The sequence below is a fragment of the Pseudomonas aestiva genome (assembly GCF_039908605.1).
Taxonomy (GTDB): Bacteria; Pseudomonadota; Gammaproteobacteria; order Pseudomonadales; family Pseudomonadaceae; genus Chryseomonas; species Chryseomonas aestiva.
In genome coordinates this window covers 4,759,658-4,817,328 of the sequence record NZ_CP150916.1, presented here as the reverse complement: position 1 = coordinate 4,817,328, position 57,671 = coordinate 4,759,658, and the positions used below count along the sequence as shown (strand labels likewise).

Annotated in this window: 45 protein-coding genes and 1 tRNA gene (2 of these 46 running past the window's edge); 26 read left to right on the top strand and 20 right to left on the bottom strand. The window is 64.3% G+C overall.

The genetic code is table 11. The features are described 5' to 3' along the window. Positions 1-2,560: the 5' portion of a DUF4214 domain-containing protein gene (locus AABM56_RS22285; RefSeq protein ID WP_347883734.1), read on the bottom strand. The gene continues 101 nt to the left of window position 1, outside the view; only the first 2,560 of its 2,661 coding nucleotides appear in the window; its start codon is at positions 2,558-2,560; the stop codon falls past the left edge of the window. Positions 2,561-2,783: 223 nt separating this feature from the next. Then, positions 2,784-4,118, bottom strand: a complete 1,335-nt coding sequence (locus AABM56_RS22280) for a DUF4214 domain-containing protein (RefSeq protein ID WP_347883733.1) — start codon at positions 4,116-4,118, stop codon at positions 2,784-2,786. A gap of 221 nt (positions 4,119-4,339) precedes the next feature. Here AABM56_RS22280 and AABM56_RS22275 point away from each other — a divergent pair, with 221 nt between their 5' ends. The 5 genes from AABM56_RS22275 to AABM56_RS22255 are packed head-to-tail and all read left to right on the top strand — an operon-like array spanning position 4,340 to position 9,595. After that, a complete protein-coding gene (locus AABM56_RS22275) occupies positions 4,340-5,329 on the top strand; it encodes a GDP-mannose 4,6-dehydratase (RefSeq protein WP_017641611.1) in 990 nt (329 codons plus the stop codon). Continuing rightward, a complete protein-coding gene (locus AABM56_RS22270) occupies positions 5,322-6,293 on the top strand; it encodes a GDP-mannose 4,6-dehydratase (RefSeq protein WP_347883732.1) in 972 nt (323 codons plus the stop codon). Before AABM56_RS22275 ends, AABM56_RS22270 begins: the two co-directional genes overlap by 8 nt. 9 nt (positions 6,294-6,302) lie before the next feature. Continuing rightward, positions 6,303-7,082, top strand: a complete 780-nt coding sequence (locus tag AABM56_RS22265; protein ID WP_017641613.1) for an ABC transporter permease — start codon at positions 6,303-6,305, stop codon at positions 7,080-7,082. A 12-nt stretch (positions 7,083-7,094) separates the two neighbouring features. Then, the gene (locus AABM56_RS22260) at positions 7,095-8,297 is read left to right on the top strand and encodes an ABC transporter ATP-binding protein (RefSeq protein ID WP_347883731.1); all 1,203 of its coding nucleotides are present in this window, start codon (positions 7,095-7,097) and stop codon (positions 8,295-8,297) included. A gap of 8 nt (positions 8,298-8,305) precedes the next feature. Then, the gene (locus tag AABM56_RS22255; protein ID WP_347883730.1) at positions 8,306-9,595 is read left to right on the top strand and encodes a methyltransferase domain-containing protein; all 1,290 of its coding nucleotides are present in this window, start codon (positions 8,306-8,308) and stop codon (positions 9,593-9,595) included. 79 nt (positions 9,596-9,674) lie between these two features. Here AABM56_RS22255 and AABM56_RS22250 read toward each other — a convergent pair whose 3' ends face one another. Further along, positions 9,675-11,489 carry a DUF4214 domain-containing protein gene (locus tag AABM56_RS22250; protein WP_347883729.1) on the bottom strand — a complete coding sequence of 605 codons (1,815 nt, stop codon included), beginning with the start codon at positions 11,487-11,489 and terminating at the stop codon, positions 9,675-9,677. Between the two features lie 1,028 nt (positions 11,490-12,517). Here AABM56_RS22250 and AABM56_RS22245 point away from each other — a divergent pair. Both AABM56_RS22245 and AABM56_RS22240 read left to right on the top strand, forming a co-directional pair. Next, positions 12,518-14,167: a DUF4214 domain-containing protein gene (locus tag AABM56_RS22245; protein ID WP_347883728.1), complete on the top strand. Its 1,650-nt coding sequence runs from the start codon at positions 12,518-12,520 to the stop codon at positions 14,165-14,167. Positions 14,168-14,239: 72 nt separating this feature from the next. After that, complete coding sequence (locus AABM56_RS22240) at positions 14,240-15,757, top strand: class I SAM-dependent methyltransferase (RefSeq protein ID WP_347883727.1); 1,518 nt, start codon at positions 14,240-14,242, stop codon at positions 15,755-15,757. Between the two features lie 496 nt (positions 15,758-16,253). On the opposite strand, the gene AABM56_RS22235 is transcribed toward AABM56_RS22240, so the two are convergent. Together AABM56_RS22235 and AABM56_RS22230 are read right to left on the bottom strand one after the other, a co-directional pair. Then, a complete protein-coding gene (locus AABM56_RS22235) occupies positions 16,254-16,538 on the bottom strand; it encodes a DUF3509 domain-containing protein (RefSeq protein WP_347883726.1) in 285 nt (94 codons plus the stop codon). A 186-nt stretch (positions 16,539-16,724) separates the two neighbouring features. Continuing rightward, entirely contained in the window at positions 16,725-18,164 is a 1,440-nt protein-coding gene (locus AABM56_RS22230) for a cellulase family glycosylhydrolase (protein WP_347883725.1), read from the bottom strand. Positions 18,165-18,492: 328 nt separating this feature from the next. On the opposite strand from AABM56_RS22230, the gene AABM56_RS22225 reads away from it, so the two are divergent. From AABM56_RS22225 to AABM56_RS22200, 6 genes are all read left to right on the top strand, one after another. Then, a complete protein-coding gene (locus tag AABM56_RS22225) occupies positions 18,493-19,842 on the top strand; it encodes a methionine biosynthesis protein MetW (RefSeq protein WP_347883724.1) in 1,350 nt (449 codons plus the stop codon). Continuing rightward, positions 19,839-23,114, top strand: coding sequence for a glycosyltransferase (locus AABM56_RS22220; RefSeq protein ID WP_347883723.1), 3,276 nt, complete (start codon positions 19,839-19,841; stop codon positions 23,112-23,114). The genes AABM56_RS22225 and AABM56_RS22220 overlap by 4 nt, the downstream gene beginning before the upstream one ends. Continuing rightward, positions 23,111-24,787 carry a DUF6311 domain-containing protein gene (locus AABM56_RS22215; protein WP_347883722.1) on the top strand — a complete coding sequence of 559 codons (1,677 nt, stop codon included), beginning with the start codon at positions 23,111-23,113 and terminating at the stop codon, positions 24,785-24,787. The genes AABM56_RS22220 and AABM56_RS22215 overlap by 4 nt, the downstream gene beginning before the upstream one ends. 149 nt (positions 24,788-24,936) lie before the next feature. Further along, positions 24,937-25,860: a glycosyltransferase family 2 protein gene (locus AABM56_RS22210; protein WP_183632408.1), complete on the top strand. Its 924-nt coding sequence runs from the start codon at positions 24,937-24,939 to the stop codon at positions 25,858-25,860. Then, positions 25,857-26,195, top strand: coding sequence for a hypothetical protein (locus tag AABM56_RS22205; protein WP_064309143.1), 339 nt, complete (start codon positions 25,857-25,859; stop codon positions 26,193-26,195). Before AABM56_RS22210 ends, AABM56_RS22205 begins: the two co-directional genes overlap by 4 nt. Positions 26,196-26,453: 258 nt before the next feature. Beyond that, complete coding sequence (locus AABM56_RS22200; RefSeq protein ID WP_347883721.1) at positions 26,454-28,535, top strand: DUF6311 domain-containing protein; 2,082 nt, start codon at positions 26,454-26,456, stop codon at positions 28,533-28,535. A 27-nt stretch (positions 28,536-28,562) separates the two neighbouring features. Here the strand turns inward: AABM56_RS22200 and AABM56_RS22195 are convergent, their stop codons facing one another. Continuing rightward, positions 28,563-29,681 (bottom strand): glycosyltransferase, encoded by a 1,119-nt coding sequence (locus AABM56_RS22195; protein WP_347883720.1) that lies wholly within the window; start codon positions 29,679-29,681, stop codon positions 28,563-28,565. A gap of 158 nt (positions 29,682-29,839) precedes the next feature. Here AABM56_RS22195 and AABM56_RS22190 point away from each other — a divergent pair, with 158 nt between their 5' ends. Together AABM56_RS22190 and AABM56_RS22185 are read left to right on the top strand one after the other, a co-directional pair. Next, positions 29,840-31,231 carry an MBOAT family O-acyltransferase gene (locus AABM56_RS22190; RefSeq protein WP_347883719.1) on the top strand — a complete coding sequence of 464 codons (1,392 nt, stop codon included), beginning with the start codon at positions 29,840-29,842 and terminating at the stop codon, positions 31,229-31,231. A 45-nt stretch (positions 31,232-31,276) separates the two neighbouring features. Then, positions 31,277-32,224, top strand: a complete 948-nt coding sequence (locus AABM56_RS22185) for a hypothetical protein (RefSeq protein ID WP_347883718.1) — start codon at positions 31,277-31,279, stop codon at positions 32,222-32,224. Between the two features lie 15 nt (positions 32,225-32,239). Here AABM56_RS22185 and AABM56_RS22180 read toward each other — a convergent pair whose 3' ends face one another. Next, positions 32,240-33,415: a glycosyltransferase family 1 protein gene (locus tag AABM56_RS22180; RefSeq protein WP_347883717.1), complete on the bottom strand. Its 1,176-nt coding sequence runs from the start codon at positions 33,413-33,415 to the stop codon at positions 32,240-32,242. Between the two features lie 377 nt (positions 33,416-33,792). Here AABM56_RS22180 and AABM56_RS22175 point away from each other — a divergent pair, with 377 nt between their 5' ends. The 4 genes from AABM56_RS22175 (at position 33,793) to AABM56_RS22160 (ending at position 39,794) form a co-directional block, all read left to right on the top strand. Further along, positions 33,793-35,187, top strand: coding sequence for a glycosyltransferase family 1 protein (locus AABM56_RS22175; protein WP_347883716.1), 1,395 nt, complete (start codon positions 33,793-33,795; stop codon positions 35,185-35,187). 122 nt (positions 35,188-35,309) lie between these two features. Continuing rightward, entirely contained in the window at positions 35,310-37,073 is a 1,764-nt protein-coding gene (locus AABM56_RS22170; RefSeq protein WP_347883715.1) for a type I secretion system permease/ATPase, read from the top strand. Next, complete coding sequence (locus AABM56_RS22165) at positions 37,073-38,395, top strand: HlyD family type I secretion periplasmic adaptor subunit (protein WP_347883714.1); 1,323 nt, start codon at positions 37,073-37,075, stop codon at positions 38,393-38,395. The genes AABM56_RS22170 and AABM56_RS22165 overlap by 1 nt, the downstream gene beginning before the upstream one ends. Positions 38,396-38,399: 4 nt before the next feature. Then, positions 38,400-39,794: a TolC family outer membrane protein gene (locus tag AABM56_RS22160; RefSeq protein WP_347883713.1), complete on the top strand. Its 1,395-nt coding sequence runs from the start codon at positions 38,400-38,402 to the stop codon at positions 39,792-39,794. A 175-nt stretch (positions 39,795-39,969) separates the two neighbouring features. Here AABM56_RS22160 and AABM56_RS22155 read toward each other — a convergent pair whose 3' ends face one another. The 3 genes from AABM56_RS22155 to AABM56_RS22145 form a co-directional block, all read right to left on the bottom strand. Then, complete coding sequence (locus tag AABM56_RS22155) at positions 39,970-40,320, bottom strand: hypothetical protein (protein WP_263258629.1); 351 nt, start codon at positions 40,318-40,320, stop codon at positions 39,970-39,972. Positions 40,321-40,487: 167 nt separating this feature from the next. Further along, complete coding sequence (locus AABM56_RS22150; RefSeq protein ID WP_263258630.1) at positions 40,488-40,775, bottom strand: hypothetical protein; 288 nt, start codon at positions 40,773-40,775, stop codon at positions 40,488-40,490. 247 nt (positions 40,776-41,022) lie between these two features. Further along, a tRNA-Thr gene (locus tag AABM56_RS22145) sits at positions 41,023-41,098 on the bottom strand. A gap of 118 nt (positions 41,099-41,216) precedes the next feature. On the opposite strand from AABM56_RS22145, the gene AABM56_RS22140 reads away from it, so the two are divergent. Next, the gene (locus tag AABM56_RS22140; RefSeq protein ID WP_347883712.1) at positions 41,217-41,561 is read left to right on the top strand and encodes a hypothetical protein; all 345 of its coding nucleotides are present in this window, start codon (positions 41,217-41,219) and stop codon (positions 41,559-41,561) included. 54 nt (positions 41,562-41,615) lie between these two features. Here AABM56_RS22140 and betA read toward each other — a convergent pair whose 3' ends face one another. The 3 genes from betA to betI form a co-directional block, all read right to left on the bottom strand. Then, a complete protein-coding gene (gene betA / locus AABM56_RS22135) occupies positions 41,616-43,358 on the bottom strand; it encodes a choline dehydrogenase (RefSeq protein ID WP_347883711.1) in 1,743 nt (580 codons plus the stop codon). Between the two features lie 91 nt (positions 43,359-43,449). Continuing rightward, positions 43,450-44,922, bottom strand: a complete 1,473-nt coding sequence (gene betB / locus AABM56_RS22130) for a betaine-aldehyde dehydrogenase (RefSeq protein ID WP_263258633.1) — start codon at positions 44,920-44,922, stop codon at positions 43,450-43,452. A 261-nt stretch (positions 44,923-45,183) separates the two neighbouring features. Continuing rightward, positions 45,184-45,771: a transcriptional regulator BetI gene (gene betI / locus AABM56_RS22125; RefSeq protein ID WP_263258634.1), complete on the bottom strand. Its 588-nt coding sequence runs from the start codon at positions 45,769-45,771 to the stop codon at positions 45,184-45,186. A gap of 195 nt (positions 45,772-45,966) precedes the next feature. Here betI and AABM56_RS22120 point away from each other — a divergent pair, with 195 nt between their 5' ends. Both AABM56_RS22120 and AABM56_RS22115 read left to right on the top strand, forming a co-directional pair. After that, positions 45,967-46,377, top strand: coding sequence for a helix-turn-helix domain-containing protein (locus AABM56_RS22120; protein WP_133860060.1), 411 nt, complete (start codon positions 45,967-45,969; stop codon positions 46,375-46,377). Beyond that, entirely contained in the window at positions 46,361-47,362 is a 1,002-nt protein-coding gene (locus tag AABM56_RS22115; RefSeq protein WP_263258636.1) for an LLM class flavin-dependent oxidoreductase, read from the top strand. The genes AABM56_RS22120 and AABM56_RS22115 overlap by 17 nt, the downstream gene beginning before the upstream one ends. A gap of 237 nt (positions 47,363-47,599) precedes the next feature. Here AABM56_RS22115 and nfsB read toward each other — a convergent pair whose 3' ends face one another. Genes nfsB through AABM56_RS22100 form a run of 3 tightly spaced genes read right to left on the bottom strand, consistent with a single transcriptional unit; the run spans position 47,600 to position 50,421 of the window. After that, complete coding sequence (nfsB, locus tag AABM56_RS22110) at positions 47,600-48,247, bottom strand: oxygen-insensitive NAD(P)H nitroreductase (RefSeq protein WP_231357233.1); 648 nt, start codon at positions 48,245-48,247, stop codon at positions 47,600-47,602. An 18-nt stretch (positions 48,248-48,265) separates the two neighbouring features. Beyond that, a complete protein-coding gene (locus AABM56_RS22105; RefSeq protein WP_347883710.1) occupies positions 48,266-49,414 on the bottom strand; it encodes an L-dopachrome tautomerase-related protein in 1,149 nt (382 codons plus the stop codon). Then, complete coding sequence (locus tag AABM56_RS22100) at positions 49,414-50,421, bottom strand: zinc-binding alcohol dehydrogenase family protein (RefSeq protein ID WP_263258638.1); 1,008 nt, start codon at positions 50,419-50,421, stop codon at positions 49,414-49,416. Before AABM56_RS22100 ends, AABM56_RS22105 begins: the two co-directional genes overlap by 1 nt. Positions 50,422-50,525: 104 nt before the next feature. On the opposite strand from AABM56_RS22100, the gene AABM56_RS22095 reads away from it, so the two are divergent. Then, the gene (locus AABM56_RS22095; protein ID WP_263258639.1) at positions 50,526-51,434 is read left to right on the top strand and encodes a LysR family transcriptional regulator; all 909 of its coding nucleotides are present in this window, start codon (positions 50,526-50,528) and stop codon (positions 51,432-51,434) included. Between the two features lie 52 nt (positions 51,435-51,486). Here AABM56_RS22095 and AABM56_RS22090 read toward each other — a convergent pair whose 3' ends face one another. From AABM56_RS22090 to AABM56_RS22080, 3 genes are all read right to left on the bottom strand, one after another. Continuing rightward, on the bottom strand, positions 51,487-52,512 hold the full coding sequence (locus AABM56_RS22090; protein WP_263258640.1) for an alpha/beta hydrolase: 1,026 nt from the start codon (positions 52,510-52,512) through the stop codon (positions 51,487-51,489). Between the two features lie 66 nt (positions 52,513-52,578). Next, positions 52,579-52,995 carry an organic hydroperoxide resistance protein gene (locus AABM56_RS22085; protein ID WP_263258641.1) on the bottom strand — a complete coding sequence of 139 codons (417 nt, stop codon included), beginning with the start codon at positions 52,993-52,995 and terminating at the stop codon, positions 52,579-52,581. A gap of 149 nt (positions 52,996-53,144) precedes the next feature. Next, positions 53,145-53,579: a MarR family winged helix-turn-helix transcriptional regulator gene (locus AABM56_RS22080; RefSeq protein WP_263258642.1), complete on the bottom strand. Its 435-nt coding sequence runs from the start codon at positions 53,577-53,579 to the stop codon at positions 53,145-53,147. 87 nt (positions 53,580-53,666) lie between these two features. Here AABM56_RS22080 and AABM56_RS22075 point away from each other — a divergent pair, with 87 nt between their 5' ends. Further along, a complete protein-coding gene (locus AABM56_RS22075) occupies positions 53,667-55,184 on the top strand; it encodes a sigma-54-dependent transcriptional regulator (protein ID WP_133860051.1) in 1,518 nt (505 codons plus the stop codon). A gap of 18 nt (positions 55,185-55,202) precedes the next feature. Here the strand turns inward: AABM56_RS22075 and poxB are convergent, their stop codons facing one another. Continuing rightward, on the bottom strand, positions 55,203-56,927 hold the full coding sequence (poxB, locus tag AABM56_RS22070; RefSeq protein ID WP_308708771.1) for a ubiquinone-dependent pyruvate dehydrogenase: 1,725 nt from the start codon (positions 56,925-56,927) through the stop codon (positions 55,203-55,205). 297 nt (positions 56,928-57,224) lie between these two features. Here poxB and AABM56_RS22065 point away from each other — a divergent pair, with 297 nt between their 5' ends. Both AABM56_RS22065 and vapC read left to right on the top strand, forming a co-directional pair. After that, positions 57,225-57,455: an AbrB/MazE/SpoVT family DNA-binding domain-containing protein gene (locus tag AABM56_RS22065; RefSeq protein ID WP_007159939.1), complete on the top strand. Its 231-nt coding sequence runs from the start codon at positions 57,225-57,227 to the stop codon at positions 57,453-57,455. Beyond that, positions 57,455-57,671, top strand: partial view of a tRNA(fMet)-specific endonuclease VapC gene (gene vapC / locus AABM56_RS22060; protein ID WP_347883709.1) — the 5' portion only. 197 nt of this gene lie beyond the right edge of the window; only the first 217 of its 414 coding nucleotides appear in the window; the start codon lies at positions 57,455-57,457; its stop codon lies off the right edge, out of view. The genes AABM56_RS22065 and vapC overlap by 1 nt, the downstream gene beginning before the upstream one ends.

Genomic DNA, 57,671 nt, shown 5'->3' with positions numbered 1-57,671 from the left:
CAACCGTTGCGCCGACATAGGTGGGTTGGGTCGTCGACAGACCATCCCACACCGCCGAGGCGCCAGCGCCGACACCATAGGCCGCACCTGCGTGCTGACCGTCCTTGAACGTTGCATCGCTACCTGCGGAGGCCGTCGTGATCAGGGTTCCATCACTGGCAAGCACCGCGGTCAGGTCGTAGTTGAAGGCCGCAGCGACGTTGCCCAGTTTGTCGAACAGCATCACGGCATCCTCCTTGCCGAGGCCGGCCCCGTCGACGCTGACCACTGAGGTAGCACCGCTCAAGCCCCACGCCGTCTTGAACGCGCTCAGGTTCGCCGCAGCCACATCGGCGACCACCAGCGTCGCACCTGCGGCGAGAACGCTATTGCCGTCGAGCGTGATCGCGGAGGAGAACTGACCGGCTTCGTCCGTCATGCGCCAGCCGCTGAGATCGATGCTGGTCGAACCGTAGTTGTACAGCTCGAAGAAATCCCCGCTCTTGGCGTTGGAGTTGACCTCGGTGATCAACAGGCTGTAGTGAGGCCTGGCGGCAGTCGCAAAGCTTATATCCATAGCAGCCACGGCATTGCCCGCATGGTCAACGACCGCGCCCGCCTGCATCTCCAGGTGATAGCTGCTGCTCGCCTGCAGCCTGTCCGTCGGCGTCAGGTTGAGGACGTTGAAGTCGATCGCTACGCCCGGATCTCCGGCTTTGAACACCTGGACCACGGTGCCGGCCTGGTCCACCAGCTGGAGGCTACCGCTGCCCAGCGCGATGCCTTCATCGAACGTCAGACTGAGGCGGCTGCCAGTGGAGACATCCCGCGCATCGACCGCGGGATTGCTGGCCACCAGAAGGGGAGCGGCAAGGTCCACAGCCGGTGTGCCCAGCGTGACTAGGTTGCCCTGGAAGTGCTGCTGCGCCGGGCCGAGATCCTTGGACACCTGCGTCTGCCCCTGCCAGATGGTATCGCCGTTGTCCTGCAGCAGCAGGATCTCTGTACCCGATTTGACGCTGGTCGGGGAGGCGATGGACTCGAAACTGCCCCCGGTGGCGGCCAGCAGCGCATCCAGGTTGTTGTCGAGTTCGAAGGGCGCGGTGGCCGGGTCACCGCTCCAGGTGAACAGCCGGAAATCGTGGGTGACCGCGGCGGAGGCGCTGCCGGCAGGACCGGCCAGAATCAGGTAGCCACTGCCATCCAGGGCCCGGTCGATGGAGCGGATACCCCGCCCGCCGAGATTGAGCTCCATGGCCTCGAAGGTAGGCGAGAGGCTGTTATCGGCCAGCACCGCCTGATAATTGGTCACGGCAATCAGCAGCGCCTTGTCGCGCGATCCGGTATCCAGCTGCGGCGCGCGAAAACCCAGCCACAGCTGGCTGTCGTCGGGGGAGGTGGTCAGGCCTTCGATGGAAAAGCCGTTGACATGCTCTGGCGCGATGCCGGCAGCGGAAGAGACCTTCAGGCCATAGTAGCCGGCCGGCTTGCCATTGCTGCCACTGGCATCCCAGGCATCGAGCGCCGCGACCAGGCCTTTATAGGTCTGGATGCCAGTGGTATCGAACACCGGTTTGCCCTGGGCGTCGGTGGTCAGCTTCACGGCCAGGATGGCTTCGCGTCCCGGCGCCTCCTTGCCGCTCTTGCTGTTGCTGTGCGAGCCGGTGAGATACAGGGTTCCCTCCGTGCCGAGGCTGCCGGTAAAGGTCATGGCTTCGAAATCCAGTTCGTCGCTCAGGCCCAGCACACTGCCGTAGTCGAATGCGTCGAGCGCCTGGCCACCCTGCTGATCGTAAACCCTGAGCACATTGCCCTCGTCATCGCCGACGATGAGGTACTGGCCCCAGCGGATGACCCCGGACGCATCCGACGCGCCGGCCTGGGTGCCTGCCTCCGGCGTGAAGGTGAAGATGGCTGGCTGTGGCTCGGCAGGCGCAGGGGCGGGCGCGGCATTGTCGATCAGGTGCTCGGTCGTGCGGGTGACCAGCTCGATCAATGACTGCTGTCCCTGTTGCGCCAGGAGGTCGTTCAGCTCGGTCAGGCTCGGCGGCGTGCCACTGACCCCCAGATAGGCGAGACTCAGTTGCGCCTTGGCCAGCGCATGGGGCTGACCTTCCGGCGAATCCGCAAGTGCCGCCAGCACCTCCGTCCGGCTGGTGCCGGCCGCCAGTTGCTGGGTCCAGAACTGTAGACCGTCCGCATCGGCGGGCCGCCCCAGGGCATTCTCGTAGGCGGCGGTCAGAAAGGCCGTTGCCGAGCCCGCAGCCATCGTGGCGAACTCCGGCGATTGCAGAAACGCCTGCTGGATGGCTTCCAGAGGTGTGCCGTTCTGCAGTGCCTGGGTCCAGTACTGCAGCCCTTCGGTATCCGGCAGTCGTCCAAAGCTGCTCAGGTAGAGGGCGACGACAGGCACCCTGCTGGAGGCCGCTTCGGTCGAGAGCGAAAAACCCGTGGCTACCTGCGCGAGACTGGCAGTACCCTGGTCAACCTGCGCCGTCCAGTAATCGAGTCCCGCAGCATCCGGAGTGCGGCCGAGAATGCTCTGGTAGTAGGCGCTGATCGTTTCACGGGTCGTGGGCATGGCGCAGGTCCGTCTGATGACAAGGGAGACGGAGCCTAACGGGCAGAGTGTTGCAGAAAGATTGCAGGGGCGGGGCGGCTTCTGTTTCCCCTCGTCGAAGCCACGCGATGGGAGCTGCGGCCTGACCCCCGTTGGGCTTCGCTGCGCTCAGCCCAACCTAAGTGTCGTTGCAGGTTGGGCTGAGACGGCCTCATCGTCGAAGCCCACCAGCTGGAGATTCAGGCTAGGCCCACTCGTTCTGACCCACCAGCAGGATGAAGCCATTGGCACCGCTGGTCAGCGCCTGGTTTTCCGTCGAGTCGGAAAAGGACTGCAACACATTGGAACGACTCAGCCCGGTGCCGAGGTCGTGCAACCAGTAGTCGATACCGGCGGTCTCGCCGCTACGGCCGAGCACGTTGGCATACAGCTGGGTGACATAGGAGCGATCGTCCGCCGCAGAGAACAGCCCCTTGAACTCGCTCGAGGCGGTAAAGGACTGGGCGATGGCCTGGCTGGTCGTGCCCTTGGCGTGGTCGTACATCCAATAGTCGAGACCCGAGTAGTCCGGAACCCGGTGGAAGGCCGCGTTGTAGAGGCGGGCGATCTGCGCCTGATCGGCGGTCAGGACATAGAGGTTGCGATCGCTGAAATTGAGCAGGTTGATGTCGTGCAGGTTCAGCGAGAGGTCGCCGCTGTTGCTGGTCAGGCTGACCACGTTGCCAGCGGCCTGCCACTTGTAGGCGCTCGCCGCGTTTTCCAGGCGCAGCACATCGCCACCGCCATAGCCGTAGAGACTGCCGCGATGATCGCCATCCAAGGACAGGCGATCCTGGAAGAAAAACTCGCCGTCCTTGCTGCCGCTGTTGACGCCCAGGCCCACCGGTCGCGAGCCGGCAGCGGCCCCGCTGCCGTTGTCGATGCTGGCATTCAGGTACCACTTCCAGTTGCTGGCATCGCCCAGGCTGGCGTAGGTCGACAAGGTGTCGTTGTTATTGCCCGAAGACAATACGCCAAGCAGGTTGCCACTGCTGTCCAGCAGCGGCCCGCCCGAGGCGCCACTGCCCAGTCCGGTGGAGAATTGATAGGCGGCGACGCCGTCGTAGTGGGTCGCCGTGCCGGTGTCTTGCATGAGACCCGTGCCTCGACCCGGATAGCCGAGCACGGTGCCGGCGAAGGAGGTGGCGCCGCTCAGCATGGGGGTGAGAGTGCCGGTAACCGAGCTCAGGTTGACGTTGAAGCCCAGCAGCGTCAGGTCGTTCTGCGCCTCAGAGGGAGAGACCAGGCCATCGCCGTTGGCATCCCAGTTGCCGACCCGGCTCGACCAGTTATTCGCCAGGTAGGTTCCCAGCGGTGCGGACCACGCACCGGTGGCGTCATTGACGAAGGCCCCGGGCGCGATCATGACCTGGACGGCGGAACCGCCATGCGCGGCGTTGTAGACCATGTGATTGGCGGTGAGCACGTCGTTGTCGCCGACCACGCTGCCCGAGCCGCGGAAGGCGGAACCATCGGGAAAGATGGATTCGAGATAGACGATACTGCTGTAGGGTGCCGAACGGCTGGTGATTTCGCGCATGTCAGGAGAACCTCCCTGTATCTGAGCGGAAATATTCTAAACCCCGTAGCGCCTTCTTCCCGTGCATTCGTCGGCCCAGACAACCGCCTGGCATCGGCCTTCCGGATGCCAGGCCCTGCCGAGCACCGCACGCTTCCGGCCATATATCTGTGGTAGCATCGCCGGTCTTTTTTGTGTGAGTCGCTCGCACCTCGTCTCATAACTTTCGGAACCGTATCGCGATGGCCCAAAAAACTGCTCTGATCACTGGTATCACTGGCCAGGATGGCGCCTACCTGGCGCAGTTTCTGCTCGGCAAGGGATACAAGGTACTAGGCCTCAACCCCCGGCGTAGCACCTCCGACGTCAACCTGGCACGTCTGGAGTGGTTGGGTATCGCCAAGGACGTCGAGATGATCGACGGCGACCTGCTCGACCTGTCGGGTCTGATCCGCCTGTTCCAGCAATACCAGCCCGACGAGGTGTTCAACCTGGGCGCCCAGTCCTTCGTCAAGACCTCCTGGAACCAGCCGCTGCTGACCGGTCAGGTTAGCGGCATCGGCGCCGTCAACGTGCTCGAAGCGGCCCGCCTGATCAAGCCCGACGCCCGTTGCTACCAGGCCTCCACCTCCGAGATGTACGGCCTGATCCAGGAGCCGGAGCAGCGCGAGACCACCCCGTTCTACCCGCGCTCGCCCTATGCGGCCGCCAAGCTCTACGCCCACTGGATGACCGTCAACTACCGCGAGAGCTTCGACCTGTTCTCGTGCAGCGGCATCCTGTTCAACCACGAGTCCCCGCTGCGCGGCCTGGAGTTCGTGACCCGCAAGGTCACCGACGCCGTCGCCCGCATCAAGCTGGGTCTGCAGGACGAACTGCGCCTGGGCAACATCGACGCCAAGCGTGACTGGGGCCATGCCCGTGACTACGTCCAGGCCATGTGGCTGATGCTGCAGCAGGACGTCGCCGACGACTACGTCATCGCCACCGGTCGTACCACCACCGTGCGCGACATGTGCCGCATCGCCTTCGACGTGGTCGGCATGGACATGGACAAGCACCTGGTCATCGACCCGGCCTTCTTCCGTCCCGCCGAGGTCGACGTGCTGCTGGGCGATCCGTCCAAGGCCCGCGCCAAGCTGGGCTGGCAGGCCACCACCACCCTCGAAGAGATGATCACCGAGATGGTGGAAGCCGACCTGGCGCGCTTGAAGCCCCTCGCCCGTGCGTGATTTCGCCGGTCAGCCGGTCCTGGTTACCGGCGCCAGCGGCTTCGTCGGCAGCCATCTGCTGCCGGCGCTGGCCGCCGCCTTTCCGGCCGCCGAGCTGCACGGCACCTGCCGTGACGGCTCGCTGCCAAGCCAGGCGCAGGTCGTCGGCCATGCCCTCGACCTGAGCGATACGGCTGCCACCCTGGCACTGGTGCAACAGCTGCAACCGGCCGCCATCGTCAACCTGGCGGCCTTCGCCAGCGTCTCCGGCAGCTTCGCCCAGCCCGAGCGCTGCTGGCAGATCAACCTGCACGGCACGCTCAATCTGCTGACCGCCGCCGCTGCCCTCGAACAGCCCCCGGTGTTCCTGCAGATCGGTTCCGGCGACATGTATGGCGCCAGCTTCAAGCGCCATGCCGAGGTCGACGAGCAGGTGCCCCTGCATCCTCTCAATCCGTATTCTGCGAGCAAGGCCGCAGCCGATCTAGCCGCCGCCCAGTTCGCCGCCACCTCCCGGGTGCGAGTGATCCGCGCGCGACCCTTCAACCACAGTGGCGCGGGTCAGGGTAAGGGCTATGTGCTCACCGACTTCGCCAGCCAGATCGCGGCCATCGAGCGCGGCGAGCAGCCTCCCGTGCTGCGCGTCGGCGATCTCAGCGCCCAGCGCGACTTCCTTGCCGTCCAGGACGTGGTCGCCGCCTATGTGGCGCTGCTGGCTAATAGCGAAGACATCCCCAGCGGCACCGCGCTCAACATCGCCTCCGGCCGTCCGCTGCGCGTCCAGGAACTGCTCGACGCCCTGATCGATCAGGCCGCCTGCCCGATCCAGGTCGAGCAGGATCCCGCGCGCCTGCGCCCGAGCGATATCGCCCGCGCCGTCGGCGATTCGGGCGAACTCCGCCGCCTCACCGGCTGGCAACCGCGCATCGAGCCTTCTGCACTCGTCGCCCAGGTCCTCGCGGACTGGCGCCAATCCGGTTCCTGATCTCTGCCCATGAACTACTCGCTGATCCTCAACTTCACTCGGCAGGATCTGATCGATCGCCATTCCGCGTCGGTACTCGGCGCGGCCTGGACCTTCATCCTGCCGCTGGTCAACATCCTCATCTTCACCCTGGTGTTCTCCAACATCATGGGCATGCGCCTGGATGCCATGGGGATGCAGTCCCTCGGCCAGTACAGCTACAGCGTCTACCTGGTCACCGGGCTGCTCGCCTGGAACTGCTTCTCCAACACCCTGACTCGCATCACTCAGGTGTTCCACGAGAAGGCCCACCTGCTGGGCAAGGTCCGGCTGTCGCTCTGGTCGCTGCCGCTGTACATCCTGCTCAGCGAGACGGTGCTCTATGCCATCTCCATGGGCTTCTTCGTCGCCTTCCTGGCGATCATCGGCTTCCATTTCCCGTCCACCGTGCTCTGGTGGCCGGTGATCTTTCTCTGCCAGCAGCTGCTGGCCTATGCCCTCGGGCTGATCTTCGCCATCCTCAGCGTCTTTCTGCGCGACATCGGCCAGATCGTCGGCGTGGTCATGCAACTGTGGTTCTGGCTGACCCCGGTGGTCTATGTCATCACCATCATGCCCGAGCGCTGGCACCCCTGGTTCGCCGCCAACCCCTTCTATTACATCGTCGAGGCCTACCGCGCCGCCCTGATCCAGGCGAGCCGGCCGGATCTGCTGGCGATCGGCGTTCTGATCCTGGCGGGCGCCGTGCTGCTGGGCCTGGGCATCGTTCTGGGTCGCAAGCTCGAACGCGACATCCGCGACTTCATCTAGCAGGCTTTCGTCATGCTCCGCGTTTCCCATGTACGTAAGGAATTCAAGCTCTATAGCCGCCCGGCGCTGCGCCTGAAGGAAATCCTCTTCCGCCGCAGCTACCACACCCGCCATGTGGCGCTGGAAGACATCAGCTTCGAGGTCCGCAGCGGCGAGACCCTGGGCATCCTCGGCCGCAACGGCGCCGGCAAGTCCACCCTGCTCAAGATCCTCAACGGCGTGCTGCTGCCCGACGGCGGCGAGATCGACATCAAGGGCCGCGTCACCGGCCTGCTCGAACTGGGCACCGGCTTCGACGGCAACCTCACCGGGGTGCAGAACATCCTCGGCAACGGCCTGCTGCTGGGCATGAACCGCGAAGAGATCGAAGCCAAGCGCAACGCCATCATCGAGTTCTCCGAGTTGGGCCGCTTCATCGACGAGCCCATCCGCACCTATTCCTCCGGCATGGTCATGCGCCTGGCCTTTTCCATCGCCATCCATGCCGATCCGGACATCTTCCTGGTCGATGAAGCCCTGTCGGTGGGCGACGGCCACTTCCAGCAGAAGTGCATGAGGCGCATCAAGGCCTTCCGCGCCTCCGGCGGCTCCATCATCTTCATCTCCCACGACCTCAACGCCATGAAGATGCTTTGCGATCGCTGCATCGTCCTGAGCGAAGGCCGTGTGGTCGCCGACGACACGCCCGAGGAGGCGGTTAATCGCTACAACCAGCTGCTCGGCGCCGACCGCGAAGAGCTGGAAGTGGAAGCCGAGGAGAGCGGCTACGGCACCGGTGAAGCCCGTATCGAATCCGCCGTTTTGCGCGGCGTGGGTTCCGGCAGCGATACCCTGGCCTGCGGTGACGTCGCCCATCTGGACGTCCGCGTCAGCGCCCGCGAGCACCTGCCCGACGCCACCCTGGGCATGATGATCCGTGACCGCTTCGGTCAGGACATCTATGGCACCAACAGCTTCCTGCTCGGCGTACCCCTGGTGCTCGCCACCGGCGAAACGCGCGTGCTGCGCTACGAATTCCCCATGCGCCTCGCCCCGGGCAAGTACACCCTGACCCTGGCCCTGCACGAAGGCCCCGACCATACCCGCCACTGCTACCACTGGCGGGACAACTGCATCCGCTTCGAAGTGGCCGGCATCCTGGGTTCCGTCTTTGGTGGCCTCTGCGATCTCTCCGCCGGGTTGCATGACGTGACCCCCGTTTCCCAGCCCGCCTAGGCCCTGCCATGTCCGCTTCCCGTCCCGAACTCGCCCCCTGGCACGCCCTGCTGAACCTGGAGGGCGAGGCGCTGCTGCGCGCGGCCTATCCCTACCTGCTGGGACGCGAGATCGATCCCGAAGGGCTGGCGCATCATCTGCAGCGCCTGCGCGCCGGTGAAGACAAGCTCGAACTCCTGGCAGGCCTGCGTGACTCCGCCGAGGGCCGTGCCCACGGCGCTCCGGTGGCGGGTCTGCGCGGCGCGCGCCTGCGCCAGCGCTGCCGCCAGTTGCCATTGCTCGGCAGCCTGTTGCGCCGCTGCCCGAATGCCCAGCGCCAACAGCGCGACGCCGCGCGCCACCTGGCCCTGCATGAACGCCTGGAAACCCATATCCAGCGCCACGAGCAGCATTACCGGGTGCTCAGCGCCGAACAGCAGGTGCTTGGCGCCCGCCAGGCCACGCCCGATCCGGCCCTGGCCGAATTGCGCGAACGCCTGCGCCTGGCCGAGAACCTGAACCAGGAACTCCGCGCCCGCCTGACCGCCCTGGAAAGCGCGCCGCGCGCGGCGGCGTCCCAGCCGGCGCTGGCGACTGCCGTCCAGACACCCGAGATGGATGCCGCCGAAACTCCGGCCAGTAACCTGCCTAGCGGCACCGTGCCCGACAGCTTCTATCTGGCCTTCGAGGATCGCTTCCGCGGCAGCGCCGAGACCATCAACGCCCGGCTGTCCTACTATCTGCCCACCATCGCCGCCAACCCGGCCCTGGCTCGCGGACTGCCGCTGGTGGACATCGGCTGTGGCCGGGGCGAGTGGCTGGCGCTGTTGCCATCTGAGGTAGAGCGCCTGGGCATCGACCTCAATGCCACCAACGTCGAGCTGTGCCGCGCCCGCGGCCTGCCCGCCGAGCACACCGATGCCATCGCCTGGCTGGCCGCCCAGCCGGCCGGCAGCATCGGCGCCGTCTCCGCCTTCCACGTCATCGAGCATCTGGGCTTCGAGCGCCTCAACCAGCTGCTCGACGTCTGCCTCCACGCCCTGGCGCCGGGCGGGCTGATCCTCTTCGAAACGCCCAACCCGGAAAACATCGTCACCTCGGCCAACTACTTCTGGACCGACCCTACCCATATCCACCCGTTGCCGCCGGCCTTCACCGAATTCCTGGTGCAGTTCAAGGGCTACGCCCAGGTGGAAATCCACAAGGTCAACGCCGTGGAGCCCGAGCACCGCCTCCACGAAGACAGCGAAGTGGCCCGCCACTGCGACCGCTGGTTCTACGGCCCGCAGGACTACGCGGTGATCGCCCAGCGGCCTTGAGGTCGGGCCTTCCTTATATAGCCCCAATAAAAAGCCCCTGCTCCATCACTGGAGCAGGGGCTTCTTTATTACCGAGCTATCAGACGTTCGCGATACCCAGGCCGGCGATGCTGGTGCCCTCGGCGAAGGGCGTACCCGCCAGCTTGATCAGCGTATCGTTCTCGACATAGGTGGTGCTGCTGCCAGTGGTCTCTACATAGGCATAGGTGTCGCCCCCAAAGAGGAAGACGCTCAGGCCGTTGTCGGTCGTTGCCCCATTGGCCGCAGTGTTCAGCGCATCCGCCAGGTCGCTTGCGGTCGACAGGTCCTGAACGGTCGCCTTGTCGGATGCCACCACCGTGGCGCCTCTCAGGGTGATGGTGTCTGCCGCGCCGGCATTGGCCCCGGTGGTCGCTCGGTAGTCGGTGATGGTATCCAGCGCGCCGAAGGTCGAGATGCCATTCGGGCCAAAGACGAAATTGTCGGCACCTGCGCCCCCGGTCAGAGTATTTGCACCCTTGCCACTATTCAGGGTGTCATCCCCCGAACCCCCCTTGATGACCAGGATGCCATCGGCTTCCGCGCTGCCATCGATAGTCACCGAGCGGGTGACGGCCGACGCATCGATGGTCAGCGTCTTGCCCGCGGCTACCGTCTGATCCACCAGCGTCAGGGCGTTATCGGCCACGTCCGCCAGGGTCAGGGTGGTGTCGTTGGCCAGCACCACGTTATCCAGGGCGCCGGCGGTGAGCGTGTCGGTCAGGGTCACGCTGTTCAGGCCGCTAGCCGACAGTTCCGTACCCGTGGTAACGGCTTGCAGTACGCCCTGTACAGAGGTCAGCTCACCAGTGATCGCGGTCAGGGCGTCGGCGGTGATCTTGCCGGTAGTCGCGCCATCGAGGGTTACCAGATCGGCAGCATTAGCTGCGGTATTGGTCAGATCAACCGCCACGCCCTCGGCGTGAATAAAGGAAGTGGCGTCTGCGCTCAGCAGTGCCTTCGCCTGGTCGAGGCTCGCTTCGGTAATGGCGGTGACCTTGGAAGCATCCAGTACGCCCGAAGTGGCGGCCTCCAGATCCGTCAGGGCCGTTGCCGTCAGTGGGCCGTCATCCGTAAGGGCGACGGTGCCCTCGCCCGGAAACTGAATATTGGCTGCGGCGGCGCTGGCGATACTCACGGTAGTACCGGCCGGTACCGTGATGCCGTTGATGGTGCCTGTCACCGTGGAAGAGCTGCCGGCGCTGGTAAAGACGAAACCGCCATTCTCTTGAGCGACCGTCAGGGCTGCGCCCGGATTATCGAAAGTCACGGTGCCGTCCTGGCCCAGGTTGGCGGCAAATACCGGAGTCGGCTCGGGTTCAGGTGTCGGCGTGGTATCCGTTCCAGTTGCCTGAGCGACTGCGGCGGCGACGGCCGTGTCGAGATTGGCCAGGGAAGCGTCGCTCGCATCGATGCTATTAAGGAAGTCGCGACCCACAGCCAGGGCAGCCGCCTCGCTATAGCCGGTCGCGCCACTGGCTGCAACGCTGGCAGTGAAGGCATTGGCAGCGGTGAGCTTGTTGCTGGCCGCCGTGATGTCATTGTCCTGGGCACCCAGCAGGATCGCCAGGGCGGCCTGGGCCGGATCGACGGTGCCGCTTTCGATCTGCGCCTGCCAGTAGGCCACGCCGGCATCGTCGGCATCGCGCTTGAATAGATTGGCGTAGATGGCACTGATCGTCTGGTTGGTGCTCATCTCGCCGTACAGGGCGGCGGACTCTTCCGACGCAGCGAAGCCGGAAAGCACCAACGACAGATCACCGCCCTGGCTATCGACCTGATCGGCCCAGTAGGCCAGACCCGCGGGATCGGCTGGGCGGCCGAGGTAGGCAAGATAGATTTGTTGGATCTGATTCGTGTAATCCGAAGCGGCCATAGCGTTCATCCCTTGAGAAAATTGAGCGAAGTGCCCAGGGACTGTGAAACCTATCACGCTTAAATAGACATACGATTCTTGATTGTTGCGCTAAATGAAAAAAGATGCAGGTGGCAAAGTGCCGTATGTGGCGAAAGCTGCCTGAATGGGGTAGGAAACGCTTCGCTCGTTCCGCCATCAGTAAGAATCGTCAGCTGATGGTCGAGTGCTCGTGCGCGCCAGGTGGCAAGGGTGATGACAGGTGGTCTCAAAGGCGCTCAAGTAGCCGCTGATAGACGGCCACAGATAGAAGAAGGGAAGACAGGCAAGCGTGAGTAAGGCGGTAGTACCAAAGGTCAGCAGATTTCATTGCTGTGACTGATCAAATGATGACCAATCCGAGCTTCTTTTGCACAGCCTTAGGCTTTGCGCTATCCCAATCGATATTCGATGAATAGCGGCATCTGGCCAGCTTTTGCCAGTTTTTAAGCGCTTTTCACCCCTTATGTCTGCTCGAGATGCGACCGTTCGTCCGTCCGCAAACGCGACCATTGGTTATGGGAGGGACAGGGCTTCGATCGCAGACGGTAGTAAAAATGGAGCGAATGGTCCAGACGCAAAAGCCAGCGAAAAAAGGGCCTGCGCCAGATTTATGGCTTTTTACGGCGGTTTGTGTCCGTTAAACGACGATTCCCATGGCTATGTCAGCAGGTCAGGAACTTTAGCCTCTGTATCAGCGCATTCCATGCAGTGTCGACCCAGTAGGTCTCGGTACGATGAATCCGTCTGAGTAAAGCGTGAAAGGCTCTGAAGAAACGCTTGTTCCCGTCACAAAGGTCTGTGTAGGATTGCCGCCGATACCGCTGCTTTGTACGACGAACGCACATCCTGGATGTGAACCTCTTTACAAAGCCGATATCGAAACGAAACCCATCATGGGGGCTTCGCCCCAGCAGTTGGGGTGAGGCGACAGGCCGGTGCCGACGGGCGCCATCCAGTGACGGAAGGCCTGAAGTCGAATTCGACAAAATCTTAGGAGATGCAAGGAAATGGCTGTTACCACTACTCAAGTTCAGCAACTGTACCTGGCCTACTTCGGCCGTCCCGCCGAACAAGCCGGTCTGACCTACTGGACCGCTCAGACTAACGCCAACGTCACCGACATCAGCGCTGCCTTCGCTCAGTCCGCTGAGTACACCGGCGTCTACGGCAGCCTGACCCGTGCCCAGACCGTTGATACCCTGTATCAGAACCTGTTTGGCCGCTCCGCTGCCAGCAACGAACTGAACTACTGGGTCAACAGCACCGACGTCAGCGTCTCCAACCTGGCTCTGGCCCTGGTCAACGGCGCCACTGGCACCGACCGCCTGCTGCTGGACACCAAAGCTCAGTACGCTGCCACTGTTACCGCCAATGCCGGTGCTGCTGGTACCGCTAATGGCGTTACTACTACCTACACTGGTACTCAAGTTGGTGGCCAGACCCTGGCTCAATACTTGGCTGCAAGCACCTCCAACACTGCTAATGGCTTCTACGGCGCTGCCAACGTTGCTGCTAAAGCTGCTGTTGCTCCTACTGTTACCACTGGTGCCCAAGCTTTTGATTTCAAGGGCCTGAGCGCTGGTACTGCTACCCTGAACGGTCTGAACGGCACCGCTACCGCTACTCTGGCTAGCACCAACGTAGCTACCGACCTGACCCTGAAAGGCACCATCGCTGGCGCTTCCACCATTACTCTGGTTGAGGCTCCGACTGCTCCTGCCGCAGACGCAGTCGCTACCCTGCACGTAAACGTCAGCAGCTCTGCCACCACTGGCACTCCTGCTCTGACCGTGGTTGCTCAAGACACCACTACCGCTGCCAACAGCCTGAGCGCTCTGACCACCATCGACGGTGCTTCTTCCACCGCCGGCCTGGTGCTGAACACTACCGCTCTGGACAATCTGAGCAGCGTCACCACCGGTTCGGGCAACGATACCGTCACCGTCGACACCATCAACACCGCTGCTCCGACCAAGGCCGTTGCTCTGAGCGTTGACACTGGTGCTGGCAACGACACCATCGTAGGTTCCGTAGGCACTGCCAACCTGACCATCAATGCTGGCGCTGGCAACGACACCATCACCGTCAACGCTGGCTCCGCCAACCTGGTCGTGAACGCTGGTGCTGGCAATGACACCGTTACTCTGGGCGCCACTGGCACCGTTGCTAGCACCGTCACTGCTTCCCACACCTCGGTTATCTCCCTGGGCGATGGCAACGATGTTGTGAACTTCAGCGCTGCTGTTGCCAACATCCAGAACTACACCGCTACCACCTCCACCTCCACCGCTGCTCAAGTGACTGCCGCTGACACCGCTTTGAAAGCCGGCCTGATCTCGATCAGCGATTTCAATGTGTCTGCTGACCAGCTGAACTTCACCGTAGCCACTGGTGGTGCTGCTGGCTCCAACAGCGTTGCTACCCTGACCAATGCTCAGATTGGCGCAATCAGCGCTGCTACCTCGCTGTCCTCGGCTGTGCAGCTGGCTGCTTCCGATCTGGGTAGTGCAAAAGCTGTTGCCTTCCAGTATGGCAGCGACACCTACGTCTTCGTTGATGCTGCTGGTGCCGGTACCGTTGATAGCGGCGATGCACTGATCCAGCTGACCGGTGTTACCGCTACTCAGCTGACCGCTGCAAACTTCACCCACGCCTAATCGCGTTAGTGATGTGAAAACGGAGAGCTTCGGCTCTCCGTTTTTTTTGCTTTGAAAAAAGGAAGCGACAGAATGAATGAGTGGCATTCGGGCTATGTGGTTGACGTAGGTTATACCCACGGCTTCTATCGCGAATTTTCTCCATCGCACCTGGCATTGACCCAGCTTTTGGCCGATGCCCATAAAGGCTCGGTACATCACTTCTGTGAGCTGGGATGTGGCCAAGGCTTTGCCATTAATCTGTTGGCCGCTGCAAATCCGCAGGTTGCCTTTCATGCAGTCGACTTCAACCCGGCACAGATAGCGGGGGCTCAGCGGCTTGCGGCCAAAGCTGAACTGAGCAATATAATCTTCCATGAGGCGAGCTTCGCCGAATTTGCCCAGCGTACAGACCTACCGCTGTTTGATGTAATTGCCTTGCACGGGATCTACAGTTGGGTGGCAGCTGAGCATCGTGCCACGCTGATTGATATTCTTCGCAGCCGTCTAAGGCCAGGAGGTTTAGTTTACATCTCATACAATGCGCTACCAGGGTGGGCGGCGGCAGCACCATTGCGAGAGCTGATCTATCGTCACGCCCGTCATGATAAGGGTGTCGATCGCTTATCCGGCGCGCTGGCCTTTACCGAGCGGCTGGAACAGTTAGGCGCGCTATACTTCAAAAGTAATCCTGCGGCTGGCCCGAAGCTCGCCAAACTCAAGAAAGAAAATTCCAGCTATCTCGCTCACGAACTCCTAAATGCCACTTGGAAGGCGTTCTACCATGCCGAGGTGGTAGAAGATCTTGCCGCTGCCAAGCTGGAGTTTCTAGCCTCGGCAGATACGCTTGACCATATTGAGTCGATCAACCTTACGGTCGATCAGCAACACCTGCTGGCAGAGATCCCTGAGGCTGCACTGCGTGAAACCACGCGTGATTATCTAGTTAATCGTCAGTTTCGCCGCGATACTTTCGTTCGCGGTCGGCTGGCTCTGACGTCAATCGAGGTGCGCGAAGCATGGCTGTCACTCCGAGTAGCGCTTACTCTGGTGCGTAGCGACATTCCCTCTACCGTGAAGGGTGTTCTAGGGGAGGCTACCCTGCAGCCACAGGTGTATGACCCGATATTGGATGTGCTCTCTGACGGGCCCCGTACCCTGGAGCAACTATCGGCGGATACGCGCCTGACGCAGCTGGATTTCGCCGCTCTGCAGCAAGCCATCACCGTTTTGATCGGCGCCGGTCACCTGGCGCCTTGCCTGCCAGAAGAAGGCGAATCGATCCGTGCCGCTAGTGCCCGGGCATTCAACCTGGCTGTATTGGAGCGGGCTCGTCATGGCGAGGAGCTACAGTTCCTAGCATCACCCGTGACCGGTAGTGGTCATCACCTGGGTCGCTGCGACCAGCTATTTCTGGTGCATCACCAGACAAGGCGCGAGGACAGTCCAGAGCATTTCGTTTGGAAGACGCTGAGCAGCCAGGGCCTACGAGTGCTCAAAGATGGCATACCTCTACAAGACGAAACAGCGAACCTGGCCGAACTTCGTTCCCGCTATACCGCTTTCCTTGCCAACTGCCTGCCGGTATTACAGCAGCTCGGTATCGCCTAGGACGACGATAGCCTTTACCAAGGATCGTAGAGGCATATCTAGTCGTTTTGGGTCAGATAACGTCAGAGCTACTACCTGGAAGAATGAGTCTGCCAAAAGGCTGCGGCCCTATCATTCGCCTTGTTTGGAGCGATCTGGGCCTGCCAGGTGTGACATTTTGGTGGTAGACACAGCCAGCGCTTCGTCGGCTGTCATTGCAATTTAATCTCTCAGCCCCCAATTCTTAATAAATTCGTTAAATGGATAGCAAACCTTGGCGTGAGCGCCGTTCCCGGATTGAACGCCTGATCAGTTTCCGGTTTCCTATCGCCGATAACGAGGTACCCATGAGTCCTCGACCTTCCTTGCATCTCCTCGAGGCCAACCCGGACGCGGCGCGGCCTTTTCTTTTGCCTGCAGAAAAGTGAGCTGTGTTGGCTGGTTGGCCGCGGCGGTCCGCTCGGTCGTGACCGCGTTCTGCCAGCGGGCATTGCGCCCACGGGCAGTCTTGCGGGTATTAGTCCCCGTACCGCCGAATCCGCGCGCCACGGCGTTGCAAGTCCGAGGTGCAGGCGGCGTCCAGGGTGCCGCCGCAATTGGCCAGGTCGCGGCGTACGTCCTTGATCACGGTAGCCAGGCGGTCCGGGCAATTCAGCTCGGTCAGGGGGATGACCTTGGTCATGGAACTGGCGCCCTGGCTGTCCTTGACGGTGAGCAGCAGGCTGCGATCGGCAGGGCGCTGGGTGACCTGGCAGCTATGGGGTTCGAGGGCGGTGACCAGGCGGTCGATGGCGTCTTGCATGCGGGATCCTCCTTGAATCGGCAGGTGCCGGGGGAGGAGGGTAGAGGCCTACCCCGAGCAAAGGTTCAGCCGCTCTGAGGCGCTGCTTTGCTTCCACTTGCGTCTGTGCCTGGCGGGTGGGTCGGCATCCCTGTCGCGCGCGGAGGAGCCGAGTAAGGCGAGTCGAATCCGACCCGCTTTACTCCATCACTTCATATTGCTGAAGGCCGCCGAGGTGCGGGCGTCGAAGTTGCTCCTGTCGCTGTCGCCCAGGCCGCGCACCATAGCCAGCACCAGGGTCTGCGGCTTGACGTTGCCATTGCTCAGCTCGCCGACCCAGTAGTTGAGGCCCGCCGTTTCGGCGCTGCGGCCGATGACGTTGGTGTAGACCTTGCTGACCAGCGCCGCATTGCTCAGGCCCTGGTACTGGCCGCGGTATTCGGGGCTTTCGGTAAAGCTGGCGGCGATCTGGCCCACGTTCATCTCGCCGGAGGCGACGCGGTTGGCCCAGTACTGCAGGCCGGCCAGATCCGAGGCGCGACCCATGTACGCTAGGTACAGCTGCTGGATGCCATTGAGATCGGCCTGGCTCGCGCTCTTGGGCGCCTGACCGCCAGGGCCGAAAGTGCTGCAGCTGCTGCCGTCCAGATACTTGGCCAGGGTCGGCCACTGCGGACGGGTCTGGCCGTTCACCGGCTCCACCGACATGTTGTAGTTGGCCCAGCCGGGGCCGGCCGCCCAGTAGGTGGCCGGGATGCAGTTCTGCTTCAGGTAGGCGAGCATGTTGTCCATGATCACGTTCCAGCGCGTATCGCTGTCCGGTATGCCGAATTCGCCGATGAAGCCGCGCTTGCCGTTCTTTTTCAACCATTCCACGAAGGGCCGAACCCGCTGCACGCCGTAGTCGTCCGCATAGGCGGCGGCGCTGGTGTTGGCATAGTTGCCGCCACCGCCGTCACCGTCGAAATAGGTGTGGGCTTCGAAGATCAGGTTGTTGGCCGGATCGCGCAGGGCGAGCAGCGAGTCGTTCCACTGCGGCCAGCGGGTGGCCTCGGCCCAGCCGTTGCCCTCGATGAAGATCGGCCGCACGTTGTCCACGCTGCGCACGCCGTTGATGCCGTACTGGGCGGCCACGGGCCACTGGGCGGTGGCGTCGTGGGGCTCGTTCATGATGTCGTAGCCATACAGCGACGCCTGGCTGCTCCAGCGCTGGGCGATGCGGGTCAGCACATCCTGGTAGTGGTTGTAGCCGACGCTGCCGGTACCGATCACCGTGCCGCGGTATCTCATGTAGTTGTGCAGATCCAGGATGATCTTGATGCCGTGGTTCTGCGCATAGAGGAAGGTGCGATCGATCAGGCCGGCATAGGTCGGATCGAAGGCGCCGCCCAGGGCGGGTTGCAGGCGTTCCCAGATGATCGGGAAGCGGACCAGCTTGACGCCGCGCGCGCTCCACTGCTGGAAGTAGGCTTCCACCGGAAAGATGTAGTTGCGCTCGTTCAGGCCCGGCAGCACCTGGCTGGCGAAGCCGGCGCCGGAAAGGTTGAGGCCGACCAGCTCCACGGCACGCGCGGGGGCGGCAGCGCCCAGCAGGGCGCCAAGGGTCAGGATGCCGCCCAGGGCGGCCAGGGTTTTGCGAAGGGTCATGAGGGTACCGGGATAGGTGCTGCCGCCGGGCTCCTGCCCGGCCTGCCAACTACAAAATTCTGGCGACTGTCCTCAGCCAAGATTTGGCGCTTTCTTGACGCTTACCTGCCCAGTTTCAAATCCTGTGCCAGGGCTCAATCGATTCGTCTCTCCTCGCTGATTCGGCCAAGCCCCGCTTTTCTTGACCCCCGATCGCCAGGGCGCCGACGAGGTGTCGGCGCTGGGAACGGGCGGAGACATTCATCCAGAGCGCCCGAGCGGGTATCCTTGCCGTCTTCTCGCGATGGCCTGGCCATCGTCTCCCTCCTGTCCGACCGAGCGCCCCGCGATGTCTACCCCTGGCCCCGACCTGGATCTTTCCCGTCTCGACGATCACCTTGCCAACCTGATCGCCGACATTCGCCAGCGCACCCAGGCGCTGCAGCCGGCCGTGGCGCCGGCCGAGCCCACCTGGGAAGCCCTGCAGGAGCTGGACGACGAGGCCCTGGTGCGTGCGGCCTATCACTACCTGACCGGGCACCCCATCGAGCCGGAGCGGCTGTCCCACTACCTGACCCGCCTGCGCGGCGGCGAGGATCGTTTCGATCTGCTGGCGGCCATCCATCTCAGCCCGGAAGGGCAGCGCCATGGCGCCGCCGCGCCGGGACTGCGCCGTGCGCTGCTCAAGCGCAAGCTGCGCCGGGTGCCGGTGATCGGGCGACTGCTGAGCCTGATGCTGGAGGTGGCCGGCCTGCCGGGGCGGCAGCAGCGCGACAATGCCCGCTACTACCGCTGGCAGAACCAGCTGGCCTTGCAGGCGATCCTGCTGCAGCAGCAGAGCAACCTGCTGGAGTGGCATCAGCAGCGCTGGCAGGTGCTGCAGGATCAGGCGCCCGAGCCACGCCTGGGCGAGCTGGAGCACCAATTGGCCCAAGTCGAGGCGCAGCTGGCCCAGGCCCAGAAGCAGTTGGATCGTGGCGAGCAGGAGCTGCGGATGCGCCTGAATCTGCTCGAAGCCGCACCGGCCCTGCCGCTGGCGCCGCAAAGCGCCGCGCTCGGCGTACCGCTGGCCCTGGAACGCACCCTGCGTGAGCATTTCGCCCTGGACGAGCAGGCCCTGCGTGGCCTGCTCGGCTTCTATCTGCCGCTGGTCGAGGAATGCCTGCCCGTGCGCCAGGGCCTGCCCCTGGTCCAGCTCGGCTGTGGCGCCGGTCAGTGGCTGGCGAGCCTGCCCCAGGGCGTCAAAGGTCTCGGTGTGGAGGCCGATGCCGAGGTGGTCGCCCAGGCCGTGGCCCAGGGTCTGCCGGTCGTTCAGGGCGAGGCCCTGCGCTGGCTGAGCGAACAGCCGGCGGCCAGCGTCGGGGCGCTGTGCGCCTTCGAGCTGGCGGATCGACTGGACATGGCGCAGCTCTCCACCCTGCTCGACGAGGCGCTCCGGGTCTTGGTCCCGGGTGGCCTGCTGCTGTTGCAGGCGCTCGATCCGGCCCAGGCTTCCAGCGCCTGCGCCTTCTGGCTCGATCCGGCGCGGCAGCGGCCGTTGCCGGCGCCGCTGCTGGAGTTTCTCTGCCAGCACAAGGGCTTCGCCCAGGTGGCCATTCAGCGACCGCTGGAAGCCGAGTTGTTGCTGGAGGGCCAGCAGGCCGAGCCCCTGACCTGGCAACACTATGCGGTGTCGGCCTTCAGAGCCGAAACGGCATGACCCAGACCCTCGCCACCTTTCACCAGTGGGTCCTGGGGCCCCTGACCGGACCCTATGGCTGGACCTATCTGCTCGGCCTGCGTGACGTCGCTCGCCGGGCCGGTCTGTCGGCGGACATTTTTACCGACGAGCCACCGGCGGAGGGACCTGCCGACATACGTCCGCTCGACGATTATGCCGGCGCCGGCGCGGACGAACTGCTGCTGGTCCACGGCCAGCTGCAGTCCGCCCAGACACGTCGCCTAGCGCGGTGCCAGGGGCGGATCCTGGTGTTGCCGGGTACCCAGGTGGAGGCCGTTGGCCTCGCCGAGGTGATCGACCGGCAGCCCGCCATTCGTGGCGTCCTGAGTGGCGAGCCGGGCGTACTGGAAGCCCTCTATGCCCGCGATGTGACCGTGCCGGTCCGCCGGGTCGAGCAACTGCAGTGGCAGGTGCCGCCGGTTCCGGTGCCCCTGGATCTGGATCGTCCCCGTCCCTTCACCGTGCTCGTGCACGCGCTGGAGCTGCAGCACGCGGAAGCAGTCGGCGGACTGCTGCAGCTGGCTCAGTTGCCCGGAGCCCCCTGGCGGCTGTGCGTCTACGGCGATGAGCAGCCGGCGCCGCGCGCCGACTTTCTGGCTGGCATGGCCACCATGGAGCGGGTGGAACTGACCGTGCTGCGCGCCGAGGAGCCGCTGCCCGCGGTGGATCTGGCGTTCAGCCTGGAGCCCATGCCCGATCCGGCCTGGCTGCTGCGCCTGCTGGCGCTGGGCATTCTGCTAGTGGGCAATGCCCATAGCGGGGCAGGGCGCGAAATCCTCGGCGACGGCTATTGGCCGCTGGCGGCCACCGCGCCTGCGTACACGGCGGAAGTCCTGCAACGCCTGATGGACAATCCGGCGCTGCGCTACGGGGTGCAGCGTCGGGCGGTAGACCAGGCGCGTCGCTGGACGGCGGAAGGCTTCTACGCCTGGCTGGCGGATGAGTTGCTGGCGGACGGGATCCGGCTGCCGCAGCCCCGGCAGACGCGCGTCGAGGTACGCCTGGAAGGTCCGTTCGACAGCAGCTATAGCCTGGCAGTGGTCAACCGCGAACTGGCCCGGGGCTTCGCCGCCATCGACGCCTCGGTGGCGCTGCGAGCGACCGAGGGGCCCGGCCCGATTCCCGTGTCCCCGGAGTTTCTCGACGCCGACCCTGCCAGCGCCGCGGCCCATGCCCGTGCTGAGGAGCCGGCAGCTGCCGTGTTGCGCCTGCTCTATCCGCCACGGGTGAGCGACATGGCAGGCGATGTCCGGGTGCTGTCCTGCTATGGCTGGGAGGAATCCCTGCTGCCGGTGGAGGCCGTGGCCGGCTTCAATCGCTATCTGCAGCTGGTCACCAGCATGTCGTCCTATGTGACCCGGGTGCTGGAGGACAACGGCGTCGACGTGCCGGTGGTGACCGTCGGCCTGGGCGCTGATCATATCCTGCGCACCCCGGCGGAGCCGGCGCTGCTCGGCCGCACGCTGCCTGGCAGTGCCACGACGCTGAAATTGCTGCACATCTCGTCCTGCTTTCCGCGCAAGGGCGTCGACGTCCTGCTCGACGCCTATGCCCGTGCCTTCACGGCGGCGGATGACGTGGTGCTGGTCATCAAGACCTTTCCCAACCCCCATCACGATATCGCCGCCGAGCTGGCGGCCTGGCGCGCGCGGCACCCCGCGGCGCCGGCGGTCGAGCTGTTCAATCTCGATCTGCCCGAGGCGGCGATACGCGCCCTCTACGTCTGGGCCGATGTGCTGGTGGCGCCCAGTCGCGGCGAAGGCTTCGGCCTGCCCCTGGCCGAGGCCATGCTGCACGAGTGCGCCGTGGTCACCACCGGCTATGGCGGCCAGACGGATTTCTGTACGCCCGAGACCAGCTGGCTCATCGATTACCGCTTTACCCGCGCCCAGAGCCACATGCAGCTGAGCGGCTCGCTGTGGGCCGAGCCGGATACCGACCACCTGGCGCGGCTGTTGGCCGACTTCGCCGCCGCGCGCCGCGAAGGCCGCTGGCAGGCCCTGGTGCGCTCGCGCCTGCTGCGGGCCGACCGCTTGATTCGCCGGGACTACACCTGGGAACAGGTTGCCCGCCGCACCCAGGCCGCCATCGCCCGGGTCCGGGCGTTGCCGCCCTGTAAGCCGCAGCCCCGGGTCGGCACCGTCACCACCTGGAACAGCGCCTGCGGTATCGCCGGCTACAGCCAGCAACTGATCGCCGGCCCCCTGGCGGCCACCCAGGTGTTCGCCAACCGCCACGTCGCCCTGATCAATCCGGAAGGCCAGGAGATCCAGCGGGTCTGGGATCAGGGCGGCCAGGATTCGCTCGACGATCTGCTGCAGGCCCTCGATCGTCAGCCGGTGGACATCCTGCTGATCCAGTTCAACTTCGGCTTCTTCGGCCTGGTGCCCTTCGCCCGCTTCCTGCACGAGGTGCATCGGCGCGGTATCCGCACCCTGGTCACCTTCCATTCCACCGCCGATCTCGACCGGCCGGGCGATCACCGTAGCTTGCGGCAACTGCGCCTGGCGCTGCGCCAGAGCAGTCGCCTGCTGGTGCACAGCAGTCACGACCTCAATCGCCTCAAGGACTTCGGCCTGGCCGACAACCTGATGCTGTTCCCCCACGGGGTGATGCCGCCGCCCCAGGCGCTGGAACTGCCGGACGAGGCCCAGGGCCTGGCCGGACGGCGCATCGTGGCCAGTTACGGCTTCTTGCTGCCGCCCAAGGGCATCCTGCAGTTGATCGAGGCCTTCGCCGAGGTCGCCGCCGAGGACGACGCCCTCTACCTGCTGCTGGTCAACGCCCAGTACCCGGTACCGGAAAGCGCGGCCCTGGCCGAGGAATGCCGCCAGCGGATCGCGGCGCTGGGCCTGGAAGGCCGTGCGCAACTGATCGACCGCTTCCTGGACGATCGCGAATCCCTGGCCTGGCTGAGCCTGGCCGAGGTGGTGGTCTTTCCCTACCAGCACACCCAGGAATCTTCCAGCGCCGCGGTGCGCTGGGGCCTGCTGGCCGGCAAGCCAGTGCTCTGCACGCCGCTGGACATCTTCGAGGACGTCGACGAGGCGGTCTACCGGCTGCCCGGCACCGATGCCCAGGCCATCGCCGCGGGACTGCGCGAGCATCTGGCCGCCCAGCGACCGGCGCGGCAGGGTGAATGGCTGCGCAGTCACGCCTGGCCAGCCATTTCCACCCGTATCGACGGGCTGTTCCGCGCCCTGGCTCAGCAAGCCGTTGGCGATCGTTCAAGGGCTCAGGAGCTTTCATGACCGCTGTTGCCGGCCGCCTGGCCGTTCTCGACCGGCCCCTGGGTCGTGCCCTCTACTATGGGCTGGCCCTGTTGCTGGGCGTGCTCTATGTGGCGCGCCTCTTTCCGCTGGATTTTCTCACCGGTCATTCGGGGTTCTTCTTCGATACGCGCACCGACCCGACCCAGCACATCACCGGGATCTGGGCCTTCGTCCACGATCAGTGGCGTTTTCCACTGCTGCACACGGCGCTGCTCAATGCGCCGGAGGGGGCCTCGGCCGCCTATGCCGACATCATTCCCCTGGCGGCCATCCCCTTCAAGCTGATCAGTGGCCTGTTGCCCGCGGATGCCCATTACCTGGGTGTCTGGATCCTGGGGTGCTATGTGCTGCAAGGCGTGGCAGGCGCCTATGTGGCCGCCGTCTATCGCGGTCATACGCCCGTGGCCCTGCTGGCGGGCTGCCTGTTCGCCCTGATGATGCCGTCGCTGCTGATCCGTATTCCCCACGCCGCGCTGCATGCCCAGTTCCTGCTCATCTTCATGCTGGGTCTCTATCTGCGCTGGGACCAGCGGACCCTGGCACCTCGTTGCCTGTTCGTCGGCAGCCTGGGCCTGCTGCTGTTGGCGGGTAGCATCCATCCCTATCTGCTGGCCATGGTCTTCGCCTTCTATGCGGCGGTCTGGCTGGCTGTGGGTGTGCGTGGCGAGCTGTCCTCGCTCCGGGTCGCGGCCGCGCTGCTCGCACCCTTGCCGCTGCTGGCGCTCGAGTTTTACGTCCTGGGGTATTTCGATGTCGCCAGTGGCCTGCCGCCGTCGGAAACCGGCTACATCGAATCCTCGATGAATCTGCTGTCACCGCTGCTGGGTACCCAGCTGGCGCCGAGTCTGTTCCTGCCGTCGAAGGGCCTGGTGCTCGACGCCACGGGCATGCAGATCGATGGCCACAACTACCTGGGCGTCGCCCTGCTGGGCATGCTGCTGTTCATGGTGCTGCGTTCGCCACGCTGGCTGTTGGCGCGCTGCCGCCACCACTGGGTGCTGGTGGCGCTCTGCGTGGGCCTGACGATCTATGCCCTGTCCAACCGGATCTATCTGAGCAACCTGGTGGTGCTCGAGTATCCGTTGCCAAGCTTCATCGAGCCCCTGACCAAGATCTTCCGCGGTTCCGGCCGGTTCTTCTGGCCGGTAGGCTACATTCTGCTGATGGCGGCGATCGGCTATTTCCTGACGCGGGTCAATCCGGTCTATCGCCTGGCCCTGCTGGTGCTGATCGCCGTGCAGTATGTCGACATGTGTCATCACCGCGCCTATCTGGCCGAGGCTGCCGGGCGTAGTCCCTATTTCAGCCACGACCGGACCGAGTGGGATCGCCGGGTCAGCCAGGCGAAACAGGTCTATCTGCTGCCCAACTACGGCTGCGGTGGCTCGGCCGTGGATGCGCTGTTCCTGCAGTACTTCACGGCACTGCATGGCAAGCCGCTCAACACGGGTTTCCTGGCCCGGATCGTGGGCCATTGCGCGGAGCGCACCCAGGTACTGGACCAGCCGCGCACGCCGGGCGAACTGTTCGTCTTTGGCGCGAACAGTCCGGACTATCCCCGCGAACGTATCGAGCGGGCGATGCAGGGGCACTATGCGCAGTGGTGTCGCCAGGAGTCCATCGGCACTGTCTGCCAGGTCACAGGCCTTTGACCCGCTCGGCGCCGCCTTGGGTAAGCGGTTTTCCTGAGGTCGCCTTTTCTGGATAATCACCGGCCGGATCGGCCGAGACAGCCCATGTCTCGCTCAGGTGATAGCGGTGTTCACGGCTATCACCAGGCCTCGCTCATATAGGAAATTCTGTGCTCATCAGTCTGGTAGTGCCCGCCTACAACGAAGGTCGTCAGCTCATCGCCAATCTCCGGCAGATCCTGGCCGCCGCCGAACCCTGTGGTCACGAACTCGAGCTCGTCGTGGTGGATGACGGCTCCAAGGACGACAGCGCCGCTCAGGTCGAAGAGTTGGCCGCCATGGACCCGCGTGTCCGCCTGGTGGCCTTCACCCGCAACTTCGGCAAGGAAGCGGCGATCTACGCCGGCCTGGACAATGCCCGCGGCGCGGCTGCCGTGGTGCTGGACGCCGACCTGCAGCATCCCCCCCAACTGATCCCGCAGATGGTGGAAGCCTGGCGCAATGGCGCCCTGGCCGTCGAGGCGGTCAAGCACAAGCGCAACGACGCCTCTTCCCTGGATGCCTGGCTGGCGCGTAGTTTCTATCGGCTCTATCGCAAGCTGTCCGGCTTCGACATCGAAGGCCATTCGGACTTCAAACTGATCGATCGCGAAGTCATCGACCTCTATCTGAAGCTGCCCGAGCGCTATCGCTTCTTCCGCGGCCTGATCAACTGGCTGGGCATGGAAGGCACCGCCATCGGTTTCGAGGTCGCCCCGCGCGCGGGTGAAGGCAGCCGCTGGAACAAGCTCAGCCTGCTGCGCTACGCCATCAACAACGTCACCGCCTTTTCCACCGCCCCCCTGCTGATCGTCACCTGGCTGGGTTGCCTGACCCTGGGCATCGGCTTCCTGCTGCTGCTGGTGACTCTCTGGCAGAAATTCACCGGCACCGCCGAGGGTGGCTTCACCACGGTCAATGTGCTGCTGGTGCTGATGGGCGGCTCGATCATGACCAGCCTGGGGATCATGGGTCACTACGTCAGCAAGATCTATCACGAGATCAAGGCCCGGCCGATCTATATCCAGAAGCCGCAACGGCGCCGCGAGCCATGAAGGCGGCCTATCTGATCGCGCTGGCGGTGCTGCTGAACGTCGGCGCGCAGTTCTCCATCAAGCTGGCGGGTCGCGGCGGTGTTCCGGCGTCGCTGATCCAGCAGGTGTTCAACCCCATGCTGATCCTGGCAGTGGGGCTCTATGGACTCAGCTTCGTCCTGACCGTACGCATCTATGCGGTCAATGAGCTGTCGGTGGTGGCGCCCTTCATGGCGGCCTGCACCTTCATCCTGGTCTACATGGTCGGCTATCTGTTCTTTGCCGAGCCGATCACCCTGACCAAGAGTCTGGGTCTGCTGGCGATCATTGGCGGCATGTTCCTGCTGCTCAAATAGCCACGCGCCAGGTACCGGGTCTTTCCGGTGCCGGGCGAGCCCTCTGCAACTTCCCTCGCTATAACAGAACGCTGGTGGCCAATAGCGTCGGACAGGCGCTACCCGTGTGATTGCCTCGGTATCCCCATACCTCGTATTCAGGGATCATTCACGGCTACCCGTCAGACCGGCATTCTGCGAATGCCTCCTGGAGAAAGCTGAAAGCTCTATCCGGCAAAATCTCAAGGCACAACGTAGAGCAATAAGGGCAATGGATAAGTGAACAGGCAACTACGGGCAGCGAGTTATGGCATTCCGATACTGATCGGCGTGATCTTCTTTGCTGTCGTCTTCGATGTGAACATGCTCAACCCGACCCATATCGAGTGGTTGAGCCATGGCGATATCCTGCAGGCTTATCTAGGCTGGGACTTCTTCCGCAAGGCACCCTGGACCTTTCCTGTCGTAGGGTTGAATCCCTATTACGGTCTGGAAGTCAGCAGCTCGATCGTCTTTTCCGACTCCAATCCGCTGCTGGCCCTGGTGTTCAAACTGCTGTCACCGCTGCTGCCGGCGGGTTTCCAGTATTTCGGTCTCTGGTTGTTGGCCTGTTGCATCCTTAGTGCGGTCGCCACCTGGAAGATCGTCGGGCTTTATTCCGACAGCTATTTGATCAGGTCTTTGGCTGCAGCCCTGGTGCTCTTTAATCCCGCGTGGATCCATCGGATCGGCCATATCAACCTGATGGGTCATTTCCTGATCCTGTTCGCTATCTATCTCTGTCTGCTGCGCGACCGGCGTCATCTGGCCGTGCAGTGGTGCCTGCTCATCGCGGTTGCCTGCCTCACGCACTTCTACCTGGCGATGATCGTGATGATCCTCTGGGGCGCGAATCTCTTCGCCCGTATCGTGACCAGGGTAACCGCCTATGGACCCGCATTGCTGGAAGCCCTGGCCGCAGCGATCGGCGCCTATGTGCTGATGTATACCACCGGTTATTTCACCGTCGATGACGTATCCGTGGCCGGTGGTTATGGCACCTACAATTCGAATCTCTTGTCACCGCTGGTTGCGGACGGCTGGTCCTATGTGTTCGATCATGTCTATCTCGGACTAGGCAACTTCGAAACCGTCAACTACTGGGGGGCAGGCGTTCTCTTGCTGGTGTTGCTCAATCTCAAGAGTGTCTATCGCAGCTTCGGACGTTTTACCATCACCGCTACTTCGCTCAGTCTGCTGATTGCCGGCGTCACTTTTTTTCTGATTGCCACCACCAATAACATCCAGTTGTTCGATCACCACCTGATCGTGCCGCTGCCCGGCAAACTGCTGGATGCCTTGTCCACCTTCCGCGGCTCGTCGCGCTTCTATTGGCCGCTTACCTATCTGGCAGTGATCGGCCTGGTCTATCTGACGGTCAGGTACCGTGCCAGATCGGTCGCCCTGGCGGTTCTGGCAGTAGCCTTGGTCGTTCAAGCCGGCGATATCAGCAAGGGCTTCAAGCACGAGAACTTCTACTTCTTCAATTCGCCGGATGTTACCGCCGCGCTGCGCAGCGATTTCTGGAGCAACGAGCTCGGTCATTACGCCAAGCTGCGCTATGTGCCCTTCACCAACGATGCGGATGACCGCTTGGCCCTGGCCTTTGTCGCGAGTCGGCAGGGACTGGTAACTGATTCCGCAATGCTGGCCCGTCCGAGCAAGAGCAAGCAGGACAGTCTGAACCTCAAGACGCTGCAAGCCTTGTCGTCCGCGCGCTATGACGACGACACGGTGTACGTCCTGAAGAATGACGTCTTGGACTTTGTCCAGCTCAAGGCTAATGACCAGCTGTTCAAGATTGACGGCCTGAACGTCCTGGCGCACGGTCTGCAGGGGTGCCAGGGCTGTACACAGCTGGCGAAGACGGGCTCACCTAGGGCTGATTACTTGTTAATCAGCGGCTGGTCGACACGTGAGGACTTTGGCGTCTGGAACGATGGGCGAGTGGCCACCTTGCTGGTGCACAATGAAGGCACCAACACTCAGGTGACATTGCGCTATCGGGTTTTTCTCACTCCCGAGGTACCGACCCAGCGGCTGATCTTTAAAGCCGACGGCCAGACGATCAAAGAGGTTCAGGCGCAACAGAATGGCGAGGTATTCCTCTCCTGGCCGGTTATTGATAACCAAGGAACTACCACGCTTACGATCGAAATGCCCGATGCTATCTCGCCGCGTGAGGCGGGCCTGAGCACCGACGGCCGGGTACTGGGCATGGGCCTGGAAAATCTGCAGATCAAGCAAGCGGCCGATCAGGGGATGAACGCCGGAGGGGCGCTCTTGGGCGCGCCTGGGCGTGAGGCTGTCGAAAGCCGCTAAGGGGCGCTTCGCTCGCCTGGCGCCCCGCTAGCCGGCGGCGCCAGGCGCCAGCTGGCGATAGACGGCATACAGCCGCTCACCCAGTTGATCCGCCTGGAAGTGCCGCTCGAAATGGGCGCGGGCGGCGGAGCCGAAACGCGCCCGCTCCTCGGGCGCCTGCCAGAGCCGCAGCAGGGCTTCCCGGATCGCGGCGAAGGTGGGTGCCACGTCGAGACCGGTCTGCTCGTGCCGGTTGATCTCGCTCATGCCCGAGCCGATGGCGCAGCTGATCAGCGGCTTGCCGTACATGGCCGCCTCCAGCAGGGCCATGCCGAAGGCTTCCGAACGCAGGTGCGACGGAAAGACAAAGGTCTCGGCGAGGCGGTAGAGCGCCGCCACGTCTTCTTCCGGCAGGCGACCGAGGAAGTGGCAGTTGCGTAGGCCCAGGCGGTGGGCCTGGGCTTCCAGCGCGGCCCGTTCCGGTCCGTCACCTACGATGGCCAGCGGCAGGTCCAGGCCGGCCAGGGCGTCGAGCAGCAGGTGCAGACCCTTGTAGTAGCGCAGTACGCCGACGAAGAGCAGAAAACGCGGGCCCAGGCGCTGGCGCCACTGTGCGAGGCAAGGCTGGGACGGCGCCGGATAGCTGGCTTCGTCGAGACCGTAGGGAATGACCTCGGTGTGCGCCTCCAGGCCGCGCAACTCCGGGCTGCTGCGTCTATAGGGCTCGGTGGCCACGATGATCCGGCTGGCGCGACTCAGGAAATGGCGCTGCAGGGGGCGATAGAGTTGCAGCAGATGGCGTTGCTTAACGATATCCGAGTGGTAGCTGACCACATAGGGCTTGCCCGGCCGCACCGCCAGTTGCAGCACGTCCATGAACGGCCAGGGGAAGTGATAGTGGATGACGTCGCTGTCGCGCGCCGCCCGGGCGAAGGCGCCGAAGGCCGCGCGGGACAGACCGGTAGAGGCGATATTGGCGTCCTGGCGCACCCGCTGCACCGGAATGCCCTCGACCTCGATGCATTCAGGGGAGGGCTGTTCGCTCAGGGTCAGGATCCGATTGCTCACCCCCAGCGTGCGCGTCGCGCCGCACATCTGGCGTATCACCTGCTCGATACCGCCATGGGTATCGGGGAGGTAGGTCTTGAATACGTGGAGGATACGCATGGGCGGGGAGCGGCCTGCAAAAGGGCGGAATTCTAGCATGGGCACCAAGCGGCCTTGCGCCTGCGAGGCATGGGCTTCGTGCTAGAGTGCCGGCCGAAAGATCCAGCGGCCGTCGCTTTGCGGCAGTCATTTCCAGTGATCCAGCGTATTTTTTGCCGATGATCTTCAGCTCCTTTCCCTTCCTGCTGCTGTTTCTGCCGCTGACCCTGCTAGGCTTCTGGGTGCTGCGCAAGCGCGCCGACTGGGCGACCACCGCGGTCTTACTGAGCCTGGCGTCCTGGGTGTTCTACGCGGTCTGGGACTGGCGCTTTCTGCTGCTGCTCTGGTTGTCCATGGGCGTGAATTACGCCCTGGGCCTGCGGGTATGGCGGCTGCGCAGCAAGGGCTGGCTGACGGCGGCCCTGGTGTTCAACCTGGGGCTCCTGGGCTACTACAAATACCTGGGCTTCTTCGCCGGCATGTTCGGTGTCGGCCTGCCCGGCCAGTTCATCCTGCCGCTGGCCATTTCCTTCTATACCTTTCAGCAGATTGCCTGGCAGGTCGATCTCTATCGCGGCCGACTGCAGCGACCAGGCGACTTCCGGGCGTTTCTGCTGTGCGTGAGTTTTTTTCCGCACCTGATCGCTGGCCCCATCTGCCGCCCCAGCAGCCTGATTCCGCAGATCGAACGGGGCTTCGCGGAACGTCCCTGGGCCTGGAAGCTGGGTTTTACCCTGTTCGTCTTCGGCCTGGCCAAGAAGGTGCTGGTGGCCGACAGCCTGGCGCCGGGCGTCGATGCGCTCTATCTGCAGGAATCCCTGAGCGCGCCCCAGGTGTTGCTTGCCGCCTTCGGCTACGGCCTGCAGCTCTATTTCGATTTCTCCGGCTATGCGGACATGGCGATCGGCCTGGGCCTGGTGTTCGGTATCCGACTGCCGATCAACTTCCGCTCGCCCTACCGCAGCCTGTCCATCGTCGACTTCTGGCGCCGGTGGCACATCTCGCTGTCCCGCTTTCTGCGTGACTATCTCTACATCCCCCTGGGCGGCAGCCGTCACGGTGCCTTCCGCCAGTACGGCAACCTGCTTATCACCATGCTGCTGGGTGGCCTCTGGCACGGCGCCGGTTGGCAATTCGTGCTCTGGGGCGGCATCCACGGCGCCTTGCTCTGCCTCAACCACGGCTGGCTGCGCCTGTCTTCCTGGCGGCTGCCCGCACCGCTGGCCTGGGCGCTGACGCTGCTGGTGGTGATGCTGGCCTGGATCCCCTTCCGCGCGGTCGATCTCGGCCACGCCCTGCGCCTGTTCGGCGAGCTGGGCCATTGGCAGGCTCCTGCGCTACCAGGCGTCAATACGCTGCTGCAGGAAGTGGCCACGTTGCACCTGCAACAGGGACTCTGGCTGGCGGTTCCGCTGCTGCTGGCGCTGTGCGCCTGGCTGCCCTATAGCCTGAAGCTGGTGCTGCGCCTTTCGCCTTTCTGGCGTGGCGTTTTGACCGCCGTGCTTGCGCTGCTGGTCATGAAAGCCATGTTGGCCCGTCCGGATCGGGCGTTCCTCTACTTCAATTTCTAGGTCCCCATGCGCTCAAAGTCAGGACGCTTTTTAACTGGACTCTTGGTGGGAGCCTGTCTATTTGCACTGGGCTGGATCGCTCTGGTTGCCGGGCAACTGGGCAAGCCCTTCGTCAACAACCTCTGGGTGGAGGGCGCCTATGGGCAGAAGCTGGCCCAGGCCGAGGCCATCAAGCAGCCCAAGGTGGTCGTCGTGGCCGGCTCCGGCGCCATGTTCGGCATCCATTCGCCTACCCTGGCCCAAGCCCTGGGGCGGCCGGTGATCAATCTGGGCGTGAACGCCGGCATTCTTAGCCCCTACCTGTTGATCTATGCACGCCAGGCCGTCAAGCCAGGGGATTGGGTGCTGCTGCCGCTGGAGTATCCGCTGTACCACGACAGATTCGAGGTCAATCAAGTCTTTCTCGAGTATTGGTTGAGTCATCCCGTGACCTATGGCCTCAATCCCCTCCGCCTGGCGCGGCTGTTGGCCGAAACGCCGCTCCTGCGGGTAGTGCAGGGCTACCAGGGGGTGCCAGCCGGCTTTCAGGTGGCCGGTCTGTACGGTGTCCAGCACCTGGATGCCAATGGCGATCAGTTGGTGAGTGCCCGTGAACAGCGCAGCGAGGCGCTTTTCGCCGGTGCCCGGGATTCCGCCGTGCAGCACTACGGTGCCCAGGCCGGGGCCTTCAACGGCAGCTGGGCGCTGTGGCAGGCCTTCGCCAATGAAGTCCATGCCGCTGGCGGCTGCGCTGTCTTCGTGCCGCCGGCCATGCTCGACCGCGAGTCCTATCACCAGGATCCCGTCGAGCGGGCTTTCTACCAGGGGCTTCCCGAGGAAGCTGCTCGGCATGGCCTGATCTATGTCGGCGAACCCCTGGCCTTCATGTACCCGACCGAGGCGTTCTTCGACACCAACTACCACCTCACCGCGGAAACGCGGCTGGCGCATACCCAGCGACTGGCCAGCCTGCTGAGTCCGACCTTGTTCGAGCGGTGCCAGGCACCGCGCTAGCGTGTTTTCAGGGATTCAAGCCATCCGTTGCGCGGCGATCAGGCTCTCTCGCAGGGCCGTCGCCCGCGCGGCCCAGTGCATGTCGGCGGTGCGCTGGCGCCCGGCCGCTGCCAGGCGCGCACGCAGCTCAGCGGATTCCAGTACCTGCTGCAAGGCGCCGGCGATAGCACCGCGGTCGCGCGGATCGATCAGCAGCGCGGCATCGCCCGCCACCTCCGGCATGGAGCTGACATTCGAGGTGATCACCGGGCAACCGGTGGCCATGGCTTCGGCCACGGGCATGCCATAGCCCTCGTACAGCGAGGGATAGACCAGCACGGTGGCATTGGCGTAAAGCGCCGGCATGTGCCTTTGATCCACATAACCCAGGTAGCGAAGTTCGTGGGCCGCGCTCAGCTGTTCGATCAGCTGCTGCAACTCCGCGCTGTCCCAGCCCGGGGCACCGGCCAGTACCAAGGGAAACCGCTGGCGCAGCGACTGGGGCAGCAGCGCGAATGCCTTCAGCAGCTCCGCCAGATTCTTGCGCGGTTCGAGCGTGGCGACCGAAAGCGTGAAGTGTTCCGGCAGGTCGTAGGCCTGGCGACAGGCCTGGCGCTGTTCGGGCGACACCTCGGCATATCCGCGCGAAACGCCCGGGCTGACCAGATCGATCGGCTGGGTAGGTTTCAGTTCTGCAAGCAACTCCCGGCGGGTGAAGTCCGAGATGGTGATGAGGCGGGTGGCGCGAGCCAGCGTATCGGGGATGAGCCGGCGCATCTCCTCGATCCGCGCCGGCGGATGCAGCTCGGGGTGACGGATGTGCGACAGGTCATAGAGCGTGGCGACGCTGGGCCCGTTGAGCGGCAGCATGTAGTAGCCCGGCTCCCAGTAGACGTAGCCCTCGAGCTGCGCCTTGCCCTGCAGGAAGCGGCTGTTGAGACGATGACGATAGAGGCGGCGCAGCCAGGGGCGGTGCCCCAGCCAGCGCCGCAATTTCCCCAGGCCGCGATGCATGGAGGAGGGTGGCAGTGCCTGCCCCAGCGCGCTTACCTTCTGCCGCAAGGCCTCGCGATCCAGAAAACCTTCGTCGCCAAAGCCCTTCACGTCTTCCACCGCCGGATCGGCCAGCAACTCTTCCAGCAGATGGAGGGTGTAGCGCCCAATGCCGGTCATCGGCGGCTTGAGCACATTGATGGAAACGAAGACCTTCATGTTCGCTCGACAGCTGAGGTTGAAGCACCCGTCAAAGACACGCACGCGGGTCGTCAGGGAATGCCCGCCAGAGGCGTGGTGGTCCGGATACGTCGGGGACGTCGCGATCGCCGCGCCCCTGGCGCAAAGGCACGCATTATCCGGGCTGACCACGATTAGTCCACGTCTGGTAGCAGTTTTATGACCGGCCCTGACGTTGCCGAGACGACCGGGCTGGGCGCTGTGTGCCCTGGGCCTTATAATCGCCCGCCAATTTTGTCCCTACGGATCCAGACGCCGGCCCCCGCAGTTTTCCGGTTGGCGCTCCTTCATTTCGGCCTTCCATCGGCCCTTCTCTGGCAGGCCTGCCCGGGTCTAGCGAGGATTTGCGAGTTGCCATGCGTCTACTGATCGAATGCACCTACGTCTACGAACACCCTTCCGACAACTCCGGTATCCAGCGGGTGGTGCGTAACGTCATCAAGCAGCTGCCGCACCTGGAGCCCTCGGTCGAGTGCATTCCGGTCATGATGAAGCACGATCAGCTCTACCGGGTGAACAGCCTGGAGCCGCTGGAGGTCGACGAGGGCCGGATCCGTCGCCGGCAGTGGATCGGCCGCCTGGACCGCCTGCAGGACCGCTTCTGGCGCTGGCACGACCGCGTCGAGCAGAAGCTGCCGTACGCCGACCGCTCCCTGCTGCTGCGCCGGCTGTGGTACTGGCCGTGCCGGGCGACCAGCCAGGTCATTCAGTGGCCGCTGAACATCCTGCGCGAGCAGGACTACCAGGCGGGTGAAGAGCCCGAGCGCGCCACCCCTCTGGACATCGAGCCCGGTGACCAACTGGTGCTGCTGGATTCCTCCTGGCATGCCGATTTCTTCAAGCTCGCCGAATCGCTCAAGGCGCGTGGCGTGGGCATCGTCTCGGTGATGTACGACCTGATCCCGCTCACCCATCCGCAGTTCTGCGACAACCATCTGGTCAAGGTCTTCGATGAGTGGTTCGACTGGATCGCCCGCACCGCGGACGGCTTCATGGCCATTTCCCAGACCATCAGCCAGGAAGTCGAGGCGGAACTGCGCCGGCGCCGCGGCGCTGCGGCTGAGCGCCAGTGGCACGGCTACTTCCAGTTGGGCTCGGAACTCGACCTGAATGGCAGCGGCGCCGCCTGCGATCCGGAGGTCAAGCGCCTGTTCGATGGCAAGACCCCGGTGTACCTGATGGTCAGCACCATCGAGCCGCGCAAGAACCACGCCTATCTGCTCGACGCCTTCGACCTGCTCTGGGCCAGGGGCGCCGATGTGCGCCTGTGCATCATCGGCAAGGTGGGCTGGAAGACCGAGGCGCTGATCGAACGCATCAAGACCCATCCGGAATACAAGCGCCGGCTGTTCATGTTCAACGGCGCCAACGACACCAGCCTGGAATACGCCTATGCCAATGCCCGGGCCCTGGTATTCCCCTCTTACGTGGAAGGCTTCGGTCTGCCGCTGGTGGAAGCCATGCAGCGCGGCCTGCCGGCCATGGCCAGCGATATTCCCGTGTTCCGCGAGGTGGGCGGGGATTTCATGGCCTATTTCCAGCTGCAGGATCCGGCGTCCCTGGCCGCTCAGGTGGAGCGCTACGAAGCCGAAGGCAGCTTCCCGTCCGCACGTCCGCTGCAGGACTGGGCCTGGGTCGGTTGGCGCGAGGCCTCGCTGCAACTGGTGGAGCGAACCCGCCAGGGCATCCTGCAGCAGCGCCATCTGCCGGCCAGCGATGCCGTCGAGACCCCGGATATAAGGCAGGCTTAAGGCTCTGGCCCCGGTCATCGGGTAGGATCGCGGGCTCCGCGGGTAGGGGAACACCCCTCAAAAACCTGTGATAGAGTCCGCACCCTGCGGTTTTGTTCCTTCTAGTCCCCGCTGGTATCTGCATGCAATCCAAACCCAAGACAGATCTCGAGCAGGCGTTGATTGCCTGCAAGGGCAGCTTTCTAACGGTCGGCTTTTTCAGCCTCTTCATCAACCTGCTGCTGCTCGTCCCTTCCTTCTACATGCTGCAGGTCTACGACCGTGTCCTGAGCAGCAGTAGCATCACCACGCTGGTCATGCTCACCCTGATCATGCTGCTGCTGATGGCGACCTATGGCGCCCTCGAGTGGATCCGTTCGCGCATTCTGGTGCGGGTTTCCACACGGCTTGATCTGTTGCTCAATGAGCGTCTCTATGACGCCAGCTTCAAGCAGGCGCTCTACACCGGCGGCGCCCAGGCCTCGGCGCAACCCCTCAATGACCTGACGGGTCTGCGCCAATTCCTGACCGGGCAGGGGCTGTTCGCCTTCTTCGATGCCCCCTGGCTGCCGATCTACATTGCGGTGATGTATTTTTTCCACCCGCTGTTCGGCGCCCTTACCGTGCTTGGCGCCATCCTGCTGATCCTCCTGGCCTATGCCAACGAGAAGCTGACCGGCAAGCGGCTGGCCGAGGCGAACCAAGAAAACGCGCGGGCGACCCAGTTCACCAGCAAGAACCTGCGCAACGCCGAGGTAGTGGCCTCGATGGGCATGATGCCCAGCCTGTTCAAGCAGTGGCGCAAGCGCAATACCCACGTGTTGGGCCTGCAGGCCCGTGCCAGCGAGCATGGCGGCGCCCTGAGCAACCTGTCCAAGACCCTGCGCATGGTGCTGCAGTCGCTGATCCTCGGCCTGGGTGCCTGGCTGGTCATCGACCATCAGATCACTCCTGGCCTGATGACCGCCGGTTCCCTGCTGCTGGGCCGCGCCCTGGCACCTATCGATCTGATGATCGGCAGCTGGAAGGGCTTCATTTCAGCCCGCGGCCAGTACGCACGCCTCAATGACATGATGCGCCAGGTCCAGGCCGAGCCGCCGCGCATGTCGCTGCCGGCGCCCAAGGGCAATATCTCGGTCGAGCAACTGATCCTGACGCCGCCTGGCGCCTTCCAGCCGATCCTCAAGGGCATCTCGTTCAACGTCACCGCGGGTGCCTCGGTCGGCATTCTCGGCGCCAGCGCCGCGGGCAAGTCGACCCTGGCGCGCGCGCTGCTGGGCATCTGGCCGGCGCAAAGCGGCAAGGTGCGTCTGGACGGCGCCGACATCGCCCAGTGGAAGCGCGAAGAACTCGGTCCGTACATTGGCTACCTGCCGCAGGACATCGAGCTGTTCGATGGCAGCATCAGCGACAACATCGCCCGCTTTGGCCAGGTGGATGCTAAAGCGGTGGTCGAGGCGGCCGAACTGGCAGGCGTGCATGACATGATCCTGCGCCTGCCTCAGGGTTACGACACCATCATCGGTGCCAACAGTGGCGCGCTTTCCGGTGGTCAGCGCCAGCGCATCGGCCTGGCCCGCGCCGTCTACGGCAATCCGCGACTGGTGGTGCTGGACGAACCCAATTCCAACCTAGACGAGGCGGGCGAGAAGGCCCTGGGCGCGGCGCTGCTGCGCCTCAAGCAGACCGGCGCGACACTGTTCATCGTGACCCACCGCGTCAGCGTCCTGGCCTACGTCGACAACCTCATCGTGATGAACGATGGCCAGATCGTCATGTCCGGTCAGCGTGATCAGGTCCTGGCGCAACTGCAGGGCCGCCCCGCGGCAACGCCCGTGGCCGCCGCTGAAACCGAGTCCTTGCCCAAAACCGATGGCAGCGCCGAGCAATCGGGAGGTATGGCCTGATGAATACCCAATATCTCGCTGAAGCCGAGGCCGAGGGCCTGAAGATTTCCGACAAGCCGGTCCGTCGACTGGGCTACATCATCCTGATCGTTGTCTTCGGTCTGGGCGGTCTCTGGGCCGGTCTGGCCCCGCTCGACAGCGCCGTGCTCGCCCAGGGCTATCTGACCATCAAGAGCTCGCGCAAGACCGTGCAGCATCTGGAAGGTGGCATCGTCAAGGAGCTGATGGTCCACGACGGTGACCACGTTAAGGCCGGCGATACCCTGATGCGCCTGGACGATACCCAGGCCCGTGCCCAGCTCGAAGCGGCGCGCAGCCAACTGATCGCCTCCCAGGCGCTGGAAGCGCGGTTGATCGCCGAGCGCGACGACCTGAAGGATGTGACCTTCGGCACCAGCGACTTCCCCGAGGATGACAAGCGCGTCCAGGAAGCTCGCAACAGCGAACGGCAGATCTTCCTGGCCCAGCGCAATGCGCGTCTGGGAGAAATCGACGTCCTCAAGAACAAGAGTGCCGAGCTCGAGCAGCAGATCCGCGGCTTCTCAGCGGTTATCCAGAGCAAGCAGGGTCTGTCGCAGTCCTATGGCAGCGAGATCAAGGACCTGAGCGAGCTGCTCAAGCAGGGCTACGTGAATAACGAACGCCTGCGCGATCAGGAGCGCAATCTGTCCCGCCTGCAGGCCGAGATCGCCGATCAGCAATCGGCCATCGCCCGCGCCAAGGTGCAGATGGGTGAAACCAAGCTGCAGATTCTGCAGACCACCCAGAAATTCAAGTCCGACGTGGCCAACAAGCTGGCCGAGACCCAGTCGCGCATCTATGAGCTGCGTGAGCGGGTCGGCGCGTTGCAGGATCTCGTCAACCGTACGGTCATCAAGGCGCCGGTCGACGGCATGGTCATGGGCCTGGCGGTACACACCATCGGTGGCGTCGTGGCGCCCGGTACCCACCTGCTGGACATCGTGCCGCTTGGCGCCGACCTGCTGGTCGAGGTCGAGGTGCAGCCGAACGATATCGACCGTATCGAACTGGGCAAGCTGGCCGAGGTGCGCTTCAGCGCCTTCAAGAACGCCACCACCCCCATCCTGGAAGGCGAAGTCGTCTATATCTCCGCTGACCGCTTCACCAACGAGCGGACCGGTGCGCCTTACTATCTGGCGCGCGTGACCCTGACCGACAAGGGCCGCGCCGACCTGGGCCGTCGCGAGCTGGTGCCGGGCATGCCGGCCGAGGTGCTGATCAACACCGGCGCCCGTACCCTGCTCAACTATTTGCTCAAGCCGGCGCGCAATGCCATGGCGCGTTCGATGATCGAGGAGTAAGGCGATGTTCAAGCCCGCCCGACTGCTTCTCGCCCTGGGTCTGGCCCTGCCGCTGCTGGGTCAGGCGGCGCCTGTCGCCACCCATGAGCCGGCGGCCTACCTGGATCTATGGCAGCTGTACCAGAAGACCATGGAATCCGATCCCCGCATCGGCGGCGCGGATGCCCAGGTCAAGGCCAGTCAGGGGCAGCAGGACGGTGCCTTCGGCCAGATGCTGCCGCAGCTGAGCGGCGGCGCCTCCACCAGTCGCATCAAGCGCACCGAAGGTCCCCAGACGCTGTTCTACGACGGCCAGACCTACAACCTGAGTCTGACCCAGGCGATCTACAACCCGGCTGCCTGGCGTGGCTTCAAGAAGTACAGTGAGCTCACCAAGCAGTATCGCTCGCTGGCCGAAGACACTCGTATCCAGTCCGCCGCGGATGTGGTCCAGCGCTACTTCGCCGCCCTGGCGGCCGAGGATGAACTGGAGCTGGCTACCGCCGAGCGCCAGGCGACCCAGCGCAACCTCGACAGCGTCTCGGCGCTGTTCGAGCGGCAGCTGGCGACCATCACCGACAAGCTGCAGCTGTCCGCGCGGGTGGACAGCCTGAAGACCGCGGAGATCGAAGCCAAGAACCAGATCCAGGTGACGCGCGAAGCGCTGGCCGAGCTGGTCGGGCGGGACATCTACCAGCCTTTCAAGCGCATTGATGATCGCACCCTCTTCACCGCGTTACCGGGTACGGAAACCGATTGGGTGCAGTCGGCCATCAATCACAACCCGGCGCTGCAGGCCAAGCAGGAAGCCCTGAATTCGGCGGAATACGCCGTCAGCGAGGCCAAGGCCGGTCATCTGCCCACCTTGAGTCTGCAATTCGGGGCGCAGCGCAGTGACTTTGCCTACGAAAACGTCATCGCCGCGGACGTTGTCGATACCTACTCGGCCAGCCTCAATCTGCAGATTCCGATCTACAGCGGTGGATCGGTGAGTGCCCGGACGCGGAGCCTCTATGGCTCCCAGGAATCGGCCGAAGAAGACTATGAAACGGTACGTCGCCAGGTGGTCAAGGAGACCAAGACCGCCTACCTGAAGAGCTTTGCCAGCCTGAGCAAGATCGAGTCGTCGCGCAATGCGCTGAATTCGGCGGTCAAGGCGCGTGAGGCGAGTGAGAAATCCTTCTCCTTCGGTGCGGCTACCGCGGTGGACGTGCTGAACGCGGTTCGCCAGGAGTACAGCGCCCGGCGCGACTACCTACGCTCGCAATACGACTTCATCACTAACCAGCTAGTCCTGCTGCGCTGGAGCGGTGATTTCAAGGATGCCGACATCCAGCGCATCAATGCCTGGCTGACCGTGCCCAAGCCTGACGAGACGCGCAAGACTGGGCTCAAGCCGGAAGAGGCCGATAAAAGCTAACCGGCCTGCATAGATCTATGAAAACCCGGACACCGGGCTAATGCCAGTCAGTTAACGCCGACTGGCATTTTTGTTTCGAAGTCGTTGGTTAACACAGAAAGTTAAGCCTTGTGCGAAGATCCAGCCTGTCGCAACGGGGATTCTACCTACTGGGGTTTCGTTCAAAACCAAGCGTCTAACCAGGCTTGCGGTGCCCTGGTAGCAATCGCATCTGGGTCGCGTCGCGCCGCTCCAGCAACTGCTTGCGGTTACGCAGCTGCAGACTCAGGGCGTTATCACGCACAGTCGCTTCTAGCGCCTGCGCCTGGCGCTCAAAATCCTGGAGAATAAGATCCCACCGCTCGCAGATTGCCCGTTCGGCACCCGTGTCCTGCCGCTTGCGGTAAATCAGTGCGGCTCGCGCGAAGACGAATGGGTCAGGGCAGCAACGGTGTCCTGCAGGCTGACTAAAATAGTCACGCTCGCGTTGCAGACAATTGTCCAGCAGTACCTGCAAGTTACCAATGCCACTTAAGAAGAAGGACATATTTTATCCTCGGATGTCCGATAGGGGTCAGATAACTGCCGCTCTTGGCATCGCACTACCACCGAGGAGGCATAGACCGTTGTATCTTCGTAGCGCTGGATAAGCTTCTTTGCCGACTACGAGTGGAGCGGCAAAGACACGACCTCAGAAGGGTCCCGGCGCGCTCATCAACGGTTCAGAGGGTCGCCAGCACCGGCTTGGTCATCGACTTCTCCCGGATCGACTTCTTTATCAGCATCCGTCGTTCCTGGAACATCAAGCGTGTCGGGATTTGGCGGTTCGATAGGATTGGGCTCAACCGCCTCTTCCGATAACGGCTTGAGTTGCTCTTTGCGCGCCTGGTTGGCCAAGTGAAGGCTGTTGATGGAGCTCTGCAGCACTGACAGTGGGCCGTTTGTACTGGGGCCTGCGCGTGACGAACCTACTCGGGCCCAAGTACGCATTTCGATGATCATCAGACTACCTCTCGAGGAGACCAGAATGGCCTCAGGCATGGGAGGTCAGCCCTAACCTTACGTTCAGTGGCCACTATCACCATCAGTCCGATGAATAGCCATCGACCGGTCTAGGGGATGAGTGATAGCGCGCGCCAAAGACCAGAGGATCAGATCGGTCTGCGCTGAACCGGGGTGGCCAAGGTGTCGCTTGTGACGTCGCTGCTGGTATGACCTAGCACGAAGCCGCTGTGACACTTGGAGTAGATGGTGCCGGCACCAGGAGTCGAACCCGGGACCTACTGATTACAAGTCAGTTGCTCTACCAGCTGAGCTATACCGGCAAGGGGGAGGCCATTATAGCCATGGAAAAGCCCTTGTAAACCAAGGATGTGCGTAGGTTAAGGCTGGCGTAAGCCAGCTGAGGCTAAAATAGAGCAAAGAGCTTGCAAGGAGCCACTGATGAGAACGAAGACCCTGGCCGTGCTGGCCGCTGCATTGGCTGGCTGCACCAGTCAGGCGAACCTTGAGCGCAATCCTCCGATGGAACTGCGTACCGGTAAGAGCGCTGATGAATATCGCACCTGCTTGGTCGCAAAATTGGCAAAGGGCGGTCGCCACGTGGAGGTCCAGCCGCAAGGCAGTGGGCAGCGTGTGCTGGTAGACAGCAAGGTCCCGCCGGCTACAGCAGCCGTCATCGATATCGGCTCGGCGTCGCGGGGTACGCGTATCGCGTTGCGTGAACAGATGGCCAACAATCCGTTGCGGCCGCGGGACGTACTGGTGGCCGTTAAGGACTGCCTCTAATTACCGGTCATGAAAAAGGGCACCTAGGCGCCCTTTTTCATGACCGGTTGCGGCTTAGGCTGCCGGTTGGTTGCGACGCTCCGGCATCGGCTCAGCAGCGCGTTGGCCGTTGACGTCGCGTAGCGGAGTGCCGCGGATCGGAGCGCCATTAGCCACATAGTAGGCGGCGTTGCTGCGCGGCAGTGGGGCGCGACCGCGAATTTTGTCGGCGATCTTCTCGGCGATCATGATGGTCGGGGCATTGAGGTTGCCCGTCGCGATGATCGGCATGATGGAGGCGTCCACCACGCGCAGGCCTTCCAGGCCATGCACGCGACCGGCGCCGTCGACCACCGCCATATCGTCGGTACCCATCTTGTTGGAGCAGGACGGGTGATAGGCGGTCTCGGCGTGGGAGCGCACGAAGGCGTCCAGTTGGGCGTCGGTTACGCAATCGCGGCCCGGGTTGATCTCTTCGCCACGATAGGGATCCAGCGCCGGCTGCTGCATGATCTCGCGGGTCAGGCGGATGCCGTCGCGGAATTCGCGCCAGTCCTGCTCGGTGCTCATGTAGTTGAACAGGATGCTCGGATGCTGACGCGGATCGCGCGAGGTCAGTTCGATGCGGCCGCGGCTGGGCGAACGCATGGAGCCGACGTGGGCCTGGAAGCCATGGGCTTCGATGGCGTTGGTGCCGTTGTAATTGATGGCGATCGGCAGGAAGTGGTACTGGATGTTGGGCCAGTCGAACTCTTCGCTGGAGCGGATGAAACCGCCCGCCTCGAAGTGGTTGCTGGCGCCCAGGCCGGTGCCTTTGATCATCCATTCCAGGCCGATCTGCGGCTGGTTGTACCACTTCAGCGCTGGGTACAGCGAGACCGGCTGCTTGCACTCGTACTGCAGGTACATCTCCAGGTGGTCCTGCAGATTCTGGCCGACGCCCGGCAGGTCGTGGACCAGCGGGATGTCGAAGCGACGCAGCAGCGGCGCGGGACCGACACCGGAGCGTTGCAGGATCTGCGGCGAGGCGATGGCACCGGCGCAAAGTAGGACTTCACGGCGGGCGCGCACGGTGATGGCTTCCAGCGAATCGCCCTTCATGTAGGCGACGCCGTTGGCGCGCTTGCCCTCGAAGAGGATGCGATCGGTGGTGGCATGGGTGACGATGGTCAGGTTCGGGCGACCCTTGGCCTGGTCCAGATAACCGCGGGCGGTGCTGGAGCGCCGGCCGTTCGGGGTGACGAAGCGGTCCATCGGACCGAAGCCTTCCTGCTGATAGCCGTTGAGGTCTTCGGTACGCGGATAACCCGCCTGGACACCGGCTTCGACCATGGCTTCGAACAGGGGATTGGTGTTCGGCTTGGCGGTGGTCACCGAGACCGGACCGTCGCCGCCGTGCCAGTCGTTGCCACCGGCATCGCGCTTCTCGGCCTTGCGGAAGTAGGGCAGGCAGTCGAGGTAGGTCCAGTCGTCCAGACCGTCGAGTTGCGCCCAGTTGTCATAGTCCAGGGCGTTGCCGCGGATGTAGCACATGCCGTTGATCAGCGAGGAGCCGCCCAGGCCCTTGCCGCGACCGCATTCCATCCGGCGGTTGTCCATGTGCGGCTCGGGCTCGGTCTGGTAGGCCCAGTTGTACTGCTTGCCCTGCAGTGGATAGGCCAGGGCAGCCGGCATCTGGGTGCGGAAGTCCAGGCGGTAGTCGGGGCCGCCGGCTTCCAGCAGTAGGACGGTGACGTCCTGGTCTTCGGTCAGCCGGGTGGCCAGGACGTTGCCGGCCGAGCCGGCGCCTATGACGATGTAATCGAATTCGTGTGCCATGAAAAAAGTCTCCTCCTGACGGCGGGTGGGGTCGGGCCCCAGCCCCGGGCCCTCTCCAGCGGAGAGGGGAGAAAAGCGCTACGGAAGCGGCTTAGAAGATCGAGGCGTAATCGCCCAGCTCGACCTGCACCGACTTGATGCGGGTGTAGTGGCCAAGGGTGGTGAGGCCGTTTTCGCGACCGACGCCGGAGTGCTTGTAGCCACCCACCGGCATCTCGGCGGGGGATTCGCCCCAGGTGTTGATCCAGCAGATGCCGGCTTCCAGACGATGGATCATGCGGTGGGCCCGGGCCAGGTCACGGGTGACCACGCCGGCTGCCAGGCCGTACTCGGTGTCGTTGGCGCGGCGCACCACCTCGTCTTCGTCGGCATAGGCCAGGATGCTCATGACCGGGCCAAAGATCTCTTCGCGGGCGATGGCCATGTCGTCACGGCAATCGGTGAAGACGGTGGGGGCGACGAAGTTGCCCCGGGCCAGCTCGCCCTGGGTGACGCGCTCGCCACCGGTGAGCAGGCGGGCGCCTTCGGCCTGGCCCTGGGCGATGTAGCCCAGCACCTTTTCCATGTGCGGGGTGCTGACCAGCGGCCCGAAATTGGTCTCGGCGGCCAGGGGATCGCCCAGCTTGATGCGCTTGACCCGCTCCACCACCTTGGCCTCGAAGTCAGCCTTGAGCGTCTGGGGCACGAAGACGCGGGTACCGTTGGTGCAGACCTGGCCGGAGCTGAAGAAGTTAGCCATGACGGCGATGTCAGCGGCGCGATCCAGGTCGGCATCGTCACAGACGATCAGCGGCGACTTGCCACCCAGTTCCATGGTGACTTCCTTGAGGGTCGAGCCGGCGGCGCTGGCCATGACCTTCTTGCCGGTGGCGACGCCGCCGGTAAAGGAGATCTTCTCGATGCCGGAATGCTCGGTCAGGGCGACGCCGACTTCCGGACCGACGCCATTGACCACGTTGAACACGCCATCGGGCAGACCGGCCTCGGTGTAGACCTCGGCCAGCTTCAGCGCGGTCAGCGGAGTGACTTCGCTGGGCTTGAAGATCATGGCGTTGCCGGCGGCCAGGGCCGGGGCGGACTTCCACAGGGCAATCTGGATCGGGTAGTTCCAGGCGCCGATGCCGGCAACCACGCCCAGCGGCTCGCGGCGGGTATAGACGAAGGAGGTCTCGCGCAGCGGGATCTGCTCGCCTTCCAGGGCCGGAACGAGGCCCGCGTAGTACTCGAGCACGTCGGCGCCGGTGACGATGTCCACGGCCTGGGTCTCGGACAGGGCCTTGCCGGTGTCCAGGGTTTCCAGCAGGGCCAGTTCGTCGTTGCGTGCGCGGAGGATGTCCACGGCCTTGCGCAGGATGCGCGAGCGCTGCATGGCGGTCATCGCCGCCCAGACCTTCTGTCCGGCGGCGGCGGCGGCCACCGCCTTGTCCACGTCGGCACGGCTGGCGCTCTGCACCACGGCAAGCACCTCGCCGGTGGCGGGATTCAGGGTTTCGAAGGTGGCGCCACCGGTGGCGGCGACATAACGGCCACCAATGTAGAGCTGCTGTTCGGCGAAACGGGCCATGGACGTTCTCCCAGGCTGGGCGGGCGTCGTGGCACCCGCAAGGAACACAGGGGGCGCGAAAGAAAGGTCTCTCTGCGCCAGCGATGAATCCAGTCTACTTAATTTTTATTGAACGTTCAATCAATGAAAAATTCGCAGGCGTGCCGAGACGGGCTGATGGGCGGCCCAGAGCGGTTCGATCAGAGAGAGATGGATAAAGAAAAGCGGGAGGGGAGCCCCGGCCGGAGCGGACCGGCCGGGGTTGCAGCGGTCAGGGAGCGGTCAGGCCTTGGCCAGTTGCAGGTCTAGGTAGTCGTAGGCGATCTGCAGGGCCTGCTGGGTGTTGAAGGCGTCGCCGGAGAGGGCGCCGCGCAGCCAGAGACCATCGATGATGGCGGCCAGGCCGCGGGCCGAGGCGCGCGCTTGCTCATGGGGCAGGAGGCGGCGGAATTGCCAACAGAGGTTCGAGTAGAGGCGCAGGTCGTTGATGCGTTGCAGGCGACGCAGGTTGGGCTGGTGCATGCTAGTGGCCCAGAAGGCCAGCCAGGTCTTCATGGCCGGACCGCTGACCTGGGTATCGTCGAAGTTGCCCTGGATGATGGCGCGCAGGTTGGCGGCAGGGTCATCACCGGGCAGGGCGTCGCGGCGTTCGCGCACGGCCTGGCGCAGGGCATTCATCAGATGCCGCATGGTAGCTTCGAGCAGGCCGTTCTTGTCTTGGAAGTAGTGGCTGATGATGCCGTTGGAGACGCCGGCCTTGCGGGCGATGAAGGCGATACTGGCGTCGCCCATGCCGACTTCGTCGACGGCTTCGAGGGTCGCGGCGATGAGCTGCGAACGGCGGATGGGCTGCATCCCGACCTTGGGCACGAGGCATCTCCTGAACAGAGCGGAAGGAGCCTCGCAGGGTAACTATTTTTTATTGAACGTTCAATCAATAAAAACGGTCACGACCTTCCGGATTGTGCCCTGGCCAAAGCGGCAATACCAGTCCTGACAGGTGGTTACTTTTAATAACCGCCCGAAAGGCGTAGGCTGGGAACCAGTTCTGCTTCGAGGATCGCCATGGACGCCGTGGTCAGTCGTATCTCCAGCCGTCGCCGCCTGCATGCCCATGCCTGTCCCATTCGGGATGTGCTGGACCGGATCGGCGATGCCTGGTCCTTGCTCACGCTCTTCACCCTGGAACCCGGTCCGCTGCGCTTCAATGAATTGCGCCGGCGGGTCGATGGCATATCCCAGCGCATGCTCAGCGTGACCCTGCGCCAGCTGGAACGCGACGGCCTGGTGTCCCGCACGGTGACGCCGACCAAGCCGCCCCAGGTGGAATACGCCCTCACCGAGCTGGGTCAGAGCCTGATGGTGCCGGTAGGCGCACTGGCCGCCTGGGCTTCCGCGAAGCAGCCTTTCATTCAGCGCCACAGGGCGGCCTACGACCAGGTCGCCGAGGAGAATCCTGATGACCCGTCTCTCTAAGACCGCCCTGTCGGTCCTCGACCTCGTCCCCATCCGCGACGACGGCGATGCGACCCAGGCGCTGCACAATGCCCTGACCCTGGCGCGCCATGTCGAGCAGCTCGACTTTTCCCGCTACTGGGTGGCGGAGCACCACAACATGGATGGTATCGCCAGCTCCGCGACCAGCGTGTTGCTGGGCTACCTGGCCGCCGGCACCAGTACCCTGCGCCTGGGCTCGGGCGGCATCATGCTGCCCAACCACGCGCCCCTGGTGGTGGCCGAGCAGTTCGGCACCCTGGCCTCGCTATATCCGGGTCGTATCGAACTCGGCCTGGGCCGCGCGCCGGGGTCTGACCAGCGCACCGCCTATGCTCTGCGCCGTGATCGCCTGGGCAGTTCCGACGACTTCCCACGGGATGTGGAAGAGCTGCAGCACTACTTCGGGCCGCAGCAGCCGGGGCAGGGCGTGATCGCCATGCCGGGCGTGGGCACCGAGGTGCCGATCTGGCTGCTGGGTTCGAGCCTGTTCAGTGCCCAGCTGGCGGCGGCCAAGGGTCTGCCCTATGCCTTCGCCTCGCACTTCGCGCCGCGCTATGTGCACGAGGCGATCCGTCTCTATCGCGAAAACTTCAAGCCGTCCGCGGTGCTCGATCGCCCCTATGTGATGCTCGGGGTACCCCTGGTGGCGGCCGACAGCGACGACGAGGCCAATTACCTGGCCACCACCGTCTACCAGCGCATCCTGGCGCTGTTCCGTGGCGACACCATGCGTCTGCAGCCGCCGGTGCGCAGCATGGAAGGGGTCTGGTTGCCCCACGAGAAGGAGTCGGTGTCGAGCTTCCTCGGCATGGCGGTGATCGGCGGGCCCGACAAGGTTCGCGAGCGCCTGGAGCTGCTGCTGGAGAAGACCGATGCCGACGAGCTGATCTTTACCTGCGACGTCTATGAGCAGGCGGATCGGTTGCGCGCCTTCTCGATCCTGGCGGATCTGAAGGGCGGTTGATTGACCGTAGGGCGGGTTGAGACGGCTCGTTCGCCTACGCCCACCAGGTCCCAACGAAAAAAGCCGACCGTTTGTAACGGTCGGCTTTTTCATGTCCGTAAGAAAGCTGCGCTGCTGCCCATGTTGGACGTCGCTGTATTCAGCTCCGCCTACGGCATGTGGAGTGTTTTCCACTGGCGGCTACCGGTTCGCTCTGTGGATAAGGCTGCGCCGTTATCCACGCTACGGAGGCCTGTCCTACAGGAAGGTGAAGACCTGTTCGCGGGTCAGGCGGGACTTGGGCAGGGCGGCGTTGAAGTCGCTTTCGCCGCGATAGCCCAGGCCGACCACCACCAGGGCGGTGTAGCCCTGCTCGCGCAGACCCAGTTCCTGATCCAGGCTGTTGGCGTCGAAGCCCTCCATGGGGGTGGCATCGATGCCCAGCGCGGCGGCACCGAGCAGCAAGGTGCCCAGCGCGAGGTAGGTCTGCTTCTCCATCCAGTGCTGCACGTCCTGGCGCTCATGACGATGCAGATCGACGAAGTGGCGGCGGGTACCGTCCTGGGTGGCGCGGGCTTCAGGCTTGGCGAAGCGACCGTCCTGGGCTTCCTGCTCCAGCACCTGGGCCAGATGGCCTTCGGTCATCTCCAGGCGGGTGCAGAGCACGATGACGTGGGAGGCCGGTAGCACCTTGGGTTCGTTGTAGGGACTCTGCATGCCACGGGCGATGCGGGCCTTGGCCTCGGCGCTGGCCGCGACCACGAAGTGCCACGGCTGCGAGTTGACCGAGGAGGGCGCCTGGCGCAGCAGCTCCAGCAGTTCCTCTACCTGCTCGGCCGGGATGCTGCGGGAGCCGTCGAAGGCCTTGGTGGTGTAACGGGTGCGGGCGATCTGGGACAGCTGCATGGATAACTCCTGATCGGATCAGTGGGTAGGGGCCGGCTTGGCGTCGATCTTGACGCGGAACAGGCTGTAGGGCTTCTCGCGCAGGTCTTTTCTATCGTGGAACTGGGCCTGGCGATGGAGCTGGTTGGCGGTGAAGTACAGGTAGCCGTCCGGACCGATGCTGAAGGTGTCGGGCCAGAGCACGCGCGGATCGTGGACCAGGGTCTTCCAGCTGCCGTCGGCCTGGCGCTGGCGCACGGCGTTGTGCTCGTAGTCGCCGGCATAGACGCGGCCCTGGGCATCGGCTTCGAGGCCGTCGGAGGCGCCCTTTTCGCCGAGATCCTGCACCCCGGCGCGGACCTGGGCCTCGCTCGCCTTGGCATCACGCAGCAGGGCGGTGGGTACGGCATAGAGATGGCGACTGGACAGCGGGCTGAAGTAGAGGGTGCCGCCGTCCGGCGAGAGGGCGATGCCGTCGCTGGCGATGGCCGGGCGGACCTTGCTGCCGTCGGGACGCCGCATCAGCAGCGGCTCGCCTTCCACCACCGGTACGAAGCTGGGATCGACGTTGGCCTGGGGCGCGCCGGTCAGGCGCCGCTGGGCCTGGCCGGTGGCGAGGTCGAGGATGATCAGGCCGCCCGGCGGCGCCGAGTCGGTGACATAGGCCACCCCGGCCCGACCGACGCGAAAGTCGAAGCGCACGTCATTGACGTAGCTCTTGGGCTGGAGCACCGAGGCGGGGAAGACCAGGGTCCTGGCGACCTTGTTGGTCTTGAGGTCGATGGCCACCAGCTTGACGCCGCCGGCCTTGGGCGCGGCGAAGCCGGGGGCGGCGGTGTCCAGCACCCAGAGGTGCCCCCGACCATCGGCCACCACGCTCTGCACGCTGATGAAGCCCTTGCCCGGCTGGCCCGGGGTCTCGACGTTCAACGCGGCGTCCGGGTAGGGCACGGCCTTGCCGTCCTTGAGTTCGGCCACGGTGAAGGGCACCTCGTCGCCCCAGCGGGGATAGTTGACGAAGATCCGACCGGTCTCGCTGACGGTGACCCCGGTGGGCATGGCGTCGTGGAAGGCGAAGACCTGCTCCAGCTGGCCAAGGGTGCGCTCCTGGGGCAGCGGCGCGGCCTGGCCCGTCAGGCTACCCACGGCCAGGGCGACGGCGAGGGTCAGGGCGCTGAAGCGAGGCATCAGAAACCCTCCAGCACGAGCTTGCCGCGGGCCTGGTGGCTTTCCAGCTGGGCATGGGCGCGGCGCAGGTTGGCGGCATCGATCCGGCCCAGGTGCTCGCCCAGGGTGGTCTTGAGGGTGCCTTGGTCGATCAGCCCGGCGACGCGTTCGAGGATCTCGTGCTGGCGCACCTTGTCCGGGGTCTGGAACAGCGAGCGGGTGAACATCAGTTCCCAGTGCAGCGACAGCGACTTGGCCTTCATCGGCACCACGTCGAGTTGCGCCGGATCGTCGATCACGCCCAGACGACCCTGGGGCCGCAGGACATCCACCAATTGGGTGAAATGCACATCGGTGTGGGTGAGGCTGGCGACCAGGGTCACACCATCCAGACCTAGGGCTTCGAGTTGGGGCCGCAGCGGCTGGTGGTGATCGATGACGTGATGGGCGCCGAGGGTACGCACCCAGTCCTGGGTTTCCTGCCGCGAGGCGGTGCCGATCACGGTCAGCTCGGTGAGTTGGCGGGCCAGTTGGACCAGCACGGAGCCGACGCCGCCTGCAGCGCCCATCACCAGCAACTGCTGGTCCGCGCCGCCGCCCTCGGTTGCGCCGAGACGGTCGAACAGCAATTCCCAGGCGGTGATGGCGGTCAGCGGCAGGGCAGCGGCCTGGGCGTGATCCAGGCTCCTGGGCTTGTGCCCGGCCAGGTGTTCGTCGACCAGGTGCAGCTCGCTGTTGCAGCCGGGACGGAACAGTTCGCCGGCATAGTAGACCTCCTCTCCCACGGCGAAGCGGCTGACGGCGCTGCCCACGGCGCGAACCACACCGGAGACGTCCCAGCCCAGCACCTTGGACTCCCGCTGCACCAAGCCCTGGCGCACCTTGGTGTCGACCGGATTAACCGACACGGCACGGACCTCTACCAGCAGGTCGTGGGCCTCGGGCGTGGGATCGGGCAGCACCGCGTCCTGCAGGGCGCGGGGATCGCTGGCGGGCAGGGTGGTGTCACCGTGGATGATGGCTTTCATGGGCGGATTCCTTGGTACGATGAGAAACGTGAGGCCATGGTCGTCTTCATTGTCGGTCGGAAAAAGCGGCAGAATCGGATAGCACCTTCACTGCAGGAGTGAAAATGATCCGCTTCGACGACCTCGGGCTCTTCGTGCGCTCCGCCGCCCTGGGCAGCTTTTCCCGCGCCGCCCGCGAGGCAGACCTGTTGCCGGGCCAGGTGAGCGCCGCCATCGGGCGGCTGGAGCGCGAACTAGGCATTCGCCTGTTCGCTCGCTCGACCCGCAGCCTGAGGCTCACCGCCGAGGGCGAGGCCTATCTGCCCTATGCCCGGGAGGTGCTGGAGACCTTGCGCGAAGGACGCGAGCGGCTGCAGGGGGAGAGCCCGGAATTGCGGGGTGTGCTGCAGGTGGCGGCGCCTTCGGATCTGGGGCGCAATCTCTTGCTGCCCTGGCTGGCCGAGTTTCGCCAGCGGCATCCCGGCCTGACCCTCAGGCTGTACGTCTCGGACCAGCAGGCCGACGTCTATCGCGATCCGGTGGACATCGCCATCCGCTACGGCCGCAGCCAGGACGACAGCCTGGTCGCCCTGCCACTCGCCCCTGACAACCGCCGGCTGCTGGCGGCGGCTCCGGCCTACCTGGCGCGCCAGGGTACGCCCCGCTGCCTGGATGACCTGGTCGGGCATGCCTGCCTGCTCTACCAGCTGCATGGTCGTACCTATGACAAATGGAGCTTTCCGCTGCCCGAGGGTGGCCAGCGGCAGGTCGGTGTCAGCGGGCCCTTGCAGAGCGACGATGCGGAGGTGGTGCGGCGCTGGGCGGTGGCCGGGGAGGGCATCGTCTACAAGTCCTGGCTGGACATGCGCGACGATCTCGAGACCGGACGGCTGGTGCGGGTGTTGCCCGACCAGCCTGGCGAGGCCCTGCCGCTGCAACTGTTCTGCCCGCACCGGCGGCAATTTTCACCCGCCGTGCGGCAGCTGCATGGCTGGCTGGCGGAGCGCTTCGCCGCGCTGGGGGAGCAGGCCTGAAGGAAAAAAGGTGGCTTCTCTGCAGAAGCCACCCGGGTTACCGCCTGGAGCCTTACTGCAGATGCCGCTTGAGCAACTGGCCAGCCTGGGCAAGGGAGGCCTGAACCTCAGGTACCTTGGCCAGGACGTTGAGCAGGCCATAATCGTGGATCATGCCGTTGTAGCGCACCTGCACGACATCGACACCGGCCGCGTTGAGCTTGCGCGCATAGGCCTCGCCTTCGTCACGTAGCACATCGTTCTCGGCGGTCTGCACCAGCGCCGGCGGCAGGCCCTTGAGCTGGGCCTCGCTGGCCCGCAACGGCGAGGCATAGATGTTGGCGCGCTCGGTTTCGCTGGTGGTGTAGTTGTCCCAGAACCACTTCATCATGTTGCGGGTGAGGAAGCGGCCCTCGGCGTAGGTCTGGTAGGAGCCATTGTCGAAGCTGGCATCGGTCACCGGCCAGAACAGCACCTGGTAACGCAGCGTGGGCGTGCCCTTGTCCTTGGCCATCAGGCTGACCACCGCGGCCATGTTGCCGCCGACGCTGTTGCCGGCCACCGCCAGGCGGCTGCCGTCGACGTCGATCTCCTTGCCATGCTCGGCGACCCATTTCGTCGCGGCATAGGCCTGGTTGATGGCCACCGGGAAGTGGGCTTCCGGGCTCGGAGTGTAATTGACGAACACCGCCGTGGCACCGGAGGCCACCACTAGGTCACGCACCAGCCGCTGGTGGGTGGGGAAGTCACCCAAGACCCAGCCGCCACCGTGGAAGAACATGAAGGCTGGCGTCTGCCCCTTGGCGTTGGCCGGGCGGACGATGGTCAGCTGCAGCGGCTTGCCGTCGACCTGGATGGTCTTTTCGCTGGTCTTGACCCCCGAGAGGTCGACCTTGACGCCGGACTGGGCGCCGGACAGCACCGCGCGGGCGTCCTTGGGGCTCAGGGTTTCCAGCGGTTGGCCACCGCTGCCGTTCAGGGCATCGACGAAGCCCTGGGTGGTGCGCTCCAGGGCGGGATCGGGCTGGGGCGCGGCGAAGGCGCTGCCCAGGGCCAGGGTGAGTGCGGACAGGCCAAGCAAACGAGAGACGGTACGCATGACAGATGACTCCTCGAACGGGAAAGGCCGGGCGCCTCGGCTGAGGCGCCTGGGGTGCCGCGACCCTTAGGCCAGGGTCAGGCGCACGTCCACGTTGCCGCGGGTGGCGTTGGAGTAGGGGCAGACCAGGTGGGCTTTCTCGACCAGGTCTTCGGCCACGGCGCGCTCCAGGCCCGGCAGGCTGACGACGAGCTCGACGTCCAGGGCGAAGCCGGTGGGGATCGGGCCGATGCCGACCTGGGCGGTCACGCTGACGTCAGCCGGCACGGCGATCTTTTCCTTGGCGCCGACGAATTTGAGCGCGCCGATGAAGCAGGCCGAGTAGCCGGCGGCGAAGAGCTGCTCGGGGTTGGTGCCGGCACCACCGGCGCCGCCCAGCTCCTTTGGCGTGGACAGCTGCACGTCCAGGGCCTTGTCGCTGCTGATGGAACGGCCGTCGCGGCCACCGGTACTGGTTGCGGAAGCGGTATAGAGGATGTTCATGGCGTGCTCCTATTTACGTATCGCGATAACTGTATGCTTGGGCCGTTACCGAAAGGCTGGCCCGGGTACGGACTTAAGTTATCGCGATATTAGTTATCGCGCAAATATATTTTCGGAGGCAGCCGACCAATGGCAGCGGTCGGCGAGGATCAACGTTCCAGCTTGGCGCGCAGGGTCATCAGATTTTCGCGCAGCCGGGTCATTTCCGCGTCACCCAGAGCGCAGTAGCCGCTGATAGTGCTGTTGATCTTCCGCGCCCGCTCGCGCAGGTTTCGGCCAGACTCGGTCAGCTCGATGGACAGGTTACGCTCGTCCTCGGCATTGCGTTGCCGGGTCACGTAGCCCTCAGCTTCCAGGCGCTTTAGCACCGGGGTGAGGGCGCCGGAATCCTGGTGCAGCCGACGCGCCAGCTCCTTAAGCGGCAGACGGTCGTTTTCCCAGAGCACCAGCATCATCAGGTACTGCGGGTAGGTCAGGCCCACCTCCTCGAGCAGCGGCTTGTACACCTTGGTCATGGCCAGCGAGGTGGAGTAAAGCGCGAAGCACAGCTGCTGATCGAGCAGAAGAGGGTCTTTATGGGTCATGGCGGTCCCGCCTGGTAAATGAGAAATGATTCTACCCCGAGCATTTGGGTAGCATTAGCCCTTTCGCTTTCAGACCCCAGGGTTTCCATGCGTATCCATGTGTCGTTCATCGATCGTGTCGGCATCACCCAGGAAGTCCTGGCATTGCTCGGTGCGCGCAATCTCAACCTGGACGCCGTGGAGATGGTGCCCCCCAACGTCTACATCGATGCGCCGACCCTGAGCGCGGCGGTGCTGGAGGAGTTGCGCGCCGCCTTGCTCACCGTGGTGGGGGTCGAGGCGGTGCGGGTGGTGGACATCCTGCCCGGCCAGCGGCGTTCACTGCAGCTCGACGCCTTGCTCGCCGCCATGGCCGACCCGGTGCTGGCGGTGGACGGCGAAGGCCGTATCCTGCTGGCCAATCCGGCCTTTGCCGCCCTGGCGGGCGAAGGCGCCGGCAATACCCTGGCCGAACTCTTCAACGACAGCGAATTGCCCACTGAACTGCTGGACCAGGGCTTTCGCCTGCCGTTGCGCGAAGTGGTGCTGCGCGGCCAGGCGCTGCTGCTGGACGCCACCCCCATCGGCGAACCCGTAGGCGGACTGGCCGGCGGGCTGCTGACCCTCTATGCGCCCAGTCGCATCGGCGGCCGCCTCTCGGCGCTGCGCCATGACACCCCCGAAGGCTTCGATTCGCTGCTCGGCGACTGCGCCGCCATCCGCACCCTTAAGGCCCGGGCCCAGCGATTGGCGGCCCTAGAGGCGCCGTTGCTCATCCTCGGCGAGACCGGCACCGGCAAGGAACTGGTCGCGCGTGCTTGCCACGCCGCCAGCGCCCGCCGCGAGGCGCCCTTTCTGGCGCTGAACTGCGCGGCCCTGCCGGAGAGCCTGGCCGAGAGCGAACTGTTCGGCTATGCCCCGGGCGCCTTCACCGGCGCCCAGCGCGGCGGCAAGCCGGGCCTGCTGGAGCTGGCCGACCAGGGCACGGTGTTTCTGGATGAGGTCGGGGAAATGTCGCCCTATCTGCAGGCCAAGTTGCTGCGGTTCCTCTCGGATGGCACGTTTCGCCGCGTTGGCGGGGCCCAGGAAACCAAGGTCAATGTGCGCATTCTCGCCGCCACCCATCGCGATCTGCAGGCCATGGTCGCGGCCGGCACCTTTCGCGAAGACCTCTTCTATCGCCTCAATGTGCTCAGCCTGCAGGTGCCGGCGTTGCGCGAGCGTGGCCAGGACATCCTGCTGCTGGCGCGGCACTTCCTGCAGCAGGCCTGCGCCCAGATCGGTCGGCCGCCGTGTCGCCTGGCCCCGGCCACCTATGGCGTGCTGCTGGGCAACGCCTGGCCGGGCAACGTACGGCAATTGCAGAACATCCTCTTTCGCGCCGCCGCCATCAGCGAGAGTGGCCAGATCGACGTCGACGACCTCGACCTGGCCGGCACCGCGGTGGCCGGCCAGGTCGAGACCGAGGTCAGCACCCTGGAGGCCGCCGTCCAGGGCTACGAGGCGGCGCTGCTGGAGCGGCTCTATCCGCAGTATCCGTCCAGTCGCCAGCTGGCCGCGCGCCTGCAGACATCCCACTCGGCCATCGCCATGCGCCTGCGGCGTTACGGCATCCCGCGGCGCTGAACGCCGCGGGCGTCCGGATCAGCGCAGCACGTTGGTCTTGGCCAGATCCACCACCTCGCTGCCGCGACCACTCATCACCGCGCGCAGCATGTAGAGGCTGAAGCCCTTGGCCTGGGCGGCCTCGATCTTCGGTGGCAGCGACAGCTCCTGCTTGGCGATGCGCACGTCCACCAGCGCCGGACCGGGATGGGCGAAGGCCTCTTCCAGGGTGGCGTCGAGCAGACTGGCCGACTCCACTTTCCAGCCGCGCACGCCGCAGGCCTCGGCTACCTGGGCAAAGTTGACGCCACCAAGGTCCGTAGTCTCATCAATCATGCCGGCGGCCTTCATCTCCATCGCGACGAAGCCCAGGGAAGCGTTGTCGTAGACGATGACCTTGACCGGCAGCTTTTCGCTGGCCAGGGTCGCCAGTTCGCCCAGCAGCATGGACAACCCACCGTCGCCGGCCAGGGCCACCACCTGTCGCCCGGGATAGGCCGCCTGCAGACCCATGGCCTGGGGCAGGGCGTTGGCCATGGAGCCGTGGCTGAAGGAGCCGGCCAGCTTGCGTTCGAAATTCATCGCCAGATAACGTGCGGCCCACACCGTGGGCGTGCCGACGTCGCAGGTGAAGAGAGCGTCCGCCGCGGCCAGTTCGCTGACGCGGGTGGTGACATACTGCGGATGCAGCGGCTCGCCATCGGCCGTAGCGGTAGCCAGTTCGTCCAGCTCGGCGCGGGTCTTGCGGTAGTGCTGCTGGGCCTTTTCCAGGAAGCGGCCGTGGCCGTTGGGCTTGAGCCGCGGCAAGAGGGCGTCCAAGGTGGCACGGACATCGCCCACCAGGCCCTTGAGCAGGGGAGTGCGGACGCCCAGGTGGGCACCGCGCACGTCGATCTGCACCACCCGGCCGTGGTCCGGGAAGAAGTTGCGATAGGGGAAGTTGCTGCCCAGCATCAGCAGCAGGTCACACTCCTTGAGCGCGTGATAGCCGGAGGAAAAGCCGATCAGCCCGGTCATGCCCACGCCATAGGGATTCGAATACTCGATATGGGCCTTGCCGCGCAGGGCATGGACCACCGGAGCCTGCAGCCGCTCGGCCAGGGCCACCACCTGGGCATGGGCACCGGCGCAACCGGCGCCGCAGAGCAGGGTGATGCGCTTTTCACCGGCCAGCAATTCGGCCAGGGCATCCAGTTCGGCCTCGGGCGGCACCACCACCGGACGCACCGGCTCGCTCCACTGGGCTTCCTTGATCGGCGCCTCGGCCAGGGCTACGTCGCCGGGAATCACCACCACCGACACCGAACGGTTGAGGATGGCCGAGCGCATGGCGGTTTCCAGGATGCGCGGCAGCTGCTCGGGATGGGAGACCACCTCGCAGAAGTCGCTGCAGTCGCGGAACAGGCGCTCCGGGTGGGTCTCCTGGAAGTAGCCCAGACCGATCTCGCTGGAGGGAATCTGGGCGGCGATGGCCAGCACCGGCGCACCGCTGCGCTGGGCGTCGAACAGGCCATTGATCAGGTGCAGGTTGCCCGGGCCGCAGGAGCCGGCGCAGACCGCCAGGCGCCCGCTGGTGTCGGCGGCGGCGCTGGCCGCGAAGGCCGCGGCTTCTTCATGCCGCACGCCGCGCCAGCGGATACGGTCGCGCTTGCGCAGGCTTTCGGTGAGGCCGTTGAGCGAATCGCCCGGCAGGCCCCAGATGGTGTCCACACCAGCGGCTTCGAGGGTGGCGACGAGCAGATCGGCAACGGTTTTCACAGCCATGACAAAGACTCCAGACAAGGATGGGAGAGGGCAAAGCCGCTTGGCAGAGGTCTTGTTGTGCCTTCTTGGTCCGACGAAGCGGGGCGGAAGTTCGCGTTGGGTGCTCTTGTCCGAATCTGGCCCCGGGCTCAGGTGACGTTTCCACCTCCGGCGTTCTTGCTCAGGCTTCGCCAGGTGCCATTCGCGCGGAGAGCGCTATACCAGCCGTGTCGCCTAGGGTCGAGAGCGTGCCGATTGACAGATCCAGCCTCTTCCCTAATATGGGATATACACCTGATATATCCCAGGAGGCCGATCGTGGATCAAGGTGCCGTATTTCAAAGCAATCGCAGTCAGGCGGTGAGACTGCCAAAGGCGGTTGCCCTGCCCGAAGATGTGAAGCGCGTCGATGTGGTTGCTGTCGGCCGCACGAGGATCATTACCCCGGCTGGGGAATCCTGGGATTCCTGGTTCGAGGGAGAGGGTGTCACAGCGGATTTCATGGCGGAACGGGACCAGCCCGCCGAGCAGGAGCGCGAAGGCTTCTAATGCTCAAGTTCATGCTCGACACCAATACCTGCATCTTCACCATCAAGAACCGACCGGTGTCGGTTCGCGAGGCCTTCACTCGGCACCAAGGACAGTTGTGCATCAGTACGATCACCCTGATGGAGCTGATCTACGGTGCGGAAAAGTCCTCCAGCCCGGAGCGTAACCTGGCGGTGATCGAAGGCTTCGCCGCGCGTCTAGAGGTGTTGAAGTACG

What these genes read in the sequence shown, in the direction of transcription:
- AABM56_RS22280 (WP_347883733.1), bottom strand. Translation starts at nt 4,118, where the DNA reads ATGCGCGAAATCACCAGCCGTTCGGCACCCTACAGCAGTATCGTCTAT.
- AABM56_RS22275 (WP_017641611.1), top strand. Translation starts at nt 4,340, where the DNA reads ATGGCCCAAAAAACTGCTCTGATCACTGGTATCACTGGCCAGGATGGC.
- AABM56_RS22265 (WP_017641613.1), top strand. Translation starts at nt 6,303, where the DNA reads ATGAACTACTCGCTGATCCTCAACTTCACTCGGCAGGATCTGATCGAT.
- AABM56_RS22260 (WP_347883731.1), top strand. Translation starts at nt 7,095, where the DNA reads ATGCTCCGCGTTTCCCATGTACGTAAGGAATTCAAGCTCTATAGCCGC.
- AABM56_RS22255 (WP_347883730.1), top strand. Translation starts at nt 8,306, where the DNA reads ATGTCCGCTTCCCGTCCCGAACTCGCCCCCTGGCACGCCCTGCTGAAC.
- AABM56_RS22250 (WP_347883729.1), bottom strand. Translation starts at nt 11,489, where the DNA reads ATGGCCGCTTCGGATTACACGAATCAGATCCAACAAATCTATCTTGCC.
- AABM56_RS22245 (WP_347883728.1), top strand. Translation starts at nt 12,518, where the DNA reads ATGGCTGTTACCACTACTCAAGTTCAGCAACTGTACCTGGCCTACTTC.
- AABM56_RS22240 (WP_347883727.1), top strand. Translation starts at nt 14,240, where the DNA reads ATGAATGAGTGGCATTCGGGCTATGTGGTTGACGTAGGTTATACCCAC.
- AABM56_RS22235 (WP_347883726.1), bottom strand. Translation starts at nt 16,538, where the DNA reads ATGCAAGACGCCATCGACCGCCTGGTCACCGCCCTCGAACCCCATAGC.
- AABM56_RS22230 (WP_347883725.1), bottom strand. Translation starts at nt 18,164, where the DNA reads ATGACCCTTCGCAAAACCCTGGCCGCCCTGGGCGGCATCCTGACCCTT.
- AABM56_RS22225 (WP_347883724.1), top strand. Translation starts at nt 18,493, where the DNA reads ATGTCTACCCCTGGCCCCGACCTGGATCTTTCCCGTCTCGACGATCAC.
- AABM56_RS22220 (WP_347883723.1), top strand. Translation starts at nt 19,839, where the DNA reads ATGACCCAGACCCTCGCCACCTTTCACCAGTGGGTCCTGGGGCCCCTG.
- AABM56_RS22215 (WP_347883722.1), top strand. Translation starts at nt 23,111, where the DNA reads ATGACCGCTGTTGCCGGCCGCCTGGCCGTTCTCGACCGGCCCCTGGGT.
- AABM56_RS22205 (WP_064309143.1), top strand. Translation starts at nt 25,857, where the DNA reads ATGAAGGCGGCCTATCTGATCGCGCTGGCGGTGCTGCTGAACGTCGGC.
- AABM56_RS22195 (WP_347883720.1), bottom strand. Translation starts at nt 29,681, where the DNA reads ATGCGTATCCTCCACGTATTCAAGACCTACCTCCCCGATACCCATGGC.
- AABM56_RS22190 (WP_347883719.1), top strand. Translation starts at nt 29,840, where the DNA reads ATGATCTTCAGCTCCTTTCCCTTCCTGCTGCTGTTTCTGCCGCTGACC.
- AABM56_RS22180 (WP_347883717.1), bottom strand. Translation starts at nt 33,415, where the DNA reads ATGAAGGTCTTCGTTTCCATCAATGTGCTCAAGCCGCCGATGACCGGC.
- AABM56_RS22175 (WP_347883716.1), top strand. Translation starts at nt 33,793, where the DNA reads ATGCGTCTACTGATCGAATGCACCTACGTCTACGAACACCCTTCCGAC.
- AABM56_RS22170 (WP_347883715.1), top strand. Translation starts at nt 35,310, where the DNA reads ATGCAATCCAAACCCAAGACAGATCTCGAGCAGGCGTTGATTGCCTGC.
- AABM56_RS22165 (WP_347883714.1), top strand. Translation starts at nt 37,073, where the DNA reads ATGAATACCCAATATCTCGCTGAAGCCGAGGCCGAGGGCCTGAAGATT.
- AABM56_RS22160 (WP_347883713.1), top strand. Translation starts at nt 38,400, where the DNA reads ATGTTCAAGCCCGCCCGACTGCTTCTCGCCCTGGGTCTGGCCCTGCCG.
- AABM56_RS22155 (WP_263258629.1), bottom strand. Translation starts at nt 40,320, where the DNA reads ATGTCCTTCTTCTTAAGTGGCATTGGTAACTTGCAGGTACTGCTGGAC.
- AABM56_RS22150 (WP_263258630.1), bottom strand. Translation starts at nt 40,775, where the DNA reads ATGATCATCGAAATGCGTACTTGGGCCCGAGTAGGTTCGTCACGCGCA.
- AABM56_RS22140 (WP_347883712.1), top strand. Translation starts at nt 41,217, where the DNA reads ATGAGAACGAAGACCCTGGCCGTGCTGGCCGCTGCATTGGCTGGCTGC.
- betA (WP_347883711.1), bottom strand. Translation starts at nt 43,358, where the DNA reads ATGGCACACGAATTCGATTACATCGTCATAGGCGCCGGCTCGGCCGGC.
- betB (WP_263258633.1), bottom strand. Translation starts at nt 44,922, where the DNA reads ATGGCCCGTTTCGCCGAACAGCAGCTCTACATTGGTGGCCGTTATGTC.
- AABM56_RS22120 (WP_133860060.1), top strand. Translation starts at nt 45,967, where the DNA reads ATGGACGCCGTGGTCAGTCGTATCTCCAGCCGTCGCCGCCTGCATGCC.
- AABM56_RS22115 (WP_263258636.1), top strand. Translation starts at nt 46,361, where the DNA reads ATGACCCGTCTCTCTAAGACCGCCCTGTCGGTCCTCGACCTCGTCCCC.
- nfsB (WP_231357233.1), bottom strand. Translation starts at nt 48,247, where the DNA reads ATGCAGCTGTCCCAGATCGCCCGCACCCGTTACACCACCAAGGCCTTC.
- AABM56_RS22105 (WP_347883710.1), bottom strand. Translation starts at nt 49,414, where the DNA reads ATGCCTCGCTTCAGCGCCCTGACCCTCGCCGTCGCCCTGGCCGTGGGT.
- AABM56_RS22100 (WP_263258638.1), bottom strand. Translation starts at nt 50,421, where the DNA reads ATGAAAGCCATCATCCACGGTGACACCACCCTGCCCGCCAGCGATCCC.
- AABM56_RS22095 (WP_263258639.1), top strand. Translation starts at nt 50,526, where the DNA reads ATGATCCGCTTCGACGACCTCGGGCTCTTCGTGCGCTCCGCCGCCCTG.
- AABM56_RS22090 (WP_263258640.1), bottom strand. Translation starts at nt 52,512, where the DNA reads ATGCGTACCGTCTCTCGTTTGCTTGGCCTGTCCGCACTCACCCTGGCC.
- AABM56_RS22085 (WP_263258641.1), bottom strand. Translation starts at nt 52,995, where the DNA reads ATGAACATCCTCTATACCGCTTCCGCAACCAGTACCGGTGGCCGCGAC.
- AABM56_RS22080 (WP_263258642.1), bottom strand. Translation starts at nt 53,579, where the DNA reads ATGACCCATAAAGACCCTCTTCTGCTCGATCAGCAGCTGTGCTTCGCG.
- AABM56_RS22075 (WP_133860051.1), top strand. Translation starts at nt 53,667, where the DNA reads ATGCGTATCCATGTGTCGTTCATCGATCGTGTCGGCATCACCCAGGAA.
- poxB (WP_308708771.1), bottom strand. Translation starts at nt 56,927, where the DNA reads ATGGCTGTGAAAACCGTTGCCGATCTGCTCGTCGCCACCCTCGAAGCC.